The organism is Sinomonas sp. RB5 (assembly GCF_054063535.1).
The window spans coordinates 1-56,096 of record NZ_JBSSGJ010000004.1; the positions used below are offsets into that span (position 1 = coordinate 1).

A 56,096-nucleotide genomic window follows, 5' to 3' on the forward strand; every position below is an offset into this window, starting at 1 on the left:
GATCAAACTCTCCGTCAAAGAACACGCCAACCAGGAACCCCAGGAAAATGAGGCACACCCGGCCAGCAGAAAATGATCCGGCATCAAACACCCACTGCCGTGCACGGGGGTGCACAGCAACAGGCACATTTGACAACCATAAAAAATGGCATCAACAAACTTGGCACACTATTGAGTTCTCAAACAACACGCCCCCGCAGGTACTCCGACCAGCCCAACCGGACCGGCCACATCCCCGCGGCAACAAGATTCAATCCTACCCGATCCGGACCGCCATTTTCAAATCGGCTTTCCGTTTTCCTTTTCGAGGCGCTGCAGGCTGTTCTGGCCCCGAAAGGGCCAGGACTCCGAGCATTTCCCGAAGGGAAGATCGAGGTTTTCCGCCTCCGCTCTGCGTTGGCGACTCGGAATACATTACCCGCCGCCCGGTCCGGGTGCAACTCGCGGGTGCCGCCCGGGCGTGTCGCCTTGACCACACGGCAAGGGCCCCCACAGCAGCTGCTGTGGGGGCCCTTCCCCGATGCCGGCCGAGGCGCGATTCAGCCCTCGAGGACCGCGGTGGCCAGGTTCTTCTTGCCCCGCCGCACGAGGAAGTAGCGCCCGTGCAGGGCGTCCTCCACACTGACCGTCGCGTCGGGGTCGGTGATCTTGGTGTTGTTCACGTAGGCGCCGCCCTCGCCGACCGTCCGCCGGGCCGCCGACTTGCTCTCGGCGAGCCCGGTGGCGACCAGCAGCTCCACGATCCCGAGCTGCTCGCCCGTCACCGCCGCCGTCGTCAGCTCAGCCGTGGCCGCGGAGAGGGTGCCCTCGTCGAGGACCCCGAGGTCGCCGTTGCCGAAGAGGGCCGCGGAGGCGGCGATGACCTTCTCCGTCGCGTCGACTCCGTGCACGAGGGAGGTGACCTCGAAGGCGAGGCGCCGCTGGGCCTCGCGGGCGAATGGCCGCTCGGCGACCGACGCCTCGAGCTGCTCGATCTCGGCGCGGGTGAGGAAGGTGAACACCTTGAGGCGGTCGACCACGTCCGCATCCGAGGTGTTGAGCCAGAACTGGTAGAACGTGTACGGCGAGCACATGGCCGGATCGAGCCAGATGGCGTTGCCCTCGCTCTTGCCGAACTTGGTGCCATCGGCGTTCGTGATCAGCGGGGTGCCAAGGGCGTGGACCGTCTTGCCCTCGACCTTGCGGATCAGCTCGGTGCCGCTCGTGAGGTTGCCCCACTGGTCGGACCCGCCCGTCTCGAGGAGGCAGCCGTACTGCCGGTAGAGCTCGAGGTAGTCCATGCCCTGCAGGATCTGGTAGCTGAACTCCGTGTAGGAGATGCCCTCGTCCGAGCTGAGCCGCGAGGCGACCGCGTCCTTGCGCAGCATCGTGCCGACGCGGAAGTGCTTGCCGATCTCGCGCAGGAAGTCGATGGCCGAGAGCGGCGCCGTCCAGTCGAGGTTGTTCACGATCCGGGCAGCGTTCTCCCCCTCGAAGGAGAGGAAGCGGCTCACCTGCGCCTTGAGGTAGCCGACCCATTCCGCGACGGTGTCCTTGGTGTTGAGCGTCCGCTCCGCGGTGGGCCGGGGATCTCCGATGAGACCCGTGGACCCGCCGACGAGGCCGAGCGGCTTGTGCCCGGCCAGCTGCAGCCGGCGCAGGACGAGCAGCTGGACCAGATTGCCCAGATGGAGGCTCGGGGCCGTGGGGTCGAAGCCGCAGTAGTAGGTGATCGGCTCCCCGGCGAGGAGCTCTTCGAGCTCGCCCTCGTCGGTCGAGACGTGGATGAGGCCACGCCACACGAGCTCCTGCCAGATGTTCGGGAAGCTCGGATCGTTCTTCTGGGAGTCGAGGATTGCTGTCTGCGGCACGGCCTCTACGGTATCAGCCACGCCCGCGCTTCCCCTGCTCGATGCCGGCCGGGAGGGGCCCCTCCGAGATGAGCCGGAGCCGCTGTGTCGGGCGGGTCATGGCCACGTAGAGGTCGCCCACCTTGCCGTACTCGTGGTCGAGCAGGGCCGAGGGCTCGAGGACCACGACGGCGTCGAACTCGAGGCCCTTGGCCTCGCGCGGATCGAGCACCACGATGTCCTGCTCGAAGCTGCCCGCTCCCCCGCCGACCCGCGCTCCGTACACCTCACGCAGGGCCTCGCGCGCCGCCCCGAGCAGCGGTGCCTCGGCGATGACGGCGACCAGACCGCCGTCGGCCGCCTCGAGCTCCTCCGGGAGCACCTCGAGAAGGCGCGGCACGACGGCGCCGGCGTCCACCCGCTCCACGATCGGGTCCCAGCGTCCCTCCCGGACGGCCTTCGGGGCCGAGACCACGAGTCCCGCGGCCGCCGCCATGCGCGCGGCCGCCTCGGCGATCTGCGCCGGGGTGCGGTAGTTGACCGTGAGCTCCTCGAGCGTCCACCGGTCGCCGAAGAACGGGCGGAGGGCGCGGCCCCACGAGGACGCCCCGGCCGCGGAGGAGGTCTGGGCGATGTCCCCGACGATCGTGAACGACTTGAGCGGGCAGCGGCGCACCAGCAGGCGCCACTGCATGTAGGAGAGCTCCTGCGCCTCGTCGACGATGATGTGCCCGTAGGCCCAGGTGCGGTCCCCCACCGCGCGCTCCGCGGCGGTGAGGCGCACCTCGGGCTCCTGCTGGAACGCGACGAGGTCCTCGGCCTCGACGACGCCGTCGATCCCCTGCTCGCGCAGGGCGGCGTCGATGTTCCTGAGGGTCTGCTGGGCGTTCTCGAGGTCGCGGCGGCGCTCGGCCTCGCGGCGCGCCGCCTCGTGTCCCGTGGCCGCGTCGAGCTCGCCGAGCAGCTCGGCGGCCTCGTCCAGCAGGGGCACGTCCGCCTCCGTCCAGGGGGCGTCCTCGGGGCGGTGCAGGAGGTCGCGCTCCTCCTCGGTGAAATCGTGCGCGACCGCGTCGAGGATGCTCCGCCGGCCCAGGAGCTCGGCGACGAGCTTCTCGGCGGTCATCGGCATCCAGCACAGGTTCACGGCCACGCGCACGTCCCGCGACTGCCGCACGTCCTCGGCGAGGTAGGAGCGGTCCGTGGTGTTGCCGGAGCCGCTCGCCTCGACCTTGGACTGCAGCTGCTCGGTGAGCTCGCGCAGGAGGATCTTCACGAACGTGTTCCGGGCCTCGTTGTACGGCTTGCCGGTAGCCCGGGCCTTGTCCCGCGCCCGGCGCACCTGGCGCGGGGTCAGCAGGAGCCGGTAGCCCTCGACCTCGAGCACCCGGTCCGCCGAGGGGATCCGCTGCCGGTTGGCCACGGCCGCCGCGATGAGGGGGACCATGCGCTGGCTCCCCTTGAGGGCCGCGATGCGGGGATCCTTCTCGGGCACGGCCGCGATGCCGGGCATGAGCCGGCCCACGCTGGACATCACAACACCGGTCTCGCCGAGCGAAGGCAGGACCCGTTCGATGTACTTCATGAAGGACGACGACGGGCCCACGAGCAGGACCCCGGCGCTCTTGAGGCGGTCGCGGTGCGAGTACAGCAGGTACGCCGCGCGGTGCAGGGCGACCGCGGTCTTGCCCGTGCCCGGTCCGCCCTGGACGACGAGGGCGCCGGCCATGGGAGCGCGGATGATCCGGTCCTGCTCGGCCTGGATGGTGCTGACGATGTCCGCCATGCGGCCCGTGCGCTTCGAGTTCAGCGCTGCGAGCAGTGCACCCTCGCCCTGGTGCTGGGCGGTCCCCTCGGTGAGCATGTCCGAGTCGAGGACGTCGTCCTCGATGGCCACGACCTCCCGGCCCTGCAGGATGAGGTGCCGGCGCCGGCGCACTCCCTGCCGGTCGAACGCCGTGGCCTGGTAGAAGTGGCTCGCCTCGGGGGCCCGCCAGTCCACCATCAGGCGGCGCAGGTCCTCGGTGCTCAGGCCGATGCGGCCGATGTACTGCGACTCCCCGCCGTCGAGGTCGAGCCGGCCGAAGACCAGGCGGTTCTCCACGGCGTCGAGCTGGGCGAGACGGTCCTCGTACATCGCCGCGAACGCGTCGCGTTCGGACACATTCTGGCTCGAGCCGATGGCACCGGCCTTGCGGACCGCCGCCAGCTGGCTGCGCTTTTCCTCGCGCAGCTCATCGAGACGCGTGTAGAGACCCCTGACGTAGTCCCGTTCATGGGCGAGATCGGCGTCGAGCATCCTTGCCTTCCCCTAACAAGAAAAGTTTGACCGTCCATTCTACTGCGATTCCGGTGAACTTCAGGTGCACCGGTGCCGCAGGGACGGGCGGCTCAGTCGCCGAGGCGCTGGAGCGAGTGCACGCGGTGCCCCGAGAGGGCCTCGCGGCCGCCGAGCCCTTCGAGCTCGAGCACGACTCCCACGCCCACGACGTCACCGCCGCAGCGGTCCACGAGGCGCACCGCGGCCCCGACCGTGCCGCCGGTGGCGAGGACGTCGTCGAGCACCAGGACGCGGGCGCCCGGGGCGATGTCCGTGGTGTGCACCTCGAGGGCGGCCGTGCCGTACTCGAGGGCGTACTCCTCCAGGAAGGTCTCGCGCGGGAGCTTCCCGGCCTTGCGGACCGTGAGGACGCCCGTGCCCGTCGCGTAGGCCGCGGCGGCCGCCAGCAGGAAGCCGCGGGCCTCGATGCCTGCGACGAGGTCGAACTGGCCCGCGAACGGGGCGACGATCGCGTCGACGATGGCACGCAGGCCCTGCGGGTCGGCGAACGCCGGGGTGAGGTCCTTGAAGACGATGCCGGGCTTCGGGTAGTCCGGCACCGTCGCGCAGAGGCGGTCGAGGATCTCCGCCACGGAGGTGCCGGGCGGGGCTGCCGCCGCACGGTCCTCGGGGTACGGCGTCTCTGGGCTGGGCTCAATCACGGGTCCACGTTACCGAATGTCCCCCGTGGCACGGCCACGGGCCGATGCGGGCCGCGGACCCGCAGGAGGTGACCTCCAGGAGGTGACCTCCAGAAGCTGACTCTCAGGAGGTGACCTACAGGAGGTGACCTTCAGAGGGTGCGGGGCGGGCGGGCCTTCGCCGGGCGGTACGGGGAGACGCTCGGCTCCCCGGGGAGCCAGAACCGCCACGGGTAGTCGGCGGAGCCCCCCGGGCCGGCCACGCCCACGCGGGGGCCCGAGAGGACCCCGGCGGCGCGGTGGGCCGGGGGTTCGAGCCGGAACCGGCCGCCGTCGAGCGCCGCGCCGTTGTCCGCGCGGCCGATCGCGAGGGCCTGGGCCAGGCGCGCCGGCCCCCGGGCGAGCTCGGCGTCCCTCCTGGCCGCGGGGCGCCGGGACCGCGCGAGCACCAGGCCCTCGACGACCTCCGCGCCCCTGAGCAGGCAGCCGGAGGAACTGCCCGCAGGGCCGCACACGATGTTCGCGCAGAAGTGAATGCCGTAGGTGAAGTAGACGTACAGGCGCCCCGGAGGGCCCCACATCACCTCGTTGCGCGGGGTGCGGCCGTTGTAGGAGTGCGATCCGGGGTCGGGGTGGTCGGAGTCGCGGTGCCCGCGGTAGGCCTCCACCTCCGTCAGGCGCACGGCGACGGTCCCCTCCGGCGTGATGTGCGAGAGGATGGCGCCGAGCAGGTCGGGGGCCACGGCGACCGGGTCGCGCAGGAGCCAGTGGACCAGGGCGTCGAAGTCCACGGGCTCTAGGCGGGGATCGCCGACGGCCACGGCCCGAGCTCGGGCAGCGGGACCGCCTGGCCGTCGCGCTCGGCGCGGACGGCACCGTGGGAGACCGGGCGGCCTGCGAGCCAGGCCGCAAGGTCCTGCAGGCGCCCGGCGAGCACGACGTCGGCGCTGCCGCCGCCGAGGCGGATCTGCTCGCCGCCCTCGGGGCGCAGCACGAACACCTGGCCCTCGGGGACCCGGGGAGCCAGGAAGTCCACGAGGTGCCGACAGAAGCCGGCGGTCCACTCCTGCTGGGTGCACCCGGTGCCCAGGTCGCTGCGGTGGACCACCAGCTCGCGCCAGAGGGCGAACCCGGCGTCCCGCACCACCCCGTCGCGGAAGCGGACCGGGGTCTCCCACTCGGCCGGCTCGAGCGCGGCGAACGCAGCGACGGCGCGGTCCACGGCAGCCCCGGTGCGACGGCGGTGGACCTCGGCAGAAGCGCGCGCGCCCGACTCGATGGCACGGTCGCGGGCGGCCTTGCCGCCGTCGTAGAGGTCCGCCTGCTCGTGCCGGCGCGCGAGCTCGGCCTGCCGGGCCAGCGCCGCGGCGATCCCCTCGATGTGGGCCAGCACGTGCCCTCGGGTCCACCCGGGCAGCTCGGAGGGCGCGGCGACCGCGTCCTCGCCGAGGCCCCCGATCTCCTGGTGGATCCCCTCCGCCGCGGCGCGGAGGGCGGCGAGGAGCTCGGTGTCGGTCGGGGCTGCGGCGACGGTTCCCATGCCCTCCAGCGTAACCAGTCGGCGCCCGGGCGGGGCCTAGCCGAGGCCCTCGAAGATGTCGGTCAGAAGTGGGCGGCGCGGCTCGCGCGGGGGCCAGGCCTGCACGAAGTGCTCGTGGGAGGCCGCAGCGAGCCAGGCGTCGCGCGCGAGCGGGTGTTCGAACAGGGACAGCCGCTGGCTGCGGTGCTCGGCGAGTCCGGCGACGACCCGCTCGGCGACGCTGCGGGTGTCCACCCGCATGTCGACGAGGTCGTCGGGGATGCCGCGGAAGTGGTAGACCTGCGCGGGGTCCCAGGGCGGCAGGCCGCTGGAGGTGCGGGCCGCATTGATGCGCAGCCACGTGGATTCCTTCAGGGCCCAGTGCAGGAGGCGCTTCAGACCCGGGCCGCCGCGGTCCGCGAGGTCGAGGAACGCGGCGTCCGTGGCGCGGCCGATCGCGATGTGGTCGGGGTGCCCTGTCACTCCGTCCGGCCCGAAGGTGGCCACGACGTCCGGGCGCTCGTCCTCCAGCAGGGCCCGGAGGCGGGCCGTGAGCGCGCCGAAGTCGGCGTCGCCGAGGCGTCCGTCCTCGTAGCCGAGCCATTCGTGGCGGTCGGGTCCCCGCCCGTGCGCCGACCACGCCCGCTCGTCCTCGTCGCGCCGGTACTGGCCGAGCCCGGCGCGGGTCGTGTCGGTCCCGGGGGCGATCAGGCCCGCAGCCCCGTCCGTCGCGTGGACGAGGGCGAACCTGAACCCCGGGTCGGCGCCGTGCAGGGCGATCGAACCGGCGATCCCGATGGCGTCGTCGTCCGGGTGCGCCACGACGAGCATGAGGGTGCGCGGGGGCACGCCTCGATGATGCGCCGGGGCGGACGCCCCGGGAAGGGACGTCCGCCCCGAATCGGAGCGGAGGCGCTCAGCCGGCGAACGCCCGGGCGTCGGCCAGCTGCGCCTTGAGGGCCTCCAACTGCCGCGCGACGGCCGACGGCGCGGTCCCGCCCTGGGCGCTCCGGCTCGCGAGGGATCCCTCCGTGGAGAGCACGGAGCGGACCTCGGGCGTCAGCGCGGGGCTGATCGCCGCGTACTCCTCGTCCGTGAGGTCCCAGAGCTCGACGCCGCGGGACTCGGCCTGCTTGACCGCGGCGCCGGAGAGCTCGTGGGCCTCGCGGAACGGCACGCCCTGGCGCACGAGCCACTCGGCGATGTCGGTCGCGAGGGCGAAGCCCTGCGGGGCCAGGGAGGCCATGCGCTCGGTGTTGAAGACGAGCGTGGCGACCATGCCGGACACGGCGGGGAGCAGGAGCTCGAGCGTGTCCGCGGCGTCGAAGACGGGTTCCTTGTCCTCCTGCAGGTCGCGGTTGTACGCGAGCGGGAGGCCCTTGAGGGTCGCGAGCAGACCGGTGAGGTCGCCGATGAGGCGTCCCGCCTTGCCGCGCGCGAGCTCGGCCACGTCCGGGTTCTTCTTCTGCGGCATGATGCTCGAGCCGGTCGAGTAGGCATCGTCCAGCGTCACGAAGGAGAACTCCTTGGTGGCCCAGAGGATGACCTCCTCGGAGATGCGGGAGAGGTCCACGCCGATCATCGCCGCGACCCACGCGAACTCGGCGAAGACGTCGCGGGAGGCGGTGCCGTCGATCGAGTTGTGCGCTGCCGAGTCGAAGCCGAGGTCCGCGGCGACGGCCTCGGGATCGAGCCCGAGGGACGAGCCCGCGAGCGCGCCCGAGCCGTAGGGCGACACGGCCGCGCGGCGGTCCCAGTCCTGCAGGCGCTGCACGTCGCGCAGGAGCGCCCAGGCGTGGGCGAGGAGGTGGTGGCTGAGGAGCACCGGCTGGGCGTGCTGGAGGTGGGTCCGGCCAGGCATCGCCGCGTCCGGGTGCGCCTCCGCCTGGGCCACGAGCGCGTCGACCGTGGCCAGCACGCCCCGGGCGATGACCCGCGCGTGGTCGCGCAGGAACATCCGCCCGAGGGTCGCCACCTGGTCGTTGCGCGAGCGCCCGGCCCGGAGCTTGCCGCCCAGGTGGGCGCCCGCGCGCTCGATGAGGCCACGCTCGAGCGAGCCGTGCACGTCCTCGTCCGACTCGGCCGGGAGGTAGGCCCCGGACGCCACGTCGGCGTCCAGCCGGTCCAGGGCGTCCAGCATGCCGGCGAGCTCGGCATCGTCCAGCAGGCCTGCGTGGTGCAGGACCCGGGCGTGGGCCCGGGAGCCGGCGATGTCGTAGCGCGCCAGCCTCCAGTCGAAGTGCGTCGACTTGCTCAGCGCGGCGAGCGCGTCCGCAGGCCCCCCGGCGAAGCGGCCGCCCCAGAGCGCGCCCTCGTTCGTCCCGTGCTGCTGCGGCACTCCGGTCTCCTCAGCCACTCCGGCTCACTCCCCCGCGACGCGCTGGTCGCGGGTCGAGGCCACCTTCGAGGACATGCCCCAGATGTCGATGAAGCCCTTGGCGTTGGACTGGTCGAACGTGTCGCCCGTGTCGTAGGTGGCGAGGTTGAAGTCGTACAGCGACGTGTCGGAGCGGCGGCCGTTGACCACGGCGGTGCCGCCGTGCAGGACCATGCGGATGTCGCCGGAGACGTACTTCTGGGAGTCGTCGATGAAGACGTCGAGGGCGCGCTTGAGCGGGGAGAACCACTGCCCGTCGTACACGAGCTCGCTCCAGCGGCGGTCCACCCCGGCCTTGAAGCGGGCGTGCTCGCGCTCGATCGTGATGTCCTCGAGGTGCTTGTGCGCGGTGATGAGGGCCATCGCGCCGGGGGCCTCGTAGATCTCGCGGGACTTGATGCCCACGAGCCGGTCCTCGACCACGTCGATGCGGCCCACGCCCTGGGCGCCGGCGCGGCGGTTGAGGTCCTGGATGATCTGCAGCGGGGACATCGCCACGCCGTCGAGCGCCGTCGGCACGCCCTGGACGAAGGTGATCGTCACCTCGTCGGGGGCCGGGGGGAACTCCGGGGTGGCCGTGTAGTCGTAGATGTCCTTGGTCGGGGCGTTCCAGATGTCCTCGAGGTAGCCGGTCTCCACGGCGCGGCCCCACACGTTCTGGTCGATCGAGTAGGGGTTCTTCTTCGTGGTGACGATCGGGAGGTGCTTCTCCTCCGCGTAGGCGATCGCCTTGTCGCGGGTGAGGGCGAGGTCGCGGACCGGGGCGATGCACTTCAGGTCGGGGCCGAGGGTCTGGATGCCGACCTCGAAGCGGACCTGGTCGTTGCCCTTGCCGGTGCAGCCGTGCGCCACCGTGGTCGCGCCGAACTCGCGGGCGGCCTTGACGAGGTGCTTGACGATGACCGGGCGGGAGATCGCGGAGACGAGGGGGTAGTGGCCCTGGTAGAGGCCGTTCGCCCTGAGGGTGGGCATGCAGTACTCGTCCGCGAACTCGTCGCGCGCGTCGGCGACATAGGCCTCCACGGCGCCGCAGCCGAGGGCGCGCTGGCGGACGGTCTCCATGTTCTCGCCGCCCTGGCCGACGTCGACCGCGACGGCGACGACCTCGGCGCCAGTCGCGTCGGCGATCCAGCCGATCGCGACGGAGGTGTCCAGACCGCCCGAATAGGCGAGGACGATGCGATCCTTCACGGTGTTCTCCTTCAGCACGGGGATGATGGCAGCACGGCCAGCACGAATTGTTATGCATCAGTCTACATAGATATACATAGACCGCAATCCGGGGACGAAAGGCACTGCAGGCATTCTCCGCTGTCCGCTGCGCCCGCGTACAGCGCTTGGCGGGAGCCGGGCCGGATGGAAGGGTGGTCCCATGGCGGACTACACCGAGCTCCTGCGGGCGCACGCGCGGGCGGGCGCCGACGAGGCCCTGCGCGATCTGCGGCACCTCGTCGCCATCCCCGGCTCCGCGTGGGCAGGGACGGATCCGCTGCACCTCGAGCGCAGCGCCGCCCTCGTGGCCGAGCTGTTCGAGGGGGCCGGGTTCCCGGAGGTCGGCGTCGTGCGGGTGCCGAAGCCGGACGGGATGCCCGGAGCCCCGGCCGTCCTCGCGCACCGGCCCGCGGCGCCGGGGTGCCCCACGGTGCTCCTCTATGCCCACCACGACGTCCAGCCGACGGGAGACCTCGGGTCCTGGCACAGCCCGCCCTTCGAGGCCGTCGAGCGCCGAGGACGACTGTTCGGGCGCGGAGTGGCCGACAACAAGGGCGGCGTGGTCCTCCACCTGGCCGCGTGCCGCGCCCTGGTCCGGGCGCTCGGCGCGGAGGGCGGCGTCGGCGTGACGGTGCTCGTCGACGGCGAGGAGGAGGTCGGCTCGCCGTCCCTGCCCCGGCTGCTGGACACCCATGGCGCGCTCCTGCGCCCCGACGTGGTGATCGTGGCCGACTCGGGCAACTGGCGGGTGGGCGTGCCCGCTCTCACCACGAGCCAGCGGGGCTTTGCCTCGGCAACCCTCGAGGTCCGCGTCCTCGAGCACTCCCTGCACACCGGGACCTTCGGCGGCCCCGTCCTCGATGCCCTCGCCGCGCTCTCCCACCTCATTGCCAGCCTCTATGCCGCCGACGGCAGCGTCGCCGTTCCCGGCCTCGTGGGGTGGGACGAGGGCAGGCCCGAGCTGAGCGAGGAGGACTACCGGCTGGATGCCGGGGTGCTGCACGGTGTCCAGCTTGCCGGTTCCGGCAGCATCGCGTCACGGCTGTGGACCAAGCCGGCCCTGTCCGTCATCGGCATCAACGCCCCGCCGGTCGCCCTGTCCGCGGACGCGATCGTCCCCTCCGCCCGGGCGAGGTTCAGCCTCAGGCTCGCCCCCGGCGACGACCCGGCGCGGGCACTGGCAGCCGTGCGCTCCCACCTCGAGGCGAACGTCCCGCTCGGCACCCGGATCACGCTGACGCCCGGCGCCTCGACGAAGGCCTTCGCGGGGGACGCCGCCTCGGATCCCGCCCGGAAGATGCTGGCGGCAATGGAGGAAGTCTGGGGCGTGGAGCCGGTGCTCATGGGGGTAGGCGGCTCGATTCCCGCCGCGGCCGAGCTCGCGGGCCGGTTCCCGTCGGCGCAGGTGCTCATCACGGGGGTGGAGGACCCGGACTCGCGCGCCCACGGCGCCGACGAGTCCATCGATCTGGGCGACTTCCACAAAGCCGTCCTCGCAGAGGCGCTCCTGCTGGCCTCGCTCGGCGCCCCGGCGACGTGACCGCGTGAGCCGGCCGGCCGCCGTCGTCCGCCCCGAGCGTCCCGGGGACTTCGCCGCCATCCGCGCCGTGACCGCGGCGGCGTTCGCCGGCGCCGCCCACTCCGCACCGCCCGTGGACGCGACGGGCGATCCCGGCGAGGCCACGCTCGTCGAGTGGCTCCGCGCCGATGCGGGGTACCTGCCCACGCTGGCCCTCGTCGCTGAGGAGGAGGGCGTCGTCGTCGGCCACGCCATCACGACCCGCGCGTGGATCGACGCGCCAGGCCGCGACCCCGTCCCGGCCCTGGGCCTCGGACCGATCTCGGTCCGGCCGGACCGCCAGGGCCGGGGCATCGGCGGGGCGCTGCTCGCGGCGACCGTGCGCGGCGCCGAGGCCCTCGGCGAGCGGCTCATCGAGCTCCTCGGCGATCCCGCGTACTACGGGGCCCACGGCTGGGAGCCCGCCTCCCGGCATGGCATCGCCGCCCCGGACCCGGCATGGGGCGAGCTGTTCCAGGTCCGCCTGCTCCCGGCGCACGACGGCGCGCGGGGCACCTTCCGCTACGCCGCGCCCTTCGCGCGGCTCGGGTAGCCGCGGCCGTGCCTGCGCGAGAGGATGGAGCGATGTCCCGCGAGAGGTTCCTGCGCATCCACAGCCCCGAGTTCCAGGCGATGAGCGAGCGCGTGCTGCGCGTCACCGAGCTGACCTCCCGGCTGAACGTCCTGCCGTTCGACGACGAGGACGGCAAGGCCGCGCTGTTCGAGCAGATCCTGGGCCGTCCGCTTCCGCCGCGCGTGACCATCTACCCGCCCTTCTACACCGACCACGGCCTCCGGCTGGAGCTCGCCGAGCGCGTGTTCATCAATCAGAACTGCACCTTCCTCGACTACGCGGGAATCCGGCTGGCAGAACGCGTGATGGTCGGGCCCAGGGTCACGTTCATCACGAACGGCCACCCGGTCGACCCCGCCGAGCGGCGGCTGTGGCTGACCGGGGCGCCGATCGACGTGGCGGAGAACGTGTGGATCGGGGCCGGCGCCACGATCCTGCCCGGCGTCAGCATCGGGCGGGACGCCGTGATCGCCGCGGGCGCCGTCGTGGCCGACGACGTGCCTCCGGCGACCCTGGTCACCGGAGAGAAGGCCACGGTCCGCCGGCAGTGGTGAACGCCGCGCGGCCGGCGTCCCCCATGGCGGGGCTCGGCGCCACGACGGTGAGGCCGTCCGGCGCGGCGCCCGCCGGCCCGGTCAGTACTCGCCCTTGATCACGAAGTACGAGCCACGGATCTCGCCGGCGAGCTTCGACTTCTGGCGCGCGAACTTGAAGGTGCCCGCGAGCTCCTCGGGGACGTCCATGCCCTGGGAGAGCTTGAAGCCCACCGCCCGCTTGCCGCTGTCGTCGAGGGCGTACATGACGTTGACCGAGAGGCCGGACTCGTAGAACACGTAGGCCATCCTCATGCCGTCCACCTCGAAGGAGGTGACCTCGAGCGGGCGGGAGGCGATGGTGATGCTGCGCTCCTCGGCGAGGATCCGGTGGATCCACTCGAGGGTCTCGGGGGCCTCGCCGGCCGGGGTGACGGTGAAGTCGTGGTTGTACTTGTTCTTGAAGTAGCGGGACTCGTTGGCCCGCAGCCCGGCCAGGGCCTCCGCGACGGGGGACGATTCGAGCCCCACGGTGGAGACGTCCTTGAAATCTACGGTGTACGGCATCTGTCGCTCCTCGAAGTGGTCCTTGTACCGCCCACAGTACGGCCGGCCCCGCGGCGCCCCTTCTCGATTCCTGATCGATCGGACGCGGCCGTAGCAGAATGCAGGCATGACGGACCTCACCGACGCCAAGGACGCACTCAGGTACTACCTCCAAGAGGCCCGGGAGTCGCTCCTGTGGAAACTCGACGGGCTCAGCGAGCGAGAGCTGAGGATGCCGCGCACACCGACGGGCACCAACCTGCTCGGCATCGTCAAGCATGCGGCGAACGTGGAGATCGGGTACTTCGGCGACACCTTCGGCCGCCCATGGCCCACACCGCAGGAGCGCGTCTCGGACGCCCAGGTCGACGCCGACCCGCAGGCCGACTGGTACGCGACCGAGCGCGAGAGCGCGGCCGGCATCGTCGACCTCTACCGTCGCGTCTGGGCGTTCGCCGACGCCACCATCGAGGCCCTGCCCCTCGACGCCCCCGGCCGGGTTCCCTGGTGGCGCAACGGCGAGGTGACCCTCGGCCGCGTCCTCGTGCACGTCCTCACCGACCTCGCCCGGCACGCGGGCCACGCCGACATCCTCCGCGAGTCGATCGACGGCGCGGCCGGCCTCGTGGCGGACAGCAGCAATCTCCCGGAGCAGGACTGGCCGTTGTACGTGCAGAAGCTCACCGCGCTGGCGGACCGGTTCTGACCGGCCTGCGGGGCAGAGGCGACTAGCCGATCCGCTCGGCCAGGGCCACGATGATGCCCTCCGGCCCGCGCACGTAGGCCATGCGCCACACGTGCTCGTACTCGCCGACGCCGCCGACGAGGCCGTAGCCGTCGGCGGCCAGCCGCTCGAGGGCCGCGGGGAGGTCCTCGACCTCGAAGGCCACGTTGCGCAGCCCCAGTTCGGTGGACATCGCTGTGGGCGAGCCCGGTTCGTGGTCGGGCCGGAGGAAGCGGGAGAGCTCCACGCCGGCGCCGCCGTCGGGCGGGCGCAGCATGACGATCTCGCTGCGGGAGCCAGGGATGCCGATGACGGTGTCCACGAACTCGCCCTCCATGGTCATCCGGCCCTCGACCTCGAGGCCCAGGCCGACGAAGAACGCGGTGGCGGCCTCGAGGTCCGCCACCGTGATGCCCACGTGGTCGAGGCGCCGCACCCGTCCCACGGCTCAGGCCCCCTGCGAGGCCAGCTCGAGGAAGCGCGCCGCGACGGCCTCCCCGCCGGACGGGTCGCGGGTGACGATCATGACCGTGTCGTCCCCGGCGATCGTGCCCAGGATCGAGGGGATCACGGAATGGTCGATCGCGAGCGCCAGGAAGTTCGCGGCGCCGGGCGGGGTGCGCAGCACCACGATGTTCGCGCTCGACTCGGCGGTCACGAGCAGCTCGGCGCACAGCTTGGCCAGCCGCGCGTCGAGGACCTCGGGTGCCTGGCCGAGCCGGGGGCTGCGGTCCCCTCCCTCGCCCCGCACCGCGTAGACGAGGCCGCCGTCCGCGCCCCGGACCCGGACGGCCCCAATCTCCACGAGGTCGCGGGAAAGGGTCGCCTGGGTGACCTGCACGCCGTCGTCCGCGAGGAGCGCGGCGAGCTCTGCCTGCGAGCGCACGGCGGATCCCGCCAGGAGCGCGCGGATGCGCGCCTGGCGGGCGGCCTTCGTCTGCGGGGCGGCGCCCGGAACCGCTGTCATGGCCATCGCCCCGTCAGAGGGCCGTGAGGCCCTCGACGACGGCCTGGCCCGAGTAGTGCAGGACCCACGCGAGGAGGGCCTTCTGGGCGTGCAGGCGGTTCTCGGCCTCGTCCCAGACCACGGACTGCGGCCCGTCGATGACCTCGGCGGCGACCTCGTAGCCGCGGTAGGCCGGGAGGCAGTGGAGGAACACGGCGTCGGGGGCGGCCTTCGCCATGGCGGCGGCGTCGACCGAGTAGTCGCGGAAGAGGGACAGGCGCGCCTCCTTCTCCGCCTCCTGCCCCATCGAGACCCAGGTGTCGGTGGTGACCACGTCGGCGCCCTCGAGGGCAGCGGCGGGATCGACGGTGACGAGCACCGATCCGCCGGTCTGGGCGGCGACGGCCTCGGCCTCGGCGACCACCTCGGCCGAGGGCAGGTAGCCCTCGGGGCCCGCGATCCGCACGTGCATGCCGGCCGTGACGCCGGCGAGGAGGTAGGAGTTGGCCATGTTGTTCGCCGCGTCGCCGAGGTAGGCCATCGACAGGCCGGCGAGCTCGCCCTTGTGCTCCTTGACCGTGAGCAGGTCCGCGAGGAGCTGGCAGGGGTGGTAGTCGTCGCACAGCGCGTTGACCACGGGCACGCGGGAGTTCGCGGCCATGTCCACGAGCCCCTGGTGGGCTCCGGTGCGCCACACGATCGCGGCGACCATGCGCTCGAGGACCTTGGCGGTGTCCTCGACCGACTCCTTGTGCCCGATCTGGCTCTCGCCCGGGTTGATGATGAGCGGGGTGCCCCCCATGTCGGAGACGCCGGTGGAGAAGGACACCCGCGTCCGGGTCGAGGTCTTGTCGAAGATGACCGCGACCGTCTTGCGGGCGGAGCCCTCGGCCGCGAGCGGCTGGACCGCATAGGGCGCGGCCTTCATCCGCACCGCGAGATCGAGGACCTCTGCCTGCTCGGCGGGGCTGAGGTCGGTGTCCTTGAGGAAGTGGCGGGTGGTCACTTGGTCTCCTTTTCTGCCGTGAGCCGCTCGGCGGCGGTGGCCACGAGTCGGGGCAGCGCGGCGACGAACGTGTCGGCCTGCTCGGCCGTGAGGATGAGGGGCGGGGCCAGGCGGACGGTGCGGGGGCCGGGGGCGTTGACGATGAACCCGGCCTCGAGGGCGGCATCGACGACGGCGGCGGCCAGATTCGCGCCCTCGGGCACCCCGGCGGGGGTCACCAGGTCGAGGCCCAGGAGCAGCCCGCGCCCGCGGACCTCGGCGACCTCCGGCAGGGCCCCGAGCGCGGCGTGCAGCCGCTCCCCCACCGCCCGGACGTTCGCGAGGACGCCCTGCGTCTCGATCGCGTGCAGCGTCGCGAGGGCGGCCGCCGTCGCCACCGGGTTGCCGCCGAACGTGGTGCCGTGCTGGCCGGCGGTGAGGCGGGCGCTGTTCTCCCCGCCGAACGTCACGAGGGCGCCGATCGGGAAGCCGCCGCCGAGGCCCTTGGCGAGGGTCACGGCGTCTGGCACGATCCCTGAGCCCTCGATCGCGAGCCAGGTGCCGGTGCGGCCCATGCCGGTCTGGACCTCGTCGACGATCAGGAGGGCGCCGGCGTCGCGCGTGATCTTCCGCGCCGCGGCGAGGTACCCGGGCGGGAGGGGCACCACGCCGGCCTCGCCCTGGATCGGTTCGAGGAACACGGCCTGGGTGGTGCGGTCCACGGCCGCGGCGAGGGCCTCGACGTCGCCGAACGGCACGTGGACCACGCCGCCGGGAAGGGGCTCGAACGGCTCGCGGTAGGCCTTCTTCGCCGTGAGGGCGAGGGCCCCCATGGTGCGGCCGTGGAAGGCGCCCTCGAGGGCGACGACCTTGGTCCTCGGCTCCTCGGCGGTGCCGGCGTTGCGGCGCGCGAGCTTGAACGCGGCCTCGTTGGCCTCGGTCCCGGAGTTCGCGAAGAACACCTTGGACCCGGCCGGGGCGCCGGTGACCTCGAGGAGCTTCTCGGCGAGGGCCACCTGGGTGGGGCTGGTGAAGAAGTTCGAGACGTGCCCGAGCGTGGCCAGCTGCGAGGAGATCACGCTCGTCACGAACGGGTGGGCGTGGCCGAGGGCGTTCACGGCGATGCCGCCGAGGAGGTCGAGGTACTGCTTCCCGTCGGCGTCCCACACGTAGCAGCCCTGTCCGCGGACCAGGACGCGCTGCGGCGTGCCGAACACGCCCATGAGCGAGCCCGAATAGCGGGAGAGCCACTCGCTCCCGCTCGAGGTCCCCGCGAGCTCCGAGGCGCCGCGCGCCTCCGGGCTGCTCCCGGTGCTCTGCCTGCTGTCCTGGCTCATGCGCGCGTTCCTTCCCCGTCGGGGACCACCTGGGTCCCGACGCCGGCGTTGGTGAAGATCTCGAGGAGCATGGTGTGGGGGCTGCGGCCGTCCACGATGGCGGCGCGGTCCACCCCCGCGGTGACGGCCTTGAGGCAGGCGGCCATCTTCGGGATCATGCCCGAGGCGAGGCCGGGCAGCATCTCGCGCAGCTCCGAGGCGGAGATCTGCGAGACGAGCGAGTCCCGGTCTGGCCAGTTGCGGTAGAGGCCCTCGACGTCGGTGAGGATCACGAGGCGCGAGGCCTTCAGGGCCACGGCGACCGCCGCCGCGGCCGTGTCCGCGTTGACGTTGAGGACCTGGCCGGTCGGCTGGTAGGGGGCGGCGCCGTCGGCCGCCTCGGCGTCCTCGACCTCGGGGGCCACGCCGGAGATCACCGGGATGCGGCCGGCCTCGAGGATGTCCAGCACGGCGCCGGGCTCGACGCCGACCACCTCGCCGACGAGGCCGAGGTCCACCTCTTCGCCGTCCACGACGGCGCCGGTGCGGACGGCGCGGAGGAGGCCCGCGTCCTCGCCGGAGAGGCCCACCGCATAGGGGCCGTGGGAATTGATGAGGCCCACGAGCTCGCGGCCCACCTGGCCGGTGAGGACCATGCGGACGATGTCCATGGCCTCCGGGGTCGTGACGCGCAGCCCTCCCTTGAACTCGCTCTCGATGCCCACCCGGCCCAGCATCGCGCTGATCTGCGGGCCGCCGCCGTGGACGACCACGGGTCGGATGCCGACGTGGTGCAGGAACACGATGTCCTCGGCGAACGCGCGACGGAGCTCGTCGTTGACCATCGCGTTGCCGCCGTACTTGACCACCATGGTGGTGCCGGCGAACTTCTGGATCCACGGCAGGGCCTCGATGAGGGTCTCGGCCTTGTCCATGGCGAGGCGGAGATTGGGGCTCTGGGGGCCGGTGTGTGCGTCAGTCATGGGTCTCAGCTCGAGTAGGCGGAGTTCTCGTGCACGTAGTCGTGCGTGAGGTCGTTGGTCCAGATGGTCGCCTCGGCGTCGCCGGCGGCGAGGTCGATCTCGACGAGCACCTCGCGCGGCTCGAGGTCGACCAGGGAGCGGTCCTTGCCGATCCCGCCGTTCTGGCAGATCTCGACGCCGTTGATGGACACGTTCAGGGAGTCCGGCTCGAAGGCGGCGTCCGTGGTGCCGACGGCGGAGAGCACGCGGCCCCAGTTGGGGTCCTTGCCGAAGATCGCGGTCTTGAACAGGTTCGACCGCGCGACGGCGCGGGAGACGACCTCGGCGTCGCGCTCGCTGGCGGCGTTGAAGGTGCGCACCGCGATGTCGTGCGCGGCGCCCTCGGCGTCTCCGATGAGCTTGCGGGCCAGCTCGGCGCAGACCTGGGTCAGTCCGGCGGCGAACGCGTCGGCGTCCGGGACCGCCCCCGAGGCCCCCGAGGAGAGCAGCACGACCGTGTCGTTCGTGGACATGCACCCGTCGGAGTCGGCCCGGTCGAAGGTCACGCGGGTCGCGTCCCGGAGGGCGGCGTCGAGCATCTCGGCAGCGGCGGCGGCGTCGGTGGTGAGGACCACGAGCATCGTCGCGAGGCCCGGGGCGAGCATGCCTGCGCCCTTGGCGATCCCGCCGATGGTGTACTCGATCCCGGCCGCGTCGGTGCCGGTGAACACGGCCTCCTTCGGCACGGTGTCGGTGGTCATGATCGCGAGCGCGGCATCGTGGCCGCCGTCGTCGGCGAGGGCCCCGGCGAGCGCGTCCACGCCGGGGACGATCTTGTCCATGGGCAGCTGCTCGCCGATGAGCCCGGTCGAGCAGACCACGACGTCGCCGGCCGAGACGCCGAGGACGTCGGCGGCCTTCTCGGCCGTCGTGTGGGTGTTCTGGAACCCCTGCGGGCCGGTGCAGGCGTTGGCGCCACCGGAGTTGAGCACGACGGCGTCGACGCGCCCGTCCGTGACGACCTGCTTCGACCAGCGCACGGGGGCGGCCATGACCCGGTTCGTGGTGAAGACGGCGGCGGCGTGGCGGTCGGGGCCGTCGTTGACGACGAGGGCCATGTCCGGCTTGCCGGAGGCCTTGAGGCCGGCGGTGACGCCGGCGGCCCGGAAGCCCTTGGGTGCGGTGACGGTCACGGTGCGACTCCCAGCTGTGCGAGGCCGGTGCCCTCGGGAAGGCCCAGCGCGATGTTCATGGACTGCACCGCGCCGCCGGCGGTGCCCTTGGTGAGGTTGTCGATGGCGGAGCTCACGATCACGCGGCCGGCGTGCTCGTCGAAGGCGAGCTGGATGACGGCGTTGTTCGAGCCGAGCACCATCTGCGTGGCGGGCCACTGGCCGGAGGGCAGGAGGTGGACGAACTGCTCGCCCTCGTAGGCGGACTCCCAGGCGGCCCGCAGGGACGCGGCGCCGACGCCGTCCTTGACGCGGGCCGTGGCGGTGGTGAGGATGCCGCGGCTCATAGGTGCGAGGGTGGGGGTGAAGGAGACGGTGACGGGCTCTCCCGCGGCGTTGGAGAGGCCCTGCTCGATCTCGGGCGTGTGCCGGTGGCCGCCGCCCACGCCGTATGGGCTCATCGAGCCCATGACCTCGGAGCCGAGCAGGTGCGGCTTGACGCTCTTGCCCGCGCCGGAGGTCCCCGATGCCGAGACGATGACGACGTCCTCGGGCTCGAGGAGGCCGGCGGCGAAGCCGGGGGTGAGGGCCAGCAGGGCGGAGGTCGGGTAGCAGCCTGGGACGGCGATCCGCCGCGCCCCGCGCAGCTTCTCGCGCTGCTTGTGGCCGCTGCCCGGACCCGCGCCCGGGCCGATCGGCAGCTCGGGGAGCCCGTAGGGCCAGGTGCCGGCATGCTCGGAGCGGTAGAACTGGAACCACGCCTCGGGGTCCTCGAGGCGGTGGTCCGCGCCGGCGTCGATCACGAGGGTGCCCTCGGGCAGCGCGGCGGCGACCTCGGCGGATGCCCCGTGCGGGAGCGCGAGGAACACGACGTCGTGGCCCGCGAGGTTCTCCACGGTCGTCTCGACGATGACGCGGTCGGCCAGCGGGAGCAGGTGCGGCTGGAGCTCCCCCAGCCGGCTGCCCGCGCTCGAATGGGCGGTGATGGCCCCGATCTCGACCTCGGGGTGGTTGGCCAGCAGGCGGAGGACCTCTCCCCCGGCGTAGCCGCTGGCTCCGGAGACAGCTGCAGTAATGGTCACCGCCCCACTGTAGGCAAGTTTATGCATTGCAGTCAATATTTATGCATCGGGTTCTTCCCGGGCGCCTTCCCTAGGATGGTGGTGCGCACCGAACGACACTGGACTTCGAGACACGCAGGAGAACCATGATCAACGCTATCGTCGCCACGGCCCCCGGGGGCCCTGAAGTCCTCAAGCCCGCCGAGATCGCCAGGCCAGAGCCCGGCCCGGGCCAGATCCTGGTGCGCGTCGCCGCGACCGGCATCAACTTCATCGAGACCTACCAGCGCCAGGGCCTCTACACGATGTCCTTCCCCTTCACTCCCGGCGCGGAGGCCTCGGGGGTCGTGGCCGCCGTGGGCGAGGGGGTCGCCGACTTCTCGGAGGGCGACCGGGTGGCGACCGCCGAGGGCGCGGGCACCTACGCGGAGTACGCGCTCATCGACGCGGACAAGGCCCTGCCGATCCCCGAGGGCGTGGACCTGCTCACCGCCGCCGCGCTCCCCCTGCAGGGCATGACGGCCCACTACCTCATCAACTCGACCTTCCGCGTCGAGCCGGGACAGACGGTCCTCCTCCATGCCGGCGCCGGCGGGGTGGGCCTGCTCATGATCCAGATGCTCAAGGCCAAGGGCGCCCGCGTCATCACCACGGTCTCCAACGACGCCAAGGCCGAGCTGGCCTCCGGCGCCGGCGCGGACCACGTGATCCGCTACGACGGCTTCCCGGAGGAGGTCCGCGACCTCACCGGCGGCGCGGGCGTCGACGTGGTGTACGACGGCGTGGGGCGGGACACGTTCGACGGCTCGCTGAAGAGCCTGCGCATCCGCGGGATGCTCGTGCTCTTCGGCGCGGCGTCCGGCCCGGTGCCCCCGGTCGACCCGCAGCGGCTCAACGCGGGCGGCTCCCTCTTCCTGACCCGTCCCACGCTCGCCCACCACCTGCTCAATGCCGCCGAGCGGCGCTGGCGCTCCTCCGAGGTCTTCGGCGCGGTCGCCGACGGCTCCCTCAACGTCCGCATCGGGGCCCAGTTCCCCCTGTGGGAGGCCGCCGCCGCGCACACCGCGCTCGAGGGCCGCGCCACCACCGGCAAGGTGCTCCTCGTCCCGTAGCCGCCCACCCACCAGCGAAGAAGGCACGGCAGTGACCGAGACGCACGAGCCCATGCCCCGGGCCCAGGCCGCGGCCCAGCTGAGGGGTTCCGACCGGGCCCCTCGGCCCCGCACGCTGATCGACATCCTGGCCGCGAGCGCGGAGGCCTTCCCGGAAGCCCCCGCGCTCGACGACGGCTCGACCTCCCTCTCCTATGCGGAGCTGCTCGACGAGGTCCGGGCCATGGGCCGGAGGCTGCACGCGGCGGGCCTGGGCGCCGGGGACCGCGTGGGCATCCGCATCCCCTCGGGCACCGCCGAACTGTACGTGGCCATCCTCGCCACCCTGCTGGTCGGCGCCGCCTACGTGCCGGTCGACGCCGACGACCCGGACGAGCGGGCGAAGCTCGTCTTCAGCGAGGCGAAGGTGGCCGCGATCCTGCGCGGCGGGGGGTCCATGGTGGTGGCCAAGGACCGTCCCAAGCCCTTCCCCGCTCCCCGGCTGCCCGGCCCCGGGGACGACTGCTGGATCATCTTCACCTCCGGCTCCACCGGCACGCCCAAGGGAGTCGCGGTCACCCACCGCTCCGCCGCGGCCTTCGTCGACGCCGAGGCCCGGCTCTTCCTGCGGGGCGAGCCGATCGGCCCCGACGACCGCGTGCTGGCCGGGCTCTCCGTGGCGTTCGACGCCTCGTGCGAGGAGATGTGGCTCGCCTGGCGGCACGGGGCGTGTCTCGTGCCCGCCCCCCGCGCGCTCGTGCGCACCGGCATGGACCTCGGCCCGTGGCTCGTGCAGCGCGGGATCACGGTCGTCTCGACCGTCCCGACCCTCGCCGCGCTGTGGCCGGCCGAGGCGCTCGAGAACGTGCGCCTGCTCATCTTCGGCGGCGAGGCGTGCCCCCCGGAGCTCGCCGCGCGGCTCGCCGTCGAGGGCCGGGAGGTGTGGAACACGTACGGTCCCACCGAGGCGACGGTGGTCGCGTGCGCGGCCCTGATGGACGGCACCGGCCCGGTGCGGATCGGGCTCCCCCTCGACGGCTGGGACCTCGCCGTCGTCGACGCCGTCGGTGCGCCCGTGCGCGCCGGCGAGGTGGGCGAGCTCATCATCGGCGGCGTGGGCCTGGCCCGCTACCTCGACCCGGCCAAGGACGCCGAGAAGTACGCCCCCGTCCCGACGCTCGGATGGGACCGGGCCTACCGCTCCGGCGACCTCGTGCGGTTCGAGCCCGAGGGCCTGCTCTTCCAGGGCCGCGCGGACGAGCAGGTCAAGCTCGGCGGCCGCCGGATCGAGCTCGGCGAGGTCGACGCCGCGCTCCGGGCGCTCCCCGGCATCGCCGGCGCGGCCGCCGCGGTGCGCACGACGGCGGCCGGGAACCAGATCCTCGTCGGGTACCTCGCGCCGGTCCGCGGCGCCGTCCCGGACCTCGCCGCCCACCGGACGCGGCTCGCGCGGGAGCTGCCGGCCGCGCTCGTGCCCGTGCTCGCCGTCGTCGACTCCCTCCCGGTGACGACGAGCGGCAAGGTCGACCGCACGGCCCTCCCCTGGCCGCTGACCGGGCAGGACAACGACGAGGGCCCCGACTTGGAGCTGCCCGAGGACGCCGCGTGGATCGTCGAGCAGTGGGGCGCGGTCCTCGGCACCGCCGCGCCGGGGCTCGACGCCGACTTCTTCGCCCACGGCGGCGGCTCCCTCGCGGCCGCCCAGCTCGTCTCCGCCCTGCGGCGGCGCTACCCCACGGTCACGGTCGCCGACGTCTACGCGCACCCCCGGGTCGGCGCCCTCGTCGACGCCGTCGTCGGGACGGGGACGGCCCCGCCCGCGCCGGGACGGGCGGTGCGGCCGACTCCCGCGACCACCCAGTGGCTCCAGACGCTCATGGGCGTCCCGCTGTTCATCCTCGTGGGCATGCGCTGGCTGACCTACCTCGCCGCCGCGAACAACATCCTCGCGGCCACCGCGGGGTCCGCGGCGGCCCCGACGCTCTCCTGGTGGTGGGTCGCGGCGTCCTGGCTCGTGTTCGTCAGCCCCTGGGGAAGGATGGCCATCTCGGTGGCAGCGGCCCGGCTCCTCCTGCACGGGGTCTCCCCGGGCAGGTACCCCCGGGCCGGCTCGGTCCACCTGAGGCTCTGGCTCTCCGAGCAGATCGCCGACCTCGCCCAGGCCGTGAGCCTGGCGAGCGCGCCGTGGGTCCCCTACTACGCCCGGGCCCTCGGGGCGAAGATCGGCCGCGACGCCGTGCTGCACTCCGTTCCGCCGGTCACCGGCATGCTCTCGGTCGGGCCTGGCGCCTCGGTGGAGCCCGAGGTCGACCTCTCGGGCTGGTGGATCGACGGGGACTGGGTCCACCTCGGTGCCATCAGCATCGGCTCCGGTGCGAGCGTCGGCGCCCGCTCCACCCTCCTGCCCGGTGCCCGCATCGGCGCCGGCGCCGTCGTCGACCCCGGCTCCGCCGTCTCGGGCAGGGTCAAGGCTGGCCTGAGGGTGGCGGGGTCGCCCGCGAGCCGGGTGGGCAAGGCGAAGCCCGGCTGGCCCCAGGCCCCCGTGCGCAGGTCCCGGGCGGCCGAGGCCGCGTGGATCGGCGCGTTCGCGGCCGGTTCGGCGCTGCTGGCGCTCATCCCGTTCGTCTCGGCCGCGGCCGCCGGCATCCTGCTCGCGTGGACGGCCCGCGGACACGACTCGGTCCACGCCGCGCTCGGGCCGCTGCTCGCGGCGACCCCCCTCGCGGCCGCCACGTGGTTCGTCCTCAACCTCCTCCTCATCGCCGGGGCCACCCGCCTGCTGGGGGTGGGGATCACCGCCGGGTACCACCGCGTCCGCTCGCGGATCGGCTGGCAGGTCTGGGCCACCGAAAGGGTGCTCGACCTGGCCCGCGAGGTCCTGTTCCCGATCTACGCGAGCCTCGTCACGCCCGCGTGGCTGCGCCTCCTGGGAGCGAAGGTCGGCAAGGACGTCGAGGCGTCCACCGTGCTCCTGCTGCCCTCGATGACCACCGTCGCCGACGGGGCCTTCCTCGCCGACGACACGATGGTGGCCAGCTACGAGCTCGGCGGCGGATGGCTGAAGATCGCTCGGGCCAAGGTGGGCAAGCGCGCCTTCCTCGGCAACTCCGGGATGACGGCAGCGGGGCGGTCCGTGCCGAAGGACGGCCTCGTCGCGGTGCTCTCCGCCGCCCCGAAGAAGGCGAAGTCGGGCTCGTCATGGCTCGGCAGCCCGCCGGTGCGCCTCCGCCGCACCGCAATAGCCACGGACGCCGGGCGGACCTTCCGGCCACCGCCCCGCCTCAGGGTCGCGCGCGCCCTGTGGGAACTGTGCCGCGCCCTGCCGGTGGTGCTCACGGTGGCCATCGCCGTGGGCGTCCTCGCGGCCCTCGACTGGCTCGCCGCCACGTGGGGCTATCTGGCCGCAGCGGCCCTGTGCGGGGCCGTCATGCTCGTGGCCGGGGGCATCGCGGCCGCGTCTGCGACCGCCGCGAAGTGGCTCTTCGTGGGCCGGATCCGCGCCGGCGAGCATCCGCTGTGGAGCTCGTTCGTGTGGCGCAACGAGGTCCAGGACACGTTCGTGGAGATGGTCGCGGCCCCCTGGTTCGCGAGGGCAGCGGCCGGCACCCCGGCCCTCGTGTGGTGGCTGCGGTCCCTCGGGGCCACGATCGGCTCCGGCGCCTGGTGCGAGAGCTACTGGCTGCCCGAGGCGGACCTCGTCTCCCTCGGACGCAGCTCGACCGTGAACCGGGGCTGCGTCGTGCAGACGCACCTCTTCCACGACCGCATCATGGCGATCGACACCGCCGCCCTCGGCGAGGGTGCGACGCTCGGTCCGCACGGCGTCGTCCTCCCCGGCGGGAGGATCGACGACGGCGCGACGGTGGGGCCGGCGTCGCTCGTCATGCGCGGCGAGCACGTGCCCGCGGGAACGTACTGGCGGGGCAACCCCGTGGTGCCGTGGAAGGAACCGGAGGCAGCCACCAGGTGAGACAGGACCGTCATCTGCGACCGGACGCGCCGCCCCGACCCGCCGCCCTGCCCGATCCCTACACGCCCGGGCACGGAAGCGCCGCCTACACCGTCACCCACTACGACCTCGATCTCGAGGTCAGGCTCGCGAGCAACCGCCTCGCGGGCAGGGCCCGCCTGCGCGCCACGGCGAACCGGCGCCTCGAGGCGATCACTCTCAGCCTCGCGGGGCTCCGCGTGCTGAAGGTGCAGGTCGAGGGCGCGCGGGCCAGGGCCGTCCAGCGCGGGGACGAGCTGCGCATCACGCCCGCCGCGCCCGTGCCCGAGGGCAGGGAGTTCTCCCTCGAGGTCCGCTACGAGGGCAGCCCGGGCCCCACGGACGGCGAGTGGGGCGATGTCGGCTGGGAGGAGCTCGAGGACGGCATCCTCGTCGCGGGCCAGCCGGTCGGGGCGCCCACGTGGTTCCCCTGCAACGACCACCCCAGCCAGAAGGCCACGTTCCGCATCTCCGCCTCCGCGGACGCCGGGTACCGCGTCGTCTCGAACGGCCTCGTGGTCGGGCACCGGCGGAAGGCCAGCCGGGAGACCTGGGTCTACGAGGTGCACGAGCCGATGGCGCCCTACCTCGCAACGCTGCTGATCGGCCGGTTCCAGCTGCTCGAGCTCGGGCGCCTGCCCCGGCGGGAGCACCCCTCGGTCGGGGTGTTCGCCGCCGTGCCGCCCGCCCTGCGCCAGAGCGCGCTCAGCGGCCTGCGCGACCAGCGGGCGATGCTCGCCCTGTTCACCGACCTGTTCGGGCCCTACCCGTTCCGGGACTACACCGTGGTGGTCACCGAGGACGAGCTCGAGATCCCGCTCGAGGCCCAGACGCTCTCCATCGTCGGCCGGAACCACATCACCCGCAGCTGGGAGTCGCAGCGGCTCCTCGCGCACGAGCTCGCGCACCAGTGGTTCGGGAATTCCGTGACCGCCAGGAGGTGGGAGGACATCTGGCTCCACGAGGGCTTCGCGTGCTACGCCGAGTGGCTCTGGAGCGAGCACGCGGGCCTGGGCTCCGTGGCCTCCCGGGCGACCGCGGCCTGGACGCTCGTGGCGGCGCAGGAGCAGGACCTCGTCATCGGCGCGCCGGGGCCCGCGATGATGTTCGACGACCGCGTCTACAAGCGCGGCGCCCTCGCCCTGCACGCCGTGCGCCGTGCCCTCGGGGACAACCGGTTCTTCCGCGCCCTGAAGGCCTTCTGCGAGGAGAACCGGCACCAGAACGTGTCCACGGCCGACTTCCTCGAGCTCCTCGACCGTGTGGGCGCCGGGGCCCCCGGGTTCGGCGCCGACGCGGTCCTGCGCCCGTGGCTGTTCGAGCGCCCGCTGCCACCCCTGCCGGCGTAGCCCCGACGCGGGGTCACCTCCCGAACGACCCGGGGTCAGATCTGCGCGACCCGGGGTCAGATCTGGGCGACCCGGGGTCAGATCTGGGCGAGTGCGGCGACGAAGCCGGCCGGAAGTCCGAGCGCCTCCCGATCGAGGTCTTCCACCCGGCTGTCGCCGCCCGTACTGACCGCTGCGGGGTGGACGCGCAGGCCGGCGCCAAGGGCCTTGAGCAAGGCCTCCTTGCGGACCCACAGCCGCGCCGCCTCACTGGGCGGATCTTCCGCTGCCGACACACGACGGCGCTCGGCCGCCGAGAAGGCAGCGTCCGGGATCGCGCCACGGAAGTCTGCGACGCGTGCCAGGTCGACGCCGATCCGGGGCGGTGTGGCCCCGACCTCGCGCTCCGGCGGGGTGACCTCGGCGGCCAGGAGGGCCCACCCGCCGGCCCGGGACATGCTCGCGGCGACGGGCAGCGGGAGCGGCCCCCCGTCGTCGTGCGCGGCGCCCGGCACCGCACGGGCGAGCGCGAACCCTGGCGCGCCGTGCTCCCCCGGCCCGCAGTCCGGGCAGCGGTAGACGGGGACGAGGAGCCGCAGGTCCGCTCCGACGAGCTCGGCCACGAGGCACCGCAGCGCGAGCCGGGCTTCGACGAACTCGCGGCTGCGGCGCGGGTCGAGGATCGCCGCGGCCCGATCGAGCTCGCCGGGCGTGCAGACGCCGGCGGGCAGCGCCGACCCGGGTCGACCGAGCGGCACTGCCCGCAGGAGCATCGTGGCTGGTGGCCGCGCGCCTAGCCGCGCTGGACCGCGCCGAACCGCTCGGCGGCCAGGGCCACGGCGGCGGCGCGCGCCTCGGACGCCTCGTCGGCGGTGAGGGTGCGGTCGTCGGCACGGAACCGCAGGCCGAACGCGAGGGACTTCTTGCCCTCGTCGATGCCCTTGCCCGTGTACACGTCGAAGAGGTGGACGTCCTCGAGGAGCTCGCCCGCGCCCTCGCGGAGTGCGCCGAGCACCGCGTCGGCCGGGAGGGCGGCGTCGACGATCAGGGCGACGTCCTGCGTCGCGACCGGGAACGTCGAGAGGTGCCGGGCCACGACGACGTCGGCGGCGGCCTCGAAGAGGGCGTCCGCGTCGAGCTCGAAGGCGACGGACCGGGCCGGAAGGTCGAGGCCGGCGAGGAGCTTGGGGTGCAGCTCGCCGGCGTAGCCCACCGTCTCCCCCGACCGCAGCGACAGCTGGGCCGTGCGGCCCGGGTGGAACGCCTGGTGGGAGCCCTGCGCGACCACCAGCTCCACCCCGAGGGCGTCGGCGGCGAGCCGGGCGTAGTCGAGCGCGTCGGCCCAGTCCCAGGCCCGCGGCGCGCTTCCGGGCGCCTCGGGCATGTCCTTGCCGGTGAAGACGCCGGCGACGTGGAGCGGCTGCTCGGGCAGGCCGTTGTAGAGAGAGTCGAGCACCTCGTCCGCCGGGCGCACGCCCAGGGGCGGGATGACGGCAGTGCCGAGCGGGCCGTCCCCGGGGAGGAAGACGAGCCCGGCCTCGTAGAGGGCGAGGTCCCGGAAGCCGCGCCCGTGGTTGCGCCGGGCGGTCTCGAGGAGCCCGGGCAGCAGGGAGGTGCGGAGCCAGCCGCGCTCCTCGCTCAGCGGGTTGGCGAGCTTGACCGCGGCCCGCGGCGCTCCCTCCTTGGGCACGCCGAACGTCTCGTTCTCGGCCTTCGTGGCGAACGGGTACGCGAGCACCTCGGTCAGGCCCGCGTCGGCGAGCGCCTGGACGACCCGGCGGCGCTGCTGCTGCCGGCGGGTGAACCCGCGCCCGGGAGGGGCGGTCGGGAGGGTCGAGGGGATCTTGTCGTACCCGACGAGGCGGGCAATCTCCTCCGACAGGTCCTCCTTGGTCTCAAGGTCGTTGCGCCAGCTCGGTGGCGTGACCACGAAGTCCTCGCCCGCGCGCTCCACATCGGCGCCGAGGTCGCCGAGGGCGCGGGTGATGAGCTCGTCGCTGAACTCCATGCCGATCCGGGAGGACGCGAACCCGGCCGGGAGCTCGATCCGCACCGGGGCGGGCGCGGTCCCGACGTCGGTGCCGGCCTCGTCGGCGATCCCGCCGCCGTACTGGACCAGGAGGTCGACGACGCGCTGCGCGGCCACGCCGGCGATGTTCCAGTCGACGCCCCGCTCGAAGCGCTTGGACGCCTCCGAGGGCAGCTTGTGGCGGCGGCGCGAGCGGGCGATGCTCACGGTGTCGAAGTGGGCGGCCTCGATGAGGACGTTCACGGTCGAGTCGGAGCACTCGGTGGCGGCGCCGCCCATGACGCCGGCGATGCCGATCGGACCGGACTCGTCCGTGATGAGCAGGTCCTCGGGGTCGAGGGCGCGGACCTTGTCGTCGAGGGTGGTGATCTTCTCCCCCGGCGCGGCGCGGCGGACGGTGATGGGACCGGTGAGCGTGTCCAGGTCGTAGCAGTGCGTGGGCTGGCCGAGCTCGAACATGACGTAGTTGGAGATGTCCACGGGCAGCGAGATCGAGCGCACCCCGGCCAGGCGCAGCCGGGAGGCCATCCACTCGGGCGTGGGCCGGGTCGGGTCGACGCCGCGGACGGTGCGGGCCACGAAGCGGTCGCACCCGGGCACCCCGTAGATGGGCGCCTGGTCGTCGAGCACGACGCTGTAGCCCCCCTCGAGCGTCTGCGGCGCCGTCACGAGCTCGGCCGGGTCGGTGAAGTCGGTGCCGGTCGCGTGCGAGTACTCGCGGGCGATCCCGCGGATGGAGAAGCAGTAGGCCCGGTCCGGGGTCACGTTGATCTCGGCGGCCTCATCGGTGAGCCCGAGGAGCTCGAGCGCGTCCGTGCCCACCTCGGGGTCGAGCCCGATGCGGGAGAGGACGAGGATGCCGTCGTGGTCGTCGCCGATTCCGAGCTCGCGCACGGAGGCGATCATGCCGGCCGAGACGTGCCCGTAGGTCTTGCGCGCGGCGATGTGGAAGTCACCGGGCAGCGTGGCGCCGGGCAGGGTCACGACGACCTTGTCGCCAGGGACGAAGTTGTGCGCGCCGCACACGATCCCCTGGACGCCGGAGGGGTCGATGCCCTTGCCCGTGAGGGTCTGCTCCTGGCCTTCGGGGACCACGCGCACCTGGCACCAGTTGATCGTCTTGCCGTTGCTCTGCGGCTCCTTGACGGCGCTGAGCACCTGGCCCACCACGATGGGGCCGCGGATCGAGTCGGACGGCCGGTGCACGGCCTCCTCCTCGAGGCCGACCTTGACGAGGTCGGCCATGAGGTCCTCGGCGGTCGCGTCCGCGGGGAGCTGCGTGTACTCGCGCAGCCACGAAAGGGGGATTCGCATTGGACTAGATCTCCATCCCGAAGTGCTGGCTGAAGCGGACGTCGCCCTCGATCATGTCGTGCATGTCGGCGACCTCGTTGCGGAACATGAGGGTGCGCTCGATGCCCATGCCGAACGCGAACCCCGAGTACTGCTCAGGGTCGATGCCCGCCGCCCGCAGGACGTTCGGGTTGACCATGCCGCACCCTCCCCACTCGATCCAGGCGGGTCCGCCCTTCGCGCCGGGGTGCCAGATGTCCAGCTCGGCGCTCGGCTCGGTGAACGGGAAGTAGTTGGGGCGCAGCCGGATCTGGGCCTCGGCGCCGAACATCTGCCGTGCGAAGTGCTCGAGCGTCCCGCGCAGGTCCGCCATGGACAGCCCCTTGTCGATGGCGAGGCCCTCGAACTGGTGGAACACGGGAGTGTGGGTCGCGTCGAGCTCGTCGGTGCGGAACACCTTGCCCGGGCAGAGCACGTAGATGGGGACCTCGCGCTCGAGCATCGAGCGGACCTGGACCGGCGAGGTGTGCGTGCGCAGGAGCAGGTGCGCCTCGGGCGGGTCGACGAAGAAGGTGTCCTGCATCTCGCGCGCGGGGTGGTCGGGCTTGAAGTTGAGGGCGTCGAAGTTGAACCACTCGGACTCGACCTCGGGGCCCTCGGCGATCTCCCAGCCCATGCCGACGAAGATGTCGCTCACCCGGTCCTGCAGCGTCGAGAGCGGGTGCCGCGCCCCGGCGCGGCGGCGCCGCGGAGCCGCCGTGACGTCGACGGTCTCCTCGACGAGGATCCAGGCCTCGTTCTCGGCCTCGAGCACGGACTGCCGCTCGGCGATCGCCTTGTTGACCCGGCCCCGGGCGCCGCCGACGAGCTTGCCCGCCAGGGCCTTGGACTCCTTGGGCAGCGAGCCGATCGCGCGGTTGGCGAGGGCGAGGGGGGACTTCTCCCCGGTGTGGGCGATGCGCGCCGACTTGAGCGCATCGAGGTCGGCGGCACCCGCGACGGCCTCGAGGGCCCTCTCGACGGCGGCGGCGACGGCAGCCTCGTCCACGGGGTCGGGGACGCTCGTCTCGCTCACGGGAACCTCGGTCTCGGCGGATGGGGGCGTTGTCTCGGGCACCCGTCAAGTCTAGTTCACGGCTACGATGCCCCTGTGCGCGCCCAGGGGCGCGGCCGCCGCCTGCGGAAGGACCTGAAGCCATGAGCAGTCCGGACTCCATCACCGTCGTCGGCACCGGATCGGTGACGGTGGTTCCCGACATCGCGGTGCTCCGCGTGGGAGCGGAGGTCCGCTCCCCGCGCCTGGGAGAGGCGTACGACGGCGCCTCCCGGGCCTCGGAGGCGATCGTCGCCGCGGCGCTGCGGTCCGGCGTGACGCGCTCCGACATCGTCTCCGCCTCGCTCTCGGTGGCACCGGAGCTGACGTGGGAGGAGGGCCGCGGCCAGCGCCTCGTCGGCTACGTCGCGAGCCGCGGCCTCACGATCGGCGCCCGGGACCTGGCCCGCACGGGCGAGCTGCTCGACGCCGTGGTGGCCGCCGGAGGCGGCGCCGTGCGCATCCACGGGATCTCCCTCGGCGTCTCGGACCAGTCCGCGGCGGAGGCATCGGCCCAGGAGGCGGCCTTCCGCGAGGCCGAGGGGGCCGCCCGGCGGCTTGCCGCGCTGGCGGCGCGGGAGCTGGGCGCCGTGGTCCGCATCGACGCCGGCGAGGCCCCTCCTGCCGGGCCGGGCCAGCCCGTGCCGCTGCGCCGGGCCTCCTTCGCCGCGGCCGAGGCCAGCGCCCCCCTCGAGGCGGGCGAGACCGAGGTGCAGGCCAGCGTGACGGTGACCTGGGCCCTCGCGGACAGGGCGTAGCGGCTGCCCTCGGCGGGGCACCCTTGACACTCATTCGAAGATGTATTCGAATGAGTGCCATGCGATGGAACACGCAGTCGGTCGCCGAGCCGCTCTCCGGGCCGGACGACGGCACCCCGGCCCAGCCGCCCCTCCTGTCCCTTGCGGGCGCGCTGCGCACGGTGAGGACGCCGGAGTTCCAGGGAATCACCTTCCACGAGGTCGCCGCGAAATCGGCGCTCAACAAGGTCCCGCCGGCGTCCTCCATGCCGTTCCGCTGGACGGTGAACCCCTACCGAGGGTGCAGCCACGCCTGCGTCTACTGCTTCGCCCGGAACACCCACACCTACCTCGACCTGGATGCGGGCCTCGACTTCGACCGGCAGCTGGTGGTCAAGGTCAACGTCGGCGAGGTGCTGCGGAGCGAGGTCTCCAAGCGCTCCTGGGCCCGCGAGCACGTGGCGCTGGGGACGAACACCGATCCCTACCAGCGGGCCGAGGGGCGCTACGCCCTGATGCCCGGCATCATCCGGGCCCTCGCGGACTCCGGCACCCCGTTCTCCATCCTGACCAAGGGAACGCTCCTGGCCCGCGACGTCCCGCTGCTGAAGTCGGCTGCGACCCAGGTGCCGATCGGCGCCGGGATCTCGCTCGCCGTCCTCGACCCTGAGCTCCAGGCCGCGCTCGAGCCGGGGACGCCCTCCCCCGCGGCACGCCTGCGCCTGGTGTCGAGGCTGCGCGAGGCGGGCCTGCCGTGCGGCGTCATGGCCATGCCGATCCTCCCGTGGCTCACGGACTCGGAGGAGCATCTCGACGCGCTCATGGGCAGCCTCGCGCAGGCCGGGGCGACGGGGGTCACTGCCGCTGCGCTGCATCTGCGTCCGGGGACCCGCGAATGGTTCATGGGGTGGCTCGCGCGGACGCATCCGCGCCTGGTCGGCCGGTACCGCAGGCTCTACTCGAAGGGCGCCTACGCCCCCTCCGAGTACCGCGCGTGGCTGGGCCGGCGCGTGGCGGCGGCCAAAGCCCGCCATGGCTTCGGCCGGGGATTCGAGCGTGACGAGGCCTTCGCCCACCGCGATGCGGACGTCGTGGCCGCCGGACGCCCGGCCGCCCGCGAGCCAGCCCTCGTTCCGGGGCAGGACGCCCTCTTCTGAACCGCCAGGAGGCCCGGCCGCGCCATCCAGGTCAGCGGGCTGCCTGACGCCGCACCGCGTCCACGATGGGGAAGTCTGCCGGGATCCAGGCGAGCTCCGCCAGGGCGTCCCCGTCGAGGCTGACCCACCGCAGCTGGTCGTGGTCCTGCAGGGGCTCGGGCACGCCCGCGCGCACCTCGGCGAGCCACACCCGCATCGCGGCACGGTCGTTGAGGGGCCATCCCTGCGGGAGCGGGCCGGGCACCTCGGGGCCGAGGGCCACCGCGATGCCGAGCTCCTCGTCCAGCTCGCGGCGCAGGCCGTCCTCGGCCGACTCGCCGTCTTCGACCTTGCCCCCTGGGAACTCCCACAGGCCCGCGAAGGCCGGTGGCGCCGTCCTGCGCGCCGCCAGGAGCATCGTGGGCCGTTCGAGCGAGTCGACGATCGCTCCCCCGACCACCTGGACGAGCCGGGGGCCGGCTCCGTGGGTCTGCGTCTGCACGGGCCCAGTCTAGGGGCCGGGCGGAATGGGAGCGCCTCCCGTACTGTTGGCACGAGACGAGGGCCGACGGCGTTCCTCCCCACACCCCCATCCGGCCCCGACACGAGGACTGCCACCGTGCCCACGCCCGAATCGTCCATGCCCCTGAAGGCCCCCGCGGCGCCCGCTGCGGGGGGCCCCTCCGCCGGCGCCCCCGCCGGCAGCGGCACCGCGCGAGGACATCGCTCCACGCTGCTCGCGCCGAAGCCCCTCTTCTGGGCCATGCTGGCCCTCGGGCTCGGCGGCTTCGCGATCGGGACGGTCGAGTTCGCGACCATGGGACTGCTCAAGGAGATCGAGCGCGGGCTCGCGATCAGCACCCCGCAGGCCGGCCAGCTCATCTCCGCCTACGCCCTGGGCGTGGTGGTGGGGGCGCCCCTGCTCGCGGCCATCGGCGCCCGGCTGCCGCGCAAGGCCCTGGTCCTCGGCCTCATGGCGTTCTACGCCGTCGCCAACCTGTCTTCCTTCGTGGCCGCCGACTATGGCGCGATGCTCGTCTCCCGCTTCGCGGCGGGCCTTCCGCACGGGGCCTACTTCGGCACGGCCGCGGTCATCGCCGCCTCGCTCGTGGCACCCACCAAGAGGGGCTGGGCCATCGCCACGGTGATGTCCGGCCTGACGATCGCCAACGTCCTCGGTGTGCCCGCCGCGACCTGGCTCGGGCAGTCCCTCGGCTGGCGCCTGCTGTTCGTGGTGACCGCGGCGATCGCACTCGCGTGCGTCGCCATGGTCGCCCGCTTCGTGCCGTACGAGCCGCCGCACCCCGAGGCGAGCATCCGCCGGGAGCTCTCCGCCCTCCGGCGCGGGCAGCTGTGGCTCGCCCTCGCCGTCGGGGTGGTCGGGTTCGGCGGCTTCTTCGCCACCTACACGTACATCGCCCATACGATGACGTCCGTCGCCGGACTGCCGGAGGCGCTGATGCCGGTGGTCGTGGCCCTGTACGGGCTCGGCATGGTCGTGGGCAACATGGCCGGCGGCCGTCTCGCCGACCGCTCCGTGATGGGCACGATCTACTGGGCTCTCGCCGCCGTGGCCGGGGTGATGGTGCTCTACGGGCTCGCCGCCCCCGTGTGGCCGCTCGCCCTGCTCATGGTGTTCGTGGTGGGCGGCTCCGGCTCGATCCTCATCCCCGCGCTCCAGGCGCGCCTGCTCGACTCGGCGCCGGGCGCCGCGACCCTTGCGACCTCGCTGAGCCACTCGGCGCTCAACGTGGCCAACGCCCTCGGCGCGTTCCTCGGAGGCGTGGTCATCGCGGCGGGGTGGGGCTTCGTGGCGCCGGCGTACGTCGGAGCGGGCCTCGCCGTGCTCGGCCTCGGGATCGCGCTGCTGAGCGGCGCCCTCGAACGGCGCCGGGCGCGCTGACCGCGCCCCGGCGCTATCCGGCGGGCCGTTCCGCGACGGCGGACGGCTGCGCGTCCCCGTCACGGTGGATGTCCGGCTCGAGGTAGATGACCCGTGCGCTCGGGACGGATGAGCGGATCCGGGCCTCGGCTTCATCGATGGTCCGCGCGATCTCGGCCCCGCTCGCCCCGCGGGCCACGGTGATCTTGGCGCCGACCAGGAGCTCCTCCGGGCCGAGGTGCATGGTGCGCAGATGGATGATCCGGGTCCCGTCCGCGGTGATGGCCGCCTCGATGCGCCGCACGTCGGACCGGGTGGCCGATTCGCCCAGGAGGAGCGAGCTGGTCTCCAGGGCGAGCACGGCGGCGATCACCACGAGGAGCAGGCCGATCATGGCCGTCCCCGCGGCGTCCCACAGCCCGTTGCCCGTCACGAGTGTCAGCGAGACCCCGGCGAGGGCGAACAGGAGGCCCAGCAGCGCGCCGAAGTCCTCGAGGAGGATGACGGGCAGCTCGGGCTGCTTCGCGTTGCGCACGAAGGCCACCAGCGACTGGCGGCCGCGCAGCTGATTCGCCTCCTTGACCGCGGTGCGGAAGGAGAGGCCCTCCGCCGTCGCTGCACCCACGAGGATGATGAGCGGCACCCACCACCACGGGCCCTCGATGCCATGGGGGTCCTTGAACTTCTCCCAGGCCTCGAAGAGGGCGAACAGTCCGCCGACGCTGAACAGGACGATCGAGACGATGAACGCGTAGATGTACCGCTCGCGCCCGTACCCGAAGGGGTGCTCGGGATTCGCCTGCTTGCGGGCGCGCTTGCCCCCGAGGAGGAGGAGCAGCTGGTTGCCGGAGTCTGCGACCGAGTGGATCGCCTCGGCGAGCATCGACGAGGATGCCGTGAGCGCGAACGCGAGGAACTTCATCACCGCGATCGACAGGTTTGCTGCCAGTGCGGCAACGACGGCCTTGGTCCCACCACCGGACGACATGGTCCCCTCCTTGCAGAGCCCAGACTGATGTGCAGCCGCTGCCGTGAGGTGCGCACGGACGGCTCCGTCCTACCCTACGGGCATCTGCCCCGGCTCAGCGCCGCTGGCTCCTGGCGCTCGCATACAGGCAGACTGTCGCGGCGGTGCCGACGTTGAGGCTCTCTGCCCGCCCGTAGAGCGGGACGGCGACGCGGTGGTCGGCCAGGTCCTTCTCGGCCTGGCTGAGCCCCTGGGCCTCGTTGCCGAAGAGCCAGGCGGTCGGGTCCTCGAGCCGGTAATCCCCCGCGGTCCCCTCGCCGCCGGCCCTCCGCGCGGCCGAGGCGTCCTGGAGCCCGTCGAGGTCGAGCGGACCGGCGCCGTCGGCGGCAAGGATCTTCAGGCCCGCCCCGCGGGCCTCGGCAGCGAACGCTGCGGGGTCGACGCCGATGACCACCGGCACATGGAAGATCGAGCCGGCCGTGCTGCGGACGGCCTTGGGGTTGTAGATGTCGACGCTCCCCGCCGTGAGGACCACCGCGGAGGCGCCGGCGGAGTCGGCAGCGCGCAGGATCGTCCCCGCGTTGCCCGGGTCCTGGACCCGGCACATGACGGCGAGCAGCCGCGGCTGCTCAGCCAGGACAGCGGAGAGCGGAACGTCGAGCATGGTGCAGACGGACACGATGCCCTGCGGGTTCACCGTGTCGGCCATGGCCGCGAGCACGTCGTCGTCCGCCAGGCGCAGCCGGCCGGTGGCCTCGGCACGATGGGCGATCTCGGGATGGCGGGAGAGACAGGACTCGCTCGCGTAGAGCTCGACGACGATCGGCGCGCCCCCCTCGGCGCGCCGATCGGCGTCCAGGCGCAGGGCCTCGCGCACGGCCTGCGGCCCCTCGGCGAGGAACTGGCGGCGGCGGTTCCTCGCCGCCCGCGTGGCCAGCTTCGCGACATCGCGGACGCGGTCGGCGCGGGGGTTGGTCATGGTCGGACTCGGTATCACGGACCAACTCTAGCGAGCCCGATCCTGCCGGGAGCGCGGCAGCGCCCGCGCAGCCTTGGGCTGCGCGGGCGCTGGGCGATGCTGCTCTCGGGGCTACTTGGCGACCGGAGCGTTGACGTCGGCCGGGAGGGCCTTCTTCGCAACCTCGACGAGGGCCGCGAACGCGGCGGCGTCGGAGACAGCCAGCTCGGCGAGCATACGGCGGTCGACCTCGACCTCAGCGGCCTTGAGGCCCTGGATGAGGCGGTTGTAGGTCAGGCCGTTGGCGCGGGAGGCAGCGTTGATGCGCTGGATCCACAGGCGGCGGAAGTCGCCCTTGCGCTTGTGGCGGTCCTGGTAGCTGTACACGAACGAGTGCAGCAGCTGTTCCTTGGCCTTGCGGTACAGGCGCGAGCGCTGACCACGGTAGCCGGACGCCCGATCGAGGACGGTACGGCGCTTCTTCAGGGCGTTGACTGCCCGCTTCACACGTGCCACGTGCGTACTCCTTTTGAATCTCTCCCAGACACCCGGGCTCTGCCCGGCCGGGATGGCTCGTGGCCCCTCTCAGGGCCGGTGGGTGGAAGAAATCAGATGCCGAGCATGCGCTTGATGACCTTGGCGTCGCCGCCCGAGACGATCTTGTCCGCCGCGAGGCGGCGCGTGAGCGTCGTCGGCTTGTGCTCGAGGTAGTGGCGGCGGTTGGCCTGCTGGCGCTTGAGCTTGCCGGAACCGGTCAGCTTGAAGCGCTTCTTGGCGCCGCTGTGCGTCTTCATCTTCGGCATGGGAACCGATCTCCTTTTGCTTCCCGCGGCACGGGGCCGCGGATTTCGTTGGCGGCCTGCTCGCACAGGCCGACTCGTTGCGTGCCGCCCGCAGGCTGGGCCTGCGGCGGCGGACTCGGCGGGCGGTCCGCTCACCAGGAGCGAGCGGACCGGCCCGGCCAGGTCTGGTCTAGTTGCCCCGGCGGCCGGACGGCCGGGGCGCCGTCGGCTTCGGGGCGGACGGCTTCGGTGCCGCCGACGACGGGCGCGGCGCGCCCGGCTTGGGGACCGAAGGCTTCGGGACCACCGGCTTGGGCGCCGCCGCCGGCCGTGGGGCCGACTGGGCAGGCTTCGGGGCGGCCTCGGCTGCGGGCTTCGGCGCGACCGGCTGCGCGGGCGCAGGGGCCTTGGGCGCCTCGGCCTTCGGGGCCTCAGCCTTGGGCGCCTCAGCCTTGGGGGCTTCAGCCTTCGGAGCCTCGGCCTTCGGGGCCTCGGCCTTCGGAGCCTCAGCCTTCGGGGCCTCGGCCTTCGGAGCCTCAGCCTTCGGGGCCTCAGCCTTGGGGGCTTCAGCCTGCGGCGCCTCGGCGGGCTCCGCTGCCTGGGCCACGGACTCCTCGGGAGCCTCCGCTGCGGCGGGGGCTGCCTCCGGCTCCGCGTTCTCGCGGGCCTGGGCGGCCTGGAGGAACTCGGCGGGGATCGCGTCGCCCAGCGACTGGGTCAGCGGCGCCTGCCCGGCGGTGACCGAGGCGGACTTCGCTTCCTCGGCCTTGGCCTTGTCGGCAGCGCGCTGCGCCGCACGGCGGGCCTCCGCCTTCGCCTCCGCCTTGTTCTTCAGGGGGCCGATCACCATGACCATGTTGCGGCCGTCGATGCGGGGCGACGACTCGATCGAACCGACCTCGGCGACGTCCTCCGCGAACCGCTGGAGCAGCCGGATGCCCATCTCGGGGCGCTGCTGCTCGCGGCCGCGGAACTGGATCATGGCCTTGACCTTGTCGCCGGCACCGAGGAAGCGGAGCGCGTGGCCCTTCTTCGTCTCGTAGTCGTGCTTGTCGATCTTGAGGCGGAACCGGATCTCCTTCAGAACGGTGTTCGTCTGGTTCTTCCGCGCCTCGCGTGCCTTGACCGCAGCCTCGTACTTGTACTTGCCGAAGTCCATCAGCTTGCATACCGGTGGCTTGGCCTGGGGCGCCACCTCGACGAGGTCGAGGTCTGACTCCGTAGCCAGTCGCAGCGCATCTTCGATGCGTACGATGCCCACCTGCTCGCCCGCAGGGCCTACGAGGCGAACCTCGGGAACGCGGATTCGCTCATTGATGCGTGGATCGCTAATGTTCAAGCTCCTGTACATGTGACGGAAGTGCCCCGGCAACAAGGAAGGCCCCCGATTGCCGGTGCAATCGGAGGCCTCGGATGGCGCCCTCCCCGTCGGGGCGAGCCTGCTCGGCCCGACGTGCGCCGGGCCGGCCAACCTGAGTACCCGGCAGCTTTCCGGCCGCGAGGCCCGGACGCCGACAGGTGGGAGGTGATCTCCGCTTGCAAACTGTCAGTCGAGTATACAGGGTAGGCGCACGAAAACCCTCACCAGCGCCCTGTGGGGGTGCTGGCCGGGCTGTCGAACGGCTCACACGTGAATAACGACATCCAGTCGGTCTGTGCCAAGCTTATCAGCATGAGCAGCACCACCCCCAACGCCCCCATGCCCTCCGATGGCGCCCACCGCCACAGCTTCGACGCAGACCCCGCTGGCACCCCGGACGTGGATGCCCGGGTGCGCGACATCGCGGAGGTCGCGGCCGTGGAGGTCATCACGACGACGGCGGTCCACCTCATGAGCGCGGCCGCCGTCAAGTGCGGGCTGGCCGACGGTGCGGACGCGGCCGAGCTGAAGGACCTCGACGAGGCCCGCAAGCTCATCACCGCGCTCGCGGGGCTCGTGACCGCGGCCGCCCCCGAGATCGGCTCGCAGCACGCCGGGCCGTTGCGCGACGGACTCCGTTCCCTCCAGCTCGCCTTCCGCGAGGCGTCCGTGATCCAGGACGAGCCGGGCAAGGGCCCGGGCGAGAAGTACACGGGCCCGGTCAACTAGCGACGGGCGCTCGCCGCGGTCAGCCGACCGACTGCGGCGAGCGGCGCCGTCGTGCGCTCTGCGCGATGATGCCGCCCAGGCACAGGAGGGTCCCCGCGGCGCCGATGCCCACGAAGCCGGACCACGGGCCCACCGTGTCGATCATGGTGCCCGTCAGCGGCGATCCGAGCGCGGTCCCCGCGGTGAGCGCGGACCCGTACCAGCCCATCGCTTCGCCGCGGCGGCGCTCCGGGACGAGCTCGGCGACCCGCTCCGAGGCGGCCGAGAGCGTCGGTGCGCACAGGAGCCCGGGCAGCACCGAGAGCAGGCTGAGGGTCAGCGTGTCGTGGGCCAGGCCCATCGGGATGGTCAGCACGCTCATGGCCATGAGCAGGACCAGTGGCGAGATGGGCCGGTGCATCGCCCCATAGAGCAGGCCTCCGACGAGGGAGGCGAAGCACCAGAAGAAGAACACGACGCCGAGCTGGCCCCCTTCGCCATGCTCGCGCAGGATCGCGACGATCCCCACATCGGTGCCGGAGAGGACCATCCCTGCGCCGAACGCGACCGCCATCACCACGATGACCGCCACGCCGGCCCAGGCGGGACCGCCGGGAACCCGGCCGAGGAGGCGCCGCAGGCCCGACGCTCCGTCCGCCTGGCCGGCAGCGACCTCGGTGGGCGCGGGAGACTCTGCCGACTCCGGCCCGGAGGCCACCTCGACGAGCTCCGCGCCGTCAGCGTCGGTGACCGGAACCGCTCCGGGCTGCCCCGTGCGGGTGGGCGGGTTGAACCACAGCAGGGCGAGGCCTGCCAGCGCTGCCGAGGCGCCGACCCCCATGAGGCCCCAGACCGTGGAGACGTCGACGGCGACGAAGGCGGCGAGGGCGGGGCCCACCATGAAGGTGACCTCGGTGCAGATCGAGTCCAGGGCGAAGGCGGTGCGGCGCTGCCCCGCATGGGTCATGACGCCGAGGGACTGGCGCACCACCGAGAAGACCGGCAGGGCGAAGAGGCCGCCCACGAGCGCCGCGACGAGCAGCCATGGGTAGTCCAGGTGCGGGGCGACGCCCCACACGACCGCCTCCGCCACGATGGAGGGGATGAGCGCGGGCCGCAGTCCCGCCGTGTCGACCCGGCGGCCCCTCCACGGGGCACCGAGGGCGATCCCGATCGTCAGTACCGCCGCCACGGCGCCCGCGGCCGCGTACCCGAGGCCGAGTGTCTGGACGACGTGCAGGGTCAGGAGCACGCCGGCGGCGGAGTGCGGGAGCCGCGCGACCATCGCCACGAGCAGCAGGCGCCGGACCTCTTTCCGGCGCCACAGGTGCCCGTACTGGGCGAAGTCCATGGGTTCCTCTTCCGCGTGCACCGCCCGGCGGTGGCAGGGCGGAACTCAGCCGTCCGCGGCGCGGACCTTGACCTCGATGGAGTCGACGGCTTCCGCGAAGCGGGTGCTGACGGCGAGCCTGCCGTTCAGCTCTGACACCGTCTCACGCACCGCCTCCGCTGGCAAACCCGGTGCGAGGGAGACCGTCAGGCGCAGCTCCGGCCCCGGGCCGCCGCCCGCGACGATGCGCCCCGCCGCGTCCCTCGACGCCACCCCTGCGCCCGGGGAGATCGCGATGCCGCGCACCGGGGAGAGCCCTTCGGCGGCCTTCTCGACCTCGTCCACGAGGGAAGGGTCCGCGTACGAGGGGGTCCATTCCTTCTGCTGGGCGAGCGCCCAGACCGCGGGGCGCCGCAGCACGAGGGTCACGTCAGCGCCCGGGTCGAGCACCAGCAGCTCGGCGCCTTCGGAGACGGCGGAGAGCGCGGCGCGGGGAGCGAACACCGCGACGGGGCGGGCGTCCCCGTGCCACGCCTCGAGGCGTTCGACGGAGGTGAAGACCGGCAGCGCCTTGCGGCCGTCCGGGGCGGCGACCGTCACGAGGGCCATGTCCGCCTCCTTGTCCTCGGCGAAGCCGTGCTCGCCGAGGCCTCCCTCGGCCAGGCTGGCCACGACGGCGACGAACACGCGCGCTCCGGCGAGGGCGCGGTGGATGCCGGCCTCGCTCCCGGTGCCCGCCACGAGGTCGGCGACCGCGGCGGCCACGGCGGGGTCCGGGCGGCCCTCGTCGGCGTCGAACTGGTGGAGGGGGTTGCCGTCGCCGCTCAGGTCGCGCCCGTCCCAGGGCTGGCCGGCGGAGTCGGCTGGGCGGCCGGCGCGGGCGAGCGCCGCGGCGATGTGCCCGGGAAGGTGGCGTTCCGGCGAAGGCGACGGGCCGTCGTCGTGCGCCCCGGCCATTCAGCGCCGCCCGGCGACGTCGAGCGCCTCCGGCAGCGTGAACTGGCCGGAGTAGAGGGCCTTGCCCACGATCGCGCCCTCGACGCCGAGGGGCACGAGGGTCCGCAGGGTGCGGAGGTCCTCGAGGCTGGAGATGCCGCCGGAGGCCACGACGGGCTTGTCCGTGCGGGCGCACATCTGCTGCAGGAGCTCCACGTTGGGCCCGCGGAGGGTGCCGTCCTTGGTGACGTCCGTGACGACGTAGCGGGCACAGCCGGCGTCCTCGAGCTGGGCGAGCACCTCCCAGAGGTTCCCGCCCTCCTTGGTCCAGCCGCGGCCGGCGAGGGTCGTGCCGCGCACGTCGAGGCCGACGGCGATCCGCTCGCCGTGGCGGGCGATGGCCTTGGCCGTCCACTCGGGATCCTCGATCGCCGCCGTGCCGAGGTTCACCCGGGCCACCCCGAGCTCGAGCGCCGCCTCGAGGGAGGCGTCGTCGCGCAGGCCGCCGGAGAGCTCGACCTTGAGCGAGAGGCCGCGCACGACCTCGGCGATGAGCGCCCGGTTGTCGCCGCGGCCGAACGCCGCGTCGAGGTCCACGAGGTGGACCCACTCGGCGCCGGCGTCCTGCCACGCGTGGGCTGCATCGAGCGGCGAGCCGTAGCCGGTCTCGCTGCCGGCCTCGCCCTGGACGAGCCGGACGGCCTGGCCGTCGACGATGTCGACGGCGGGCAGCAGTTCGAGGACGGGGGCCTGGTCGGTCATGGTGTCTCCCTCAATGTCGTCTCCGCCGGCTCACGCGGCCGGCAGGGTCAGCAGGTAGGCCGCCACGAGGGCGGCTGCGGCGAGCGCCCCGAAGGCGATCCAAGTCCAGTTGGGCAGTCCCTGGCGGCGGAACGAGACGGCACCGCCGACCAGCAGCCCCGCGAGGCCGAACAGCAGCACGGACCACATGCGTCAGGACGCCCCGGCAGCGGGCCTGGTGAGCGACTCGACCCAGTTGCGCAGGAGCCGGGCCCCGGCGTCGCCCGACTTCTCGGGGTGGAACTGGGTGGCGCACAGCGGGCCGTTCTCGACCGCGGCGATGAACGGCGCGCCGTGCTCGCTCCACGTCACGAGCGGGGGCGCCATGCGCGGCTGGGCCACCTCGAAGTCCCACGACTGCACCCCGTAGGAGTGCACGAAGTAGAAGCGCTCGTTCTCGACCCCGGCGAAGAGCTTCGAGCCCTCGGGGACGGTGACGGTGTTCCAGCCCATGTGCGGGACGACCTCGGCGGGGAGGAGCTCGACCGTGCCGGGCCACTCGCCGAGGCCCTCGGCCTCGACGCCGTGCTCGATGCCGCGCTCGAACATGACCTGCAGGCCGACGCAGATGGCGAGGACGGGCCGTCCCCCGGCGACGCGGCGGCCGATGATCCGCAGTCCGTCGACCGCGGCGAGCTCCTTCATGACGGTCGCGAAGGCCCCGACCCCGGGCACGACGAGGCCATCCGCCGCAAGCGCGTCCTCGGCCTTCGAGCTCAGGGTGACGGCCGCTCCGGCGCGCTCGAGGGCGCGGACCGCGGAGCGGACGTTCCCCGATCCGTAGTCGAGCACGACGACGGTGGGCCGGCCGTGCGGGTCCGGCACCTTCTCCGCGGCGTGCCTCGGGTCGACGACGACCGCGCCCGGGGTGCCCTCGGGGGCGGTGGGAAGGGCGTCGGGCGCCGCGGTCACAGGGCCCCCTTCGTGGACGGGATGGCGTCGCCGATGCGCGGGTCCGGCTCGACGGCGGCGCGCAGGGCCCGGGCGAAGGCCTTGAACTGGGCCTCGACGATGTGGTGCGGGTCGCGGCCCGCGAGGACGTTCATGTGCAGGCAGATCCCGGCGTGCAGGGTGATGGCCTCGAACACGTGGCGCGTGAGCGAGCCGGTGAAGTGGCCGCCGATGAGGTGGTACTCCTGGCCCGCAGGCTCCCCGCTGTGGACGAGGTAGGGGCGCCCCGAGACGTCCACGACCGCGTGCGCGAGCGCCTCGTCGAGCGGCACCGAGGCCTCGCCGAAGCGGCGGATGCCGGCCTTGTTCCCGAGCGCCTGCTTGAGGACCTCGCCGAACGTGATCGCGATGTCCTCGACGGTGTGGTGGACGTCGATATGCGTGTCCCCGGTCGCCTTCACGGTCAGGTCGATCAGCGAATGCTTGGACAGGGCCGTGAGCATGTGGTCATAGAACGGGACGCTGCTGGAGATGTCGGAGCGGCCGGTGCCGTCGAGGTTGATGTCGACGAGGACCGAGGACTCGCTCGTGGTGCGCTCCATCCGCGCGGTCCGCTGGGTCACGGGCGCGGTCTGCAGCTCGGTACTCATGGGTGTGTGTCCTTCGATCAGGCGTCTGCGGGGGGTGCTTCTCTATTCTAGGCGGCGGGCAGGCGGCCGTCCGCGGCGAGGAGCTCCTCGAGCCGTGTCAGGAACGCGCTCGTCTCGCGCTCGGTGCCCGCGGTGACCCGCAGGCTGCCGGGGATCCCGACGTCGCGCACGATCACGCCCGCCTCGAGCAGGCCGTGCCAGATCTTCTGCGGGTCGTCGAGACCTGTGAAGAAGACGAAGTTCGAGTCCGAGGACGCCGGCGTGAGGCCCATGCGCGCCAGTTCCTTCACGATGCGGTCCCGCTGGTGCTTGATCTCCTCGACCTCGGCCATGAGCGAGGCGCGGTGCTCGAGCGCGGCGAGCGCCGTGGCCTGGGTGACGGCGGAGAGGTGGTACGGGAGGCGGACAAGGCGCAGCGCGTCGATGACCTCGGGGGCGGCGGCGAGGTAGCCCAAGCGTGCGCCGGCGAGGGCGAAGGCCTTGCTCATGGTGCGCGTCACGATCAGCCGGGGGCGGCCGGGCAGCAGCGTGAGGGCGCTGTGCGTGCCGAGCTGGGCGAACTCGGCGTACGCCTCGTCGACGATGACGATGGCCTGGCTCGCCTCGCCCGCCTCGTAGACGGCCTCGACCACGTCGAGGCCGAGAGCCGTCCCGGTCGGGTTGTTGGGCGAGCACAGGAAGACGATGTTCGGGGCGAGCTCGCGCACCTGGCGCGCGGCCGAGGCTGCGGTGAGCTCGAAGTCCTCCTGGCGGGTGCCCTTCAGGTAGGCGGTGCCGGTCCCGGCGGCGAGCAGCGGGTACATCGAGTAGGTGGGAGGGAAGCCGAGGGCCGATCGCCCCGGGCCGCCGAAGGCCTGGAGGATCTGCTGCAGCACCTCGTTCGACCCGTTGGCGGCCCAGAGCTGCTCCGGGGCGAGGCCGTGACCGAGGTACTCGGCAAGGGCCTCCCGCAGCCGCGTGAACTCACGGTCCGGATACCGGTTCAGGCCCCCGACGACTCCGCGGACGGCCTCCACGATGGCATCCTGGACGTCCTGCGGAACGCCGTGGGTGTTCTCGTTGACGTTGAGCTGGATGGGGACATCGATCTGCGGCGCGCCGTACGGATGCTGGCCGCGGAGGTCATCGCGGAGAGGGAGCCGGTTGAGTCGCTGAAGCTGGTCGTCCACCGCTCCAGCCTACGCCAGCGCCCTCGGCGCACCCCATTCGGAGGCGGCAGGACGGGACGTTCGTGACGCCCGGCACCGGAGCGGCCCTGCGGCTACTTGAGGACCGGGACGAGGATCTGTTCGCCGGGGAGCACCCGGACGCCGGTGAGGCCGTTGAGGTCCTGGATCTGGCTGACGGTGACCCGCGGGTCCTGGTTCGGCACGCGCCGGGCGGCGATCGTCCACAGGGACTCCCCCGGCTGCACCGTCACGGTCACGGTGGCCCCCGGGCCGGTGAGGGGCGCCGCGCCCGCCTGGGCCGGCACCGTGAGGGCCGCCCATGCGATGAGCATCGCGAGCGTTGCCAGGAACAGCGGGACGACGACGAGGACGATGCGCCCCCGCCGCGTCAGGCGCAGCGGCGTGCGGGAGGTCCGTGCCGCGCGGGGTGCCGCGAGGGGGCCGAGATGGATCGCGTGTGCCATGGTCTGCCTTCCCCTGCACCTCCCGGGTCCGGCGGCGCGGCAGGCTTCGATTCTTCGAAGCTCCGGCGCAGGAGCGGGACTCGGAGGTGCAGCTTTTTCGAATGCATCTTCGAACTGCTTGGTTCCTTCCTAGCACCTGTCCACGAACAATGTCCAGACTCGCTCGAACATGTGTTTGAAAGGTGCACACAACTGTCCTACGGTGGGAGCAGCACGGGGCACGGGCACGAACCTTCGGACCGGCTGCTCCCTTTCGAGGCCATGGAGACATGGTGCGGAGGGGGTCCGACAGTTCTGGTCCCGAGCCGGCACAGGCCGCGCGGAGGCGCGGGCGGCGAAGGGACAGGGACGGCATGGCACCACGGACGAAGGCGGCAAAAGGGCTGACGGCGCGCCAGAAGAGGATCCTCGAGACGATCCAGCGCTCGGTACAGCTCAAGGGGTACCCGCCCTCGATGCGCGAGATCGGCGACACGGTCGGGCTCGCGAGCCTCTCGAGCGTCACGCACCAGCTGTCGCAGCTGGAGAAGCTCGGCTACCTGCGGCGCGACCCGAAGCGTCCGCGCGCCATGGAGGTCCTGATGCCGCTCACCCTCGACGAGGGCGAGCTCAGCGTCAGCGGCGAGGGTGCCGCGGCGCTGCTCGGCGCCGGCGGGGCCACGCTGGAGACCATGGCGTCCGCAGCGGACACGGCCATGGTCCCGCTCGTCGGCCGCATCGCTGCCGGTGGCCCGATCCTCGCCGACCAGGCGGTCGAGGACGTCATGCCGCTCCCCCGCCAGCTCGTGGGCTACGGGGAGCTGTTCATGCTCCGCGTCAAGGGCGACTCGATGATCGATGCGGCCATCTGCGACGGAGACTGGGTCGTCGTCAGGCGGCAGAACAGCGCCGAGAACGGCGACATCGTCGCGGCCCTGCTCGACGACGAGGCCACGGTCAAGACGTTCCGGCAGCGGGACGGCCACACCTGGCTCCTGCCGCAGAACACCAGGTACGAGCCGATCCTGGGCGACGAGGCGACGGTCATGGGCAAGGTCGTCTCGGTGCTGCGCTCGGTCTGAGCGCAGCCTCAGCCCGCCTGCGCGAGCCTCCCGAGCGCGTCCAGCACCACGCGGCGGTCGGTGGTGCCCCACAGCGGCGGCAGTGCCCCGCGCAGGAAGGCGCCATAGCGCTCGGTGGCGAGGCGCGAGTCGAGCACGGCCACGACCCCGCGGTCCGCGGTCGTGCGGATGAGCCGCCCGGCGCCCTGGGCGAGGCGCACCGCCGCGTGGGTCGCGGAGACGCTCATGAAGCCGTTGCCCCCGTCCTGGGCGACGGCCCGGGAGCGGGCGGACATGAGCGGGTCGTCCGGGCGCGGGAACGGGATCCGGTCGATCACGACGAGCCGGCACGACTGCCCCGGCACGTCGACCCCCTGCCAGAGGGACATGGTCCCGAACAGGCAGGTGTCCGGCTCCGCCGCGAACTGCTTCACGAGCGCGCTCATGGAGGACTCGCCCTGGCACAGGATCGTGGTCTCCAGCCGCGACCGCAGCTCGTCGGCGGCCTCCTCGGCCGCGCGCCGCGAGGAGAACAGGCACAGCGCCCCGCCGCGCGAGGCGGCAAGGAGTGCCTCGAGCTCGTCGAGCGCCTCGGGCGAGACGCCGCGGCAGGGCTTGGGCAGGTGCCGGGCGACGTAGAGCATGCCCTGCTTCGGGTAGTCGAACGGGGAGCCGACGTCCACGCCGGTCCAGGTGGGCGCGCCGGGGCCCAGGAGGCCGAGGGCGCCCGCGGTGGGCTCGAAGGCGGAGCCGATCGCGAGCGTCGCGCTCGTGAGCACCACGGTGTGCCCGTCGAAGAGCCCGTCGCGGAGCCTGCCGCCGATGCTCAGCGGCGCGATGTGGAGCATGGCCGGTGCGTCGTCGTCCGGCGCGGAGTAGCCCGTGACGGGGTCCGGGGCGCCCAGGCGGGTGACCCAGACGACTTCACGGTTGGCCTCGGCATCGAGGAGCCGCTCGCAGACCTCCAGGACGGCCATGAGCCGCGACCGGGCGACCTGCCGGGCGCCGTCGGCCGACTGCGACTCCCCAGGCTTCGAGTCGGAGAGGGCCACGCGGCACGCGTCCCGGACGAGCGCGACGTTCTGGGCCTGCTCCTCGTTCAGGCCGCGCGCCAGGAGGCCGGTAGGTGCGGAGGTGAGCGAGAGCTCCAGGGCGGTGGCGGCGCCCTGGAGCGCCTCGACCGAGATGGCGCAGTGCCGGCGCGCGCTCGAGGCGGCCGCCTGAATCATCTGCCCGGAGAGCTGGGCGCTCACGGCGCCGGTCACCCGGTCGGCGAGCTCGTGGGCCTCGTCGACGACCACCACGTCATATTCCGGGAGGACATTGAGGCCCTCGAAGGCGTTGATGGCGAGCATCGCGTGGTTGGTCACGACGATGTCGGCCTCGGCCCCGCGCTGGCGGGCGAGCTCGCTGAAGCATTCGGCGGCGAAGGGGCACTTCTGCGCGCCGAGGCACTCAAGGGCGGTCACGGAGACCTGCCGCCATGCACGGTCGGTGACGCCGGGGACGAGGTCGTCGCGGTCCCCGGTCTCGGTCTCCTCGGACCACTCGCGCAGCCGCTGCACCTCGCGGCCGAGCTGGCTCGTGGGCCCGGCGCCCGGGTGGGGCACCGCGTCCTCGCCGAGGGAGAACAGCTGGCCCTCGGCCGGCTCGTCGGTCGGGAACCCGCCCTCGAGCTTGTGCCGGCACAGGTAGTTGGAGCGGCCCTTGACCAGGGCCACGTCCACCGGCCGGTCCAGGTGGGGCGTGACCGCCTCGAGCAGGCGCGGCAGGTCGCGGCCCACGATCTGCGCCTGGAGCGCGAGCGTCGCGGTGGCCACCACTGCCGGGCGGTCGCTCGCCTGCGCATGCGCGATGAGCGGCACGAGGTACGCGAGCGACTTGCCGGTGCCGGTGCCGGCCTGGACAAGGAGGTGCTGGCCGTCGGCGATCGCCCGGGCGACCTGCCTGGCCATCTCGTGCTGGCCGTCGCGCTGCTGGCCGCCCATCGCGGCGACCGCCGCGTCCAGGAGGCCGAGCGCCTCGCGCTCGTCTGCCGCGCCGGCGGACGGTGGGCGCACGACGGCGGGCGCGCCCCCGCCGTCGTGCGCTGGGGTGCGGTGGGGATCAGTCATGGACGACGAACGGCTCCAGCTCCGCCGCGAACTCCTCCCGGACCACGACCTCGACGCGCGTGCCCGACTCGACGTGCTCGAGCGAGCGGATCTCCGCGCTCGAGGTGTGCAGCCGGTTGAGGATGTCGCCGCGGCTGTAGGGCACGAGGATCGTCAGGGCCACGTCGGGGCGCGGGATCGCGTCGCTGATGGCCTCCTTGAGCTCCGCGATGCCCTGCCCCGTCCGGGCCGAGACCACGACGTGGCGGGGCTCGCGCTGGCGGAGCCGCTCGAGGACGAACGGGTCCGCCGCATCGGCCTTGTTCAGGACGATGATCTCGGGGACCTTCCGGGCGTCGACGTCGGCGAGGACGGCGCGCACGGCGGCGATCTGGCCCTCGGGATCCGGATGCGACGCGTCCACCACGTGCAGGATCAGGTCGGCGTCCGCGACCTCCTCGAGGGTCGAGCGGAAAGCCTCCACGAGCTGCGTGGGCAGCGAGCGGACGAACCCGACGGTGTCCGCGAGCGTGTACGGCAGGCCGTCCGGAGTCTCGGCCCGGCGCACGGTCGGGTCGAGGGTCGCGAACAGCGCGTTCTGCACGAGCACGCCCGCGTCCGTGAGGCGGTTGAGCAGCGAGGACTTGCCGGCGTTGGTGTAGCCGGCGATCGCGACCGAGGGGACCTCGTTGCGCTTGCGGTTGGCCCGCTTGGTCTCGCGGGCCGGCTTCATGCCGGCGATCTCGCGGCGCAGCTTGGCCATGCGGGTGCGGATGCGCCGCCGGTCGAGCTCGATCTTGGTCTCGCCGGGGCCGCGGGAGCCGATGCCGCCGCCCGCGGCGCCGACGCGGCCGCCGGCCTGCCGGGACATCGACTCGCCCCAGCCGCGCAGGCGCGGGAGCAGGTATTCGAGCTGGGCCAGCTCGACCTGGGCCTTGCCCTCGCGGCTCTTCGCGTGCTGGGCGAAGATGTCGAGGATGAGCGCGGTCCGGTCGATGACCTTGACCTTGACGATGTCCTCCAGCCCGCGGCGCTGGGACGGGGAGAGCTCCGAGTCCACGACCACGGTGTCGGCCCCGGTCGCCGCGACGATGTCGCGCAGCTCGAGCGCCTTGCCCGAACCGAGGAAGGTCCCCGCGTCCGGCTTCTGGCGGCGCTGGACCACGCCGTCGAGCACCTCGGACCCCGCGGTCTCGGCCAGCGCGGCGAGCTCGCGAAGGGAGTTCTCCGCGTCCTCGAGCGTGCCCTCGGACCAGAGGCCGGCGAGCACGACGCGCTCGAGGCGCAGCTGCCGGTACTCGACCTCGGTGATGTCCTCGAGCTCGGTGGACAGGCCCGCCACGCGACGCAGGGCGCGCCGCTCGGCGAGGTCCTGCTGGTCGCCGTCGTAGTCTCCGTGCTCAGTCTCGACGTCGGTGATGGCCAGCGCACGGCCGTCGCCGAGCGCGCCCCGGGGGCGCTCCGAGCGCTGGTCGGCCCGGGAGCCCTTGGCGGTCGCAGCCTCCTCCTTCGCGAGGATCCTGTCGATCACCGCCTGGATGTCGGCCGGGCTGAGGTCCTGGGGCGCGTCGCTGCCCCCTGCCGCACGGGACGATCCCGTGGTGTGCTGTTCGTCGGTCATGGTCTCCTTCGAGGATGCAGTTCCAGAATAGTGCGGGCGCGCGGCGGCGCCACTGCGAGGCGGGGTGGGCTGTGGAAAAGCGCCCAGAGGGTGCTCGGGTAGCACGGTGCTCCTTGGTGGTCTCTGTTCGTGGTCCGGCCGGAATGGTCCATCGGCTCGGGGAAGGCCCGGAAACCCCGGCTGCGCACCTCAGGGGAGGGCAGCGGGAGGTGTCATCGGGTCACTTGAACAGGCGCATGAATCAAGTATACCGGATGCTGGGGGCCGCCCGCGGGGCACTGCCCGTGCGCGGCTCACGCCCCCGTCGGATTCGCACTAGGCTCGATTCCCATGGACCAGGCACACTACTTCAACGCCGACCCCGACATCCCGGACGTGCGCCGGCCGCTCGCCGTGGTCCTCGAGGGGCGCGAGGTGACGCTGCGGACCTCGGCCGGCATCTTCAGCCCGGACGGCATCGACAAGGGCACCGCGGTGCTCCTGGCCGAGGCGCCCGACCCGGCCCCCGAGGGCCACCTGCTCGACATCGGCTGCGGCTGGGGGCCGATCGCGCTCACCCTGGCCCTGCGCTCCCCCGCGGCCCGCGTCCACGCGGTCGACGTCAACACACGCAGCCTGTCCCTCACCGCCGAGAATGCCAGCCTGCTCGGGCTCGCCAATGTGGCGGCCGAGCTCCCCGGCGACGTCGACCCCGACATCCGCTTCTCGACCATCTGGTCCAACCCGCCCATCCGCATCGGCAAGGCCGCGCTGCACGAGCTGCTGCTCACCTGGCTGCCGCGGCTCGAGGTGGGCGGCGAGGCGTGGCTCGTGGTGCAGAAGAACCTCGGGGCGGACTCGCTCGCGCGGTGGCTCGCCGAGGAGCTCGGTGACGCGTACGACGTCGCGCGGCCGGCCACGTCGAAGGGCTTCCGCGTGCTGCGCCTCACCCGCCGCCGCTAGGGGTCCGGCCCATGACGAAGGTCTTCACCATCGGCCACTCGACCCGCCAGCTCTCCGAGCTCGTGGCGATGCTGCGCCCCCACGGGTGACGGAGCTGGTGGACGTGCGCTCGTTCCCGGCGTCGAGGAAGCATCCCCAGTGGAACCAGGACGCCCTCCGCGAGGGGCTCCCCACGGGGCTCGGCTACCGGTGGCTGCCGGCCCTGGGCGGCCGCCGGCACACGCCTGCGGGCACGCCCACTCCGAACGGCGGGTGGCGGGTGAAGGGCTTCCGCGACTATGCCGACTACATGGCCGGCAGCGACTTCCACGAGGGGCTCACCGAACTCGTCGGACTGGCCGAGGAGGGCGTCCCCGCCATCATGTGCAGCGAGGCGGTGCCGTGGCGCTGCCACCGCAGGCTCATCACCGACGCTCTCCTCGTGGCCGGCGTCGAGGTGGTGCACCTCATCTCGCCCACCTCCCAGGAGCGCGCGCAGCTCACGCCCTTCGCCCGCGTCGACGCGGACGGGCGGATCACCTACCCGCCGGCGGACGGGACGGGTGCCGGCTGAGCGCTGGGCTCAGCCGAGGGTTCCGTGCGCCACGATGACCGCGGGGCCCGAGAGCTCGACGTGCTCGCGGCCGTCGGGGCCCGGCACGAAGGAGACCCCCACCGTGCCGCCGGGGACGCCGACGGCCCACCGGTCTGGGGCACCGGCCCCGGCCCAGTACCGGATCGCGACCGCGGCCGCGCAGGCGCCGGTCCCGCAGGACTGGGTCTCGCCGACTCCGCGCTCGTGCACGCGCATGGTGATGCTGCCCACGCCGGCGGCCACGAGCGGGTCCGAGGGCACGACGAACTCGACGTTCGTCCCGTGCGGCGGCATGGGGTCGACGAGCGGGGCCGTGTAGAGGCCGAGTCCTGCGAGCTCGCTCGGTTCGGCGAGTGCCACCACGGTGTGCGGATTGCCCATGCTCACGCTCAGCCCGGGCCGGGCGACGTCGAGGCCGACGGCGGTGACGGTCGCATCGCTCGCCTCGGCGGCGGCGTGCTCCGGGTGGATGAACGTCCAGGGGCCCATGTCCACCGCGAAGCCGTCCTCGCGCCGCTCGACCCGCTTCACCCCGGCCCGCGTGCCGATGGGCAGCACCTCGCCGGGCGCGAGCTCGACGAGGCCGGCATCGAGCAGGAAGGCGACGAAGACCCGCACGCCGTTGCCGCACATCTCCGAGAGGGACCCGTCCGCATTGCGGTAGTCCATGAACCATTCCGCGCCAGGCTCCTCGGCAAGGACGGCCTCGCCTTCGGGGAGGCGGCGCGAGCGGATGGCGCGGATGAGGCCATCGGCGCCGAGGCCCTGGTGCCGGTCGCAGAGCGCCGCGGCCTCTGCCTCGCCGAGGTGCAGTGCTCCGTCGGGGTCGGCGACGAGCACGAAGTCATTGCCGGTGCCGTGCCCCTTGGCGAAGGGCAGGCCCGCCAGGGCTGCGAGGACGTGGGGTACCGAGGTCGTCGGAACGGTCATGCCCTCAAGCCTACCGGGCCGCGCCGCGGGCCTCGGGTTGGGGCGGTGAAGCCGCCACCGATGAGGAGTCGGCCTCCCGGACCACGGCGAGCGCCTGCTCGATCAGGTCCGGGGCCTGCGCGTCCAGCCAGTGCACGCGCGGGTCTGCGCGGAACCAGGTGAGCTGCCGGCGCGCGAACTGCCTCGTCGCGACGATCGTCTCCTCCGTGGCCTGCTCCGTGGTGGACGTCCCGTCCAGGACCGCAAGGAACTGGCCGTAGCCCAGTGCCCGCGACGCGGTGCGTCCGTCGCGCAGCCCCGCGGCGGCGAGCCGGGCGACCTCGGCGGGCAGGCCGGCGTCGACCATGCGGTGGACGCGGGCGGCGAGGCGCCGATGCAGCTCGGCCCGGTCGAGGTCGAGGCCGATCTGGACGGCGGGAGCCGCGTACTGGCGCTCGGGCATGAAGGAGCTGAACGGCCGTCCCGTGAGCTCGTGCACCTCGAGGGCGCGGATGACCCGCCGCGCGTCCCCCAGCCGGCCTGCGGAGACGGGGTCGACACGGCGCAGGCGCTCGCGCAGCGGCCCGAGGCCGCGCTCGGCCGCCTCGGCCTCGAGGCGGGCGCGGACCGCCGGGTCGGTGCCCGGGAACTCGAGGACGTCGAGCGCGGCGCGGACGTAGAGGCCCGAGCCGCCCACGAGGATCGCGCGCCGGCCGCGGGCGTGGATGTCCGCGATCGCCGCCCGCGCCCACCCCTGGAAGCGGGAGACCGAGGCCTCCTCGGTCACCTCGAGCACGTCGAGGAGGTGGTGCGGGACGCCGCGGCGCTCCTCAAGTGTGGCCTTGGCGGTGCCGATGTCCATGCCGCGGTAGAACTGCAGCGCATCGGCGTTGACGACCTCGCCGTCCAGGGCGAGCGCGAGGTCCACCGCGAGGTCCGACTTCCCGGACCCGGTCGGACCCACCACCGCGATGACCGGCGGCGCGGCGGGGACGGAGCCGGCGGCGGGGGGAGCCTGAGGCGCCGGCACGACGGCGGGTGGGCGGCCGGCGTCGTCCGCGCAACCCGGCCGCCCGCTCGGCGCTGCCTGTCCCACCGGGGCTATGCGCCGCGGACGGGCAGCGCGGGCATTCCCAGGCTCACCCCGCGGCCCGTGGACCCGGCGCCCGGCGCAGGCACCCCGCAGGAGTCGGCCTGGGAGCGGTCCCACGCGTCTCCGGCGCGCGAGCGGCGCAGCGAGTAGTCGGCCGGGTCGGCGGGGTCCGCGATGAGGTGGAACGCGGCTGCCTCGGTCACGGTCACGGTGACGAGGTCGCCCGGCCGGGGGGCCTGGGCGCCCTCGGGGACGGAGAAGTGCACGAGGCGGTTGTCCCGTGCGCGCCCGGAGAGGCGGTGGGTCTCCCCCGCCTTGCGGCCGGCCTGCGCCGTCGCCATCACCTCGAGGGTGCGGCCCACCTGGGCGGCGTTCTCCTCGGCGGCGATCCTGTCCTGGAGGGCGATGAGCCTCTCGTAGCGCTCCTGGACCACGGCCTTGGGCAGCTGCTCCGCCATGGTCGCGGCCGGCGTGCCGGGGCGCTGGGAGTACTGGAACGTGAAGGCGCTCGAGAACCGGGAGCGCTCCACGACGTCGAGGGTGGCCTGGAAGTCCTCCTCGGTCTCGCCCGGGAAGCCGACGATGATGTCGGTGGTGATCGCCGCGTGCGGGATCCGCTCGCGGACGCGGTCGAGGATGCCGAGGAACTTCGCGCTGCGGTACGAGCGGCGCATCTCGCGCAGGATCCGGTCGGAGCCCGACTGGAGCGGCATGTGCAGCTGCGGCATGACGTTGGGCGTCTCGGCCATCGCGTCGATGACGTCGTCAGTGAACGCCGCCGGGTGGGGGCTCGTGAAGCGCACCCGCTCGAGGCCCTCGATCTGCCCGCAGGCGCGCAGGAGCTTGCCGAAGGCGAGCCGGTCGCCGAATTCGACGCCGTAGGAGTTGACGTTCTGGCCCAGCAGGGTGACCTCGATCGCGCCGTCGTCCACGAGGGCCTGGACCTCGGCGAGGATCTCGCCGGGCCGGCGGTCGCGCTCCTTGCCGCGCAGGCTCGGGACGATGCAGAAGGTGCAGGTGTTGTTGCAGCCGACCGAGATGGAGACCCAGCCGCTGTAGACGGAGTCCCGCTTGGTGGGCAGGGTCGAGGGGAACACCTCGAGCGATTCGAGGATCTCCAGCTGCGCCTCGTCGTTGTGGCGCGCGCGCTCGAGCAGCGCCGGAAGCGCCCCCACGTTGTGGGTGCCGAAGACCGCGTCCACCCAGGGGGCCTTCGCGAGGATCGTGTCCCGGTCCTTCTGGGCAAGGCAGCCGCCGACGGCGATCTGCATGCCGGGGTGCCGCTCCTTGACCGGGCGCAGCTGACCGAGGTGCCCATAGAGCCGGTTGTCCGCGTTCTCCCGGACGGCGCAGGTATTGAAGACGACCACGTCAGGCTCGGCGCCCTCGGGCGCCTTCACGTAGCCGGCTGCTTCGAGGAGGCCGGACATCCGCTCGGAGTCGTGGACGTTCATCTGGCAGCCGAAGGTGCGCACCTCGTAGGAGCGCGGCGCAGAGGTCGTGGCGGGCTCGGCGATCGGGGCGGGCAAGGTGGAACTCACCCATCAAGCGTACCGGCAGCGGCCCGGCGGCCCAGCGCCCGCGGCGAGCGGACGCTGGGCAGGGGTCAGTACCAGTTGTTGGCCACTTCGTGGGCCCATGCGCCGCACGGCGAGCCGTAGCGGTCCCGGATGTACCCGAGCCCCCACGTGATCTGGGTGCGGTAGTTGGTGAGCCAGTCGCTGCCCGCGGTGGAGTACTTGGACGGCGGGAGGGCCTGCGCGATGCCGTAGGCGCCGCTCGAGGGGTTGGTCGCGTCCGTCATCCAGCTGGACTCCTTGTTCCAGAGGTTGACGAGGCACCCGTACTCGCCGCCTCCCCAGCCGTACCCGCCGAGCTGGCCGGACGCATAGGCCTGCGCACCTGCCGGGTCATCCGTGACGCCCACGCCCGGGCTCACGACCGGCGGGGGCGGCGGGG

53 protein-coding genes (1 of these 53 running past the window's edge) are annotated in these 56,096 nt (G+C 73.0%); 14 read left to right on the forward strand and 39 right to left on the reverse strand.

Annotated elements, in window-relative coordinates; all coding sequences use genetic code 11:
• Positions 1-539 precede the first annotated feature (539 nt).
• The 8 genes from tyrS to ACVWWH_RS06270 form a co-directional block, all read right to left on the reverse strand.
• Entirely contained in the window at positions 540-1,850 is a 1,311-nt protein-coding gene (gene tyrS, locus ACVWWH_RS06235) for a tyrosine--tRNA ligase (protein WP_457316009.1), read from the reverse strand.
• Between the two features lie 13 nt (positions 1,851-1,863).
• Entirely contained in the window at positions 1,864-4,125 is a 2,262-nt protein-coding gene (locus ACVWWH_RS06240; RefSeq protein WP_457316010.1) for a HelD family protein, read from the reverse strand.
• Positions 4,126-4,217: 92 nt separating this feature from the next.
• Positions 4,218-4,730, reverse strand: coding sequence for an adenine phosphoribosyltransferase (locus ACVWWH_RS06245; RefSeq protein WP_084249743.1), 513 nt, complete (start codon positions 4,728-4,730; stop codon positions 4,218-4,220).
• 209 nt (positions 4,731-4,939) lie between these two features.
• Positions 4,940-5,578, reverse strand: a complete 639-nt coding sequence (locus ACVWWH_RS06250) for a DNA-3-methyladenine glycosylase (RefSeq protein WP_457316011.1) — start codon at positions 5,576-5,578, stop codon at positions 4,940-4,942.
• A gap of 5 nt (positions 5,579-5,583) precedes the next feature.
• On the reverse strand, positions 5,584-6,327 hold the full coding sequence (locus ACVWWH_RS06255) for a maleylpyruvate isomerase family mycothiol-dependent enzyme (protein WP_457316012.1): 744 nt from the start codon (positions 6,325-6,327) through the stop codon (positions 5,584-5,586).
• A 36-nt stretch (positions 6,328-6,363) separates the two neighbouring features.
• The gene (locus tag ACVWWH_RS06260; protein ID WP_457316013.1) at positions 6,364-7,155 is read right to left on the reverse strand and encodes a PIG-L deacetylase family protein; all 792 of its coding nucleotides are present in this window, start codon (positions 7,153-7,155) and stop codon (positions 6,364-6,366) included.
• A gap of 67 nt (positions 7,156-7,222) precedes the next feature.
• Positions 7,223-8,662 carry an argininosuccinate lyase gene (gene argH, locus ACVWWH_RS06265; RefSeq protein WP_457316014.1) on the reverse strand — a complete coding sequence of 480 codons (1,440 nt, stop codon included), beginning with the start codon at positions 8,660-8,662 and terminating at the stop codon, positions 7,223-7,225.
• Between the two features lie 6 nt (positions 8,663-8,668).
• A complete protein-coding gene (locus tag ACVWWH_RS06270) occupies positions 8,669-9,874 on the reverse strand; it encodes an argininosuccinate synthase (protein WP_457316015.1) in 1,206 nt (401 codons plus the stop codon).
• 181 nt (positions 9,875-10,055) lie between these two features.
• Here ACVWWH_RS06270 and ACVWWH_RS06275 point away from each other — a divergent pair, with 181 nt between their 5' ends.
• From ACVWWH_RS06275 to ACVWWH_RS06285, 3 genes are read left to right on the forward strand one after another with little or no spacing between them, the layout of a single operon-like run.
• The gene (locus ACVWWH_RS06275; protein WP_457316016.1) at positions 10,056-11,435 is read left to right on the forward strand and encodes a M20/M25/M40 family metallo-hydrolase; all 1,380 of its coding nucleotides are present in this window, start codon (positions 10,056-10,058) and stop codon (positions 11,433-11,435) included.
• Between the two features lie 4 nt (positions 11,436-11,439).
• A complete protein-coding gene (locus ACVWWH_RS06280; RefSeq protein ID WP_457316017.1) occupies positions 11,440-12,006 on the forward strand; it encodes a GNAT family N-acetyltransferase in 567 nt (188 codons plus the stop codon).
• A 32-nt stretch (positions 12,007-12,038) separates the two neighbouring features.
• A complete protein-coding gene (locus tag ACVWWH_RS06285; protein WP_066497319.1) occupies positions 12,039-12,581 on the forward strand; it encodes a DapH/DapD/GlmU-related protein in 543 nt (180 codons plus the stop codon).
• An 81-nt stretch (positions 12,582-12,662) separates the two neighbouring features.
• Here ACVWWH_RS06285 and ACVWWH_RS06290 read toward each other — a convergent pair whose 3' ends face one another.
• Positions 12,663-13,127 (reverse strand): phage tail protein, encoded by a 465-nt coding sequence (locus ACVWWH_RS06290; protein WP_447421745.1) that lies wholly within the window; start codon positions 13,125-13,127, stop codon positions 12,663-12,665.
• A gap of 106 nt (positions 13,128-13,233) precedes the next feature.
• Here ACVWWH_RS06290 and ACVWWH_RS06295 point away from each other — a divergent pair, with 106 nt between their 5' ends.
• Positions 13,234-13,812, forward strand: a complete 579-nt coding sequence (locus tag ACVWWH_RS06295; RefSeq protein ID WP_457316018.1) for a DinB family protein — start codon at positions 13,234-13,236, stop codon at positions 13,810-13,812.
• Between the two features lie 22 nt (positions 13,813-13,834).
• On the opposite strand, the gene ACVWWH_RS06300 is transcribed toward ACVWWH_RS06295, so the two are convergent.
• The 7 genes from ACVWWH_RS06300 to argC are packed head-to-tail and all read right to left on the reverse strand — an operon-like array spanning position 13,835 to position 20,293.
• Positions 13,835-14,275 carry a VOC family protein gene (locus ACVWWH_RS06300; RefSeq protein WP_141305468.1) on the reverse strand — a complete coding sequence of 147 codons (441 nt, stop codon included), beginning with the start codon at positions 14,273-14,275 and terminating at the stop codon, positions 13,835-13,837.
• Positions 14,276-14,278: 3 nt separating this feature from the next.
• A complete protein-coding gene (locus ACVWWH_RS06305) occupies positions 14,279-14,803 on the reverse strand; it encodes an arginine repressor (protein WP_066497314.1) in 525 nt (174 codons plus the stop codon).
• Positions 14,804-14,810: 7 nt separating this feature from the next.
• Complete coding sequence (gene argF, locus ACVWWH_RS06310; protein ID WP_457316019.1) at positions 14,811-15,782, reverse strand: ornithine carbamoyltransferase; 972 nt, start codon at positions 15,780-15,782, stop codon at positions 14,811-14,813.
• Positions 15,779-17,098: an acetylornithine transaminase gene (locus ACVWWH_RS06315; protein ID WP_066497311.1), complete on the reverse strand. Its 1,320-nt coding sequence runs from the start codon at positions 17,096-17,098 to the stop codon at positions 15,779-15,781. The genes argF and ACVWWH_RS06315 overlap by 4 nt, the downstream gene beginning before the upstream one ends.
• Positions 17,095-18,060, reverse strand: coding sequence for an acetylglutamate kinase (argB, locus tag ACVWWH_RS06320; RefSeq protein ID WP_457316020.1), 966 nt, complete (start codon positions 18,058-18,060; stop codon positions 17,095-17,097). The genes ACVWWH_RS06315 and argB overlap by 4 nt, the downstream gene beginning before the upstream one ends.
• 5 nt (positions 18,061-18,065) lie before the next feature.
• Positions 18,066-19,232 carry a bifunctional glutamate N-acetyltransferase/amino-acid acetyltransferase ArgJ gene (argJ, locus tag ACVWWH_RS06325; RefSeq protein ID WP_447421739.1) on the reverse strand — a complete coding sequence of 389 codons (1,167 nt, stop codon included), beginning with the start codon at positions 19,230-19,232 and terminating at the stop codon, positions 18,066-18,068.
• A complete protein-coding gene (gene argC / locus ACVWWH_RS06330; RefSeq protein ID WP_457316021.1) occupies positions 19,229-20,293 on the reverse strand; it encodes an N-acetyl-gamma-glutamyl-phosphate reductase in 1,065 nt (354 codons plus the stop codon). The genes argJ and argC overlap by 4 nt, the downstream gene beginning before the upstream one ends.
• Before the next feature lie 125 nt (positions 20,294-20,418).
• Here argC and ACVWWH_RS06335 point away from each other — a divergent pair, with 125 nt between their 5' ends.
• From ACVWWH_RS06335 to ACVWWH_RS06345, 3 genes are read left to right on the forward strand one after another with little or no spacing between them, the layout of a single operon-like run.
• Positions 20,419-21,384: a quinone oxidoreductase family protein gene (locus ACVWWH_RS06335; RefSeq protein WP_447421738.1), complete on the forward strand. Its 966-nt coding sequence runs from the start codon at positions 20,419-20,421 to the stop codon at positions 21,382-21,384.
• A 52-nt stretch (positions 21,385-21,436) separates the two neighbouring features.
• Positions 21,437-25,333, forward strand: coding sequence for a Pls/PosA family non-ribosomal peptide synthetase (locus ACVWWH_RS06340; protein ID WP_457316127.1), 3,897 nt, complete (start codon positions 21,437-21,439; stop codon positions 25,331-25,333).
• On the forward strand, positions 25,330-26,700 hold the full coding sequence (locus ACVWWH_RS06345; RefSeq protein WP_229710955.1) for a M1 family metallopeptidase: 1,371 nt from the start codon (positions 25,330-25,332) through the stop codon (positions 26,698-26,700). The genes ACVWWH_RS06340 and ACVWWH_RS06345 overlap by 4 nt, the downstream gene beginning before the upstream one ends.
• A gap of 77 nt (positions 26,701-26,777) precedes the next feature.
• Here ACVWWH_RS06345 and ACVWWH_RS06350 read toward each other — a convergent pair whose 3' ends face one another.
• From ACVWWH_RS06350 to pheS, 3 genes are read right to left on the reverse strand one after another with little or no spacing between them, the layout of a single operon-like run.
• Positions 26,778-27,437 carry a 4'-phosphopantetheinyl transferase family protein gene (locus tag ACVWWH_RS06350; protein ID WP_457316022.1) on the reverse strand — a complete coding sequence of 220 codons (660 nt, stop codon included), beginning with the start codon at positions 27,435-27,437 and terminating at the stop codon, positions 26,778-26,780.
• Positions 27,438-27,472: 35 nt separating this feature from the next.
• On the reverse strand, positions 27,473-30,022 hold the full coding sequence (gene pheT / locus ACVWWH_RS06355) for a phenylalanine--tRNA ligase subunit beta (RefSeq protein WP_457316023.1): 2,550 nt from the start codon (positions 30,020-30,022) through the stop codon (positions 27,473-27,475).
• Positions 30,023-30,026: 4 nt separating this feature from the next.
• Positions 30,027-31,076 carry a phenylalanine--tRNA ligase subunit alpha gene (gene pheS / locus ACVWWH_RS06360; protein ID WP_457316128.1) on the reverse strand — a complete coding sequence of 350 codons (1,050 nt, stop codon included), beginning with the start codon at positions 31,074-31,076 and terminating at the stop codon, positions 30,027-30,029.
• A 122-nt stretch (positions 31,077-31,198) separates the two neighbouring features.
• Here pheS and ACVWWH_RS06365 point away from each other — a divergent pair, with 122 nt between their 5' ends.
• On the forward strand, positions 31,199-31,852 hold the full coding sequence (locus ACVWWH_RS06365; protein ID WP_457316024.1) for an SIMPL domain-containing protein: 654 nt from the start codon (positions 31,199-31,201) through the stop codon (positions 31,850-31,852).
• Between the two features lie 59 nt (positions 31,853-31,911).
• Entirely contained in the window at positions 31,912-32,988 is a 1,077-nt protein-coding gene (locus ACVWWH_RS06370; protein WP_084249417.1) for an Rv2578c family radical SAM protein, read from the forward strand.
• 31 nt (positions 32,989-33,019) lie between these two features.
• On the opposite strand, the gene ACVWWH_RS06375 is transcribed toward ACVWWH_RS06370, so the two are convergent.
• Positions 33,020-33,469, reverse strand: coding sequence for a (deoxy)nucleoside triphosphate pyrophosphohydrolase (locus tag ACVWWH_RS06375; RefSeq protein ID WP_276508648.1), 450 nt, complete (start codon positions 33,467-33,469; stop codon positions 33,020-33,022).
• Positions 33,470-33,730: 261 nt separating this feature from the next.
• On the opposite strand from ACVWWH_RS06375, the gene ACVWWH_RS06380 reads away from it, so the two are divergent.
• Positions 33,731-34,870 (forward strand): MFS transporter, encoded by a 1,140-nt coding sequence (locus tag ACVWWH_RS06380; RefSeq protein ID WP_457316129.1) that lies wholly within the window; start codon positions 33,731-33,733, stop codon positions 34,868-34,870.
• 13 nt (positions 34,871-34,883) lie between these two features.
• On the opposite strand, the gene ACVWWH_RS06385 is transcribed toward ACVWWH_RS06380, so the two are convergent.
• From ACVWWH_RS06385 to infC, 5 genes are all read right to left on the reverse strand, one after another.
• Positions 34,884-35,837 (reverse strand): cation diffusion facilitator family transporter, encoded by a 954-nt coding sequence (locus ACVWWH_RS06385; RefSeq protein WP_066497298.1) that lies wholly within the window; start codon positions 35,835-35,837, stop codon positions 34,884-34,886.
• A 94-nt stretch (positions 35,838-35,931) separates the two neighbouring features.
• Complete coding sequence (locus ACVWWH_RS06390; protein WP_457316025.1) at positions 35,932-36,795, reverse strand: TrmH family RNA methyltransferase; 864 nt, start codon at positions 36,793-36,795, stop codon at positions 35,932-35,934.
• A 111-nt stretch (positions 36,796-36,906) separates the two neighbouring features.
• Entirely contained in the window at positions 36,907-37,290 is a 384-nt protein-coding gene (gene rplT, locus ACVWWH_RS06395; protein ID WP_066497295.1) for a 50S ribosomal protein L20, read from the reverse strand.
• A 92-nt stretch (positions 37,291-37,382) separates the two neighbouring features.
• Positions 37,383-37,577: a 50S ribosomal protein L35 gene (gene rpmI, locus ACVWWH_RS06400; RefSeq protein WP_066497294.1), complete on the reverse strand. Its 195-nt coding sequence runs from the start codon at positions 37,575-37,577 to the stop codon at positions 37,383-37,385.
• 169 nt (positions 37,578-37,746) lie between these two features.
• The gene (infC, locus tag ACVWWH_RS06405; RefSeq protein WP_066497292.1) at positions 37,747-38,907 is read right to left on the reverse strand and encodes a translation initiation factor IF-3; all 1,161 of its coding nucleotides are present in this window, start codon (positions 38,905-38,907) and stop codon (positions 37,747-37,749) included.
• 321 nt (positions 38,908-39,228) lie between these two features.
• Between infC and ACVWWH_RS06410 the strand changes: the two genes are divergently transcribed.
• Positions 39,229-39,645, forward strand: coding sequence for a DUF1844 domain-containing protein (locus ACVWWH_RS06410; RefSeq protein ID WP_371829519.1), 417 nt, complete (start codon positions 39,229-39,231; stop codon positions 39,643-39,645).
• Between the two features lie 19 nt (positions 39,646-39,664).
• On the opposite strand, the gene ACVWWH_RS06415 is transcribed toward ACVWWH_RS06410, so the two are convergent.
• From ACVWWH_RS06415 to ACVWWH_RS06450, 8 genes are all read right to left on the reverse strand, one after another.
• Positions 39,665-40,975 (reverse strand): MFS transporter, encoded by a 1,311-nt coding sequence (locus ACVWWH_RS06415; RefSeq protein ID WP_457316026.1) that lies wholly within the window; start codon positions 40,973-40,975, stop codon positions 39,665-39,667.
• Positions 40,976-41,020: 45 nt separating this feature from the next.
• Positions 41,021-41,911 carry an SseB family protein gene (locus tag ACVWWH_RS06420; protein WP_457316027.1) on the reverse strand — a complete coding sequence of 297 codons (891 nt, stop codon included), beginning with the start codon at positions 41,909-41,911 and terminating at the stop codon, positions 41,021-41,023.
• Positions 41,912-42,652 (reverse strand): bifunctional 1-(5-phosphoribosyl)-5-((5-phosphoribosylamino)methylideneamino)imidazole-4-carboxamide isomerase/phosphoribosylanthranilate isomerase PriA, encoded by a 741-nt coding sequence (gene priA, locus ACVWWH_RS06425; protein WP_457316028.1) that lies wholly within the window; start codon positions 42,650-42,652, stop codon positions 41,912-41,914. It abuts the gene before it with no gap.
• 30 nt (positions 42,653-42,682) lie between these two features.
• On the reverse strand, positions 42,683-42,832 hold the full coding sequence (locus ACVWWH_RS06430; protein WP_169803021.1) for a hypothetical protein: 150 nt from the start codon (positions 42,830-42,832) through the stop codon (positions 42,683-42,685).
• Positions 42,833-42,844: 12 nt separating this feature from the next.
• Positions 42,845-43,516 (reverse strand): imidazole glycerol phosphate synthase subunit HisH, encoded by a 672-nt coding sequence (gene hisH, locus ACVWWH_RS06435; RefSeq protein ID WP_457316130.1) that lies wholly within the window; start codon positions 43,514-43,516, stop codon positions 42,845-42,847.
• Positions 43,517-43,599: 83 nt separating this feature from the next.
• The gene (gene hisB / locus ACVWWH_RS06440) at positions 43,600-44,232 is read right to left on the reverse strand and encodes an imidazoleglycerol-phosphate dehydratase HisB (protein ID WP_066497286.1); all 633 of its coding nucleotides are present in this window, start codon (positions 44,230-44,232) and stop codon (positions 43,600-43,602) included.
• A gap of 47 nt (positions 44,233-44,279) precedes the next feature.
• Positions 44,280-45,401: a histidinol-phosphate transaminase gene (locus ACVWWH_RS06445; RefSeq protein WP_457316029.1), complete on the reverse strand. Its 1,122-nt coding sequence runs from the start codon at positions 45,399-45,401 to the stop codon at positions 44,280-44,282.
• 92 nt (positions 45,402-45,493) lie between these two features.
• The gene (locus ACVWWH_RS06450; protein ID WP_084249415.1) at positions 45,494-45,865 is read right to left on the reverse strand and encodes a LysM peptidoglycan-binding domain-containing protein; all 372 of its coding nucleotides are present in this window, start codon (positions 45,863-45,865) and stop codon (positions 45,494-45,496) included.
• Positions 45,866-46,218: 353 nt separating this feature from the next.
• Between ACVWWH_RS06450 and lexA the strand changes: the two genes are divergently transcribed.
• Positions 46,219-46,926: a transcriptional repressor LexA gene (gene lexA / locus ACVWWH_RS06455; protein ID WP_066497283.1), complete on the forward strand. Its 708-nt coding sequence runs from the start codon at positions 46,219-46,221 to the stop codon at positions 46,924-46,926.
• A gap of 8 nt (positions 46,927-46,934) precedes the next feature.
• Here lexA and ACVWWH_RS06460 read toward each other — a convergent pair whose 3' ends face one another.
• On the reverse strand, positions 46,935-49,019 hold the full coding sequence (locus tag ACVWWH_RS06460) for an ATP-dependent DNA helicase (protein ID WP_457316030.1): 2,085 nt from the start codon (positions 49,017-49,019) through the stop codon (positions 46,935-46,937).
• Complete coding sequence (hflX, locus tag ACVWWH_RS06465; protein WP_457316031.1) at positions 49,012-50,619, reverse strand: GTPase HflX; 1,608 nt, start codon at positions 50,617-50,619, stop codon at positions 49,012-49,014. Before hflX ends, ACVWWH_RS06460 begins: the two co-directional genes overlap by 8 nt.
• A 330-nt stretch (positions 50,620-50,949) precedes the next feature.
• On the opposite strand from hflX, the gene ACVWWH_RS06470 reads away from it, so the two are divergent.
• Together ACVWWH_RS06470 and ACVWWH_RS06475 are read left to right on the forward strand one after the other, a co-directional pair.
• Entirely contained in the window at positions 50,950-51,561 is a 612-nt protein-coding gene (locus ACVWWH_RS06470; RefSeq protein ID WP_066497281.1) for a class I SAM-dependent methyltransferase, read from the forward strand.
• Positions 51,562-51,646: 85 nt separating this feature from the next.
• Positions 51,647-52,114 (forward strand): DUF488 domain-containing protein, encoded by a 468-nt coding sequence (locus ACVWWH_RS06475; protein ID WP_457316032.1) that lies wholly within the window; start codon positions 51,647-51,649, stop codon positions 52,112-52,114.
• A gap of 9 nt (positions 52,115-52,123) precedes the next feature.
• On the opposite strand, the gene dapF is transcribed toward ACVWWH_RS06475, so the two are convergent.
• The 4 genes from dapF to ACVWWH_RS06495 form a co-directional block, all read right to left on the reverse strand.
• Entirely contained in the window at positions 52,124-53,065 is a 942-nt protein-coding gene (gene dapF / locus ACVWWH_RS06480) for a diaminopimelate epimerase (RefSeq protein ID WP_457316033.1), read from the reverse strand.
• A gap of 10 nt (positions 53,066-53,075) precedes the next feature.
• Positions 53,076-54,074 carry a tRNA (adenosine(37)-N6)-dimethylallyltransferase MiaA gene (gene miaA / locus ACVWWH_RS06485; RefSeq protein ID WP_066497276.1) on the reverse strand — a complete coding sequence of 333 codons (999 nt, stop codon included), beginning with the start codon at positions 54,072-54,074 and terminating at the stop codon, positions 53,076-53,078.
• Positions 54,075-54,145: 71 nt separating this feature from the next.
• Positions 54,146-55,678, reverse strand: a complete 1,533-nt coding sequence (gene miaB / locus ACVWWH_RS06490; protein ID WP_457316034.1) for a tRNA (N6-isopentenyl adenosine(37)-C2)-methylthiotransferase MiaB — start codon at positions 55,676-55,678, stop codon at positions 54,146-54,148.
• A gap of 65 nt (positions 55,679-55,743) precedes the next feature.
• On the reverse strand, positions 55,744-56,096 hold the end of the coding sequence (locus ACVWWH_RS06495) for an aggregation-promoting factor C-terminal-like domain-containing protein (RefSeq protein ID WP_066497274.1). Its footprint extends 997 nt past the window's final position; the window shows 353 of its 1,350 coding nt (coding positions 998-1,350); the start codon falls outside the window, past its right edge; the stop codon is at positions 55,744-55,746.

Coding starts and splice junctions, on each gene's coding strand:
- ACVWWH_RS06240 (WP_457316010.1), bottom strand. CDS start 4,125: ATGCTCGACGCCGATCTCGCCCATGAACGGGACTACGTCAGGGGTCTC.
- ACVWWH_RS06255 (WP_457316012.1), bottom strand. CDS start 6,327: ATGGGAACCGTCGCCGCAGCCCCGACCGACACCGAGCTCCTCGCCGCC.
- ACVWWH_RS06275 (WP_457316016.1), top strand. CDS start 10,056: ATGGCGGACTACACCGAGCTCCTGCGGGCGCACGCGCGGGCGGGCGCC.
- ACVWWH_RS06285 (WP_066497319.1), top strand. CDS start 12,039: ATGTCCCGCGAGAGGTTCCTGCGCATCCACAGCCCCGAGTTCCAGGCG.
- ACVWWH_RS06290 (WP_447421745.1), bottom strand. CDS start 13,127: ATGCCGTACACCGTAGATTTCAAGGACGTCTCCACCGTGGGGCTCGAA.
- ACVWWH_RS06295 (WP_457316018.1), top strand. CDS start 13,234: ATGACGGACCTCACCGACGCCAAGGACGCACTCAGGTACTACCTCCAA.
- ACVWWH_RS06305 (WP_066497314.1), bottom strand. CDS start 14,803: ATGGCCATGACAGCGGTTCCGGGCGCCGCCCCGCAGACGAAGGCCGCC.
- ACVWWH_RS06315 (WP_066497311.1), bottom strand. CDS start 17,098: ATGAGCCAGGACAGCAGGCAGAGCACCGGGAGCAGCCCGGAGGCGCGC.
- argB (WP_457316020.1), bottom strand. CDS start 18,060: ATGACTGACGCACACACCGGCCCCCAGAGCCCCAATCTCCGCCTCGCC.
- ACVWWH_RS06335 (WP_447421738.1), top strand. CDS start 20,419: ATGATCAACGCTATCGTCGCCACGGCCCCCGGGGGCCCTGAAGTCCTC.
- ACVWWH_RS06340 (WP_457316127.1), top strand. CDS start 21,437: ATGCCCCGGGCCCAGGCCGCGGCCCAGCTGAGGGGTTCCGACCGGGCC.
- pheT (WP_457316023.1), bottom strand. CDS start 30,022: ATGCGAATCCCCCTTTCGTGGCTGCGCGAGTACACGCAGCTCCCCGCG.
- ACVWWH_RS06365 (WP_457316024.1), top strand. CDS start 31,199: ATGAGCAGTCCGGACTCCATCACCGTCGTCGGCACCGGATCGGTGACG.
- ACVWWH_RS06370 (WP_084249417.1), top strand. CDS start 31,912: ATGCGATGGAACACGCAGTCGGTCGCCGAGCCGCTCTCCGGGCCGGAC.
- ACVWWH_RS06380 (WP_457316129.1), top strand. CDS start 33,731: ATGCTGGCCCTCGGGCTCGGCGGCTTCGCGATCGGGACGGTCGAGTTC.
- ACVWWH_RS06385 (WP_066497298.1), bottom strand. CDS start 35,837: ATGTCGTCCGGTGGTGGGACCAAGGCCGTCGTTGCCGCACTGGCAGCA.
- ACVWWH_RS06390 (WP_457316025.1), bottom strand. CDS start 36,795: ATGACCAACCCCCGCGCCGACCGCGTCCGCGATGTCGCGAAGCTGGCC.
- rpmI (WP_066497294.1), bottom strand. CDS start 37,577: ATGCCGAAGATGAAGACGCACAGCGGCGCCAAGAAGCGCTTCAAGCTG.
- infC (WP_066497292.1), bottom strand. CDS start 38,907: ATGTACAGGAGCTTGAACATTAGCGATCCACGCATCAATGAGCGAATC.
- ACVWWH_RS06410 (WP_371829519.1), top strand. CDS start 39,229: ATGAGCAGCACCACCCCCAACGCCCCCATGCCCTCCGATGGCGCCCAC.
- ACVWWH_RS06415 (WP_457316026.1), bottom strand. CDS start 40,975: ATGGACTTCGCCCAGTACGGGCACCTGTGGCGCCGGAAAGAGGTCCGG.
- ACVWWH_RS06420 (WP_457316027.1), bottom strand. CDS start 41,911: ATGGCCGGGGCGCACGACGACGGCCCGTCGCCTTCGCCGGAACGCCAC.
- priA (WP_457316028.1), bottom strand. CDS start 42,652: ATGACCGACCAGGCCCCCGTCCTCGAACTGCTGCCCGCCGTCGACATC.
- hisB (WP_066497286.1), bottom strand. CDS start 44,232: ATGAGTACCGAGCTGCAGACCGCGCCCGTGACCCAGCGGACCGCGCGG.
- ACVWWH_RS06450 (WP_084249415.1), bottom strand. CDS start 45,865: ATGGCACACGCGATCCATCTCGGCCCCCTCGCGGCACCCCGCGCGGCA.
- lexA (WP_066497283.1), top strand. CDS start 46,219: ATGGCACCACGGACGAAGGCGGCAAAAGGGCTGACGGCGCGCCAGAAG.
- ACVWWH_RS06460 (WP_457316030.1), bottom strand. CDS start 49,019: ATGACTGATCCCCACCGCACCCCAGCGCACGACGGCGGGGGCGCGCCC.
- hflX (WP_457316031.1), bottom strand. CDS start 50,619: ATGACCGACGAACAGCACACCACGGGATCGTCCCGTGCGGCAGGGGGC.
- ACVWWH_RS06470 (WP_066497281.1), top strand. CDS start 50,950: ATGGACCAGGCACACTACTTCAACGCCGACCCCGACATCCCGGACGTG.
- dapF (WP_457316033.1), bottom strand. CDS start 53,065: ATGACCGTTCCGACGACCTCGGTACCCCACGTCCTCGCAGCCCTGGCG.